At 29.7% G+C, this 57,671-nt stretch carries 58 protein-coding genes, 3 tRNA genes and 1 other annotated feature (1 of these 62 running past the window's edge); of the genes, 20 read left to right on the forward strand and 41 right to left on the reverse strand.

The annotated features are described in order from the left end of the window. Positions 1-6: 6 nt before the first annotated feature. From BUB33_RS09580 to BUB33_RS09600, 5 genes are all read right to left on the reverse strand, one after another. Positions 7-255 carry a hypothetical protein gene (locus BUB33_RS09580; protein ID WP_072975635.1) on the reverse strand — a complete coding sequence of 83 codons (249 nt, stop codon included), beginning with the start codon at positions 253-255 and terminating at the stop codon, positions 7-9. Beyond that, positions 245-625 (reverse strand): AbrB/MazE/SpoVT family DNA-binding domain-containing protein, encoded by a 381-nt coding sequence (locus BUB33_RS16985; protein ID WP_072975900.1) that lies wholly within the window; start codon positions 623-625, stop codon positions 245-247. Before BUB33_RS16985 ends, BUB33_RS09580 begins: the two co-directional genes overlap by 11 nt. A gap of 2 nt (positions 626-627) precedes the next feature. Next, positions 628-834 carry a hypothetical protein gene (locus BUB33_RS09590; protein WP_072975902.1) on the reverse strand — a complete coding sequence of 69 codons (207 nt, stop codon included), beginning with the start codon at positions 832-834 and terminating at the stop codon, positions 628-630. Between the two features lie 140 nt (positions 835-974). Then, entirely contained in the window at positions 975-1,271 is a 297-nt protein-coding gene (locus BUB33_RS09595) for a helix-turn-helix domain-containing protein (protein WP_072975904.1), read from the reverse strand. A gap of 36 nt (positions 1,272-1,307) precedes the next feature. Beyond that, positions 1,308-1,991: a Rha family transcriptional regulator gene (locus BUB33_RS09600; protein WP_072975906.1), complete on the reverse strand. Its 684-nt coding sequence runs from the start codon at positions 1,989-1,991 to the stop codon at positions 1,308-1,310. A gap of 61 nt (positions 1,992-2,052) precedes the next feature. On the opposite strand from BUB33_RS09600, the gene BUB33_RS09605 reads away from it, so the two are divergent. Further along, positions 2,053-2,283: a YozE family protein gene (locus BUB33_RS09605; RefSeq protein ID WP_072975908.1), complete on the forward strand. Its 231-nt coding sequence runs from the start codon at positions 2,053-2,055 to the stop codon at positions 2,281-2,283. On the opposite strand, the gene BUB33_RS09610 is transcribed toward BUB33_RS09605, so the two are convergent. Then, positions 2,260-2,445, reverse strand: coding sequence for a hypothetical protein (locus BUB33_RS09610; RefSeq protein ID WP_084725348.1), 186 nt, complete (start codon positions 2,443-2,445; stop codon positions 2,260-2,262). The two genes, BUB33_RS09605 and BUB33_RS09610, sit on opposite strands and share 24 nt — an antisense overlap. Positions 2,446-2,523: 78 nt before the next feature. Beyond that, positions 2,524-2,727, reverse strand: a complete 204-nt coding sequence (locus BUB33_RS09615; protein ID WP_072975913.1) for a helix-turn-helix domain-containing protein — start codon at positions 2,725-2,727, stop codon at positions 2,524-2,526. 175 nt (positions 2,728-2,902) lie between these two features. Here BUB33_RS09615 and BUB33_RS09620 point away from each other — a divergent pair, with 175 nt between their 5' ends. The 3 genes from BUB33_RS09620 to BUB33_RS09630 are packed head-to-tail and all read left to right on the forward strand — an operon-like array spanning position 2,903 to position 5,030. Beyond that, positions 2,903-3,313: a helix-turn-helix domain-containing protein gene (locus BUB33_RS09620; protein ID WP_072975915.1), complete on the forward strand. Its 411-nt coding sequence runs from the start codon at positions 2,903-2,905 to the stop codon at positions 3,311-3,313. A 31-nt stretch (positions 3,314-3,344) separates the two neighbouring features. Further along, complete coding sequence (locus BUB33_RS09625; protein ID WP_072975917.1) at positions 3,345-3,815, forward strand: ImmA/IrrE family metallo-endopeptidase; 471 nt, start codon at positions 3,345-3,347, stop codon at positions 3,813-3,815. A 48-nt stretch (positions 3,816-3,863) separates the two neighbouring features. Further along, positions 3,864-5,030, forward strand: a complete 1,167-nt coding sequence (locus BUB33_RS09630) for a tyrosine-type recombinase/integrase (protein ID WP_072975919.1) — start codon at positions 3,864-3,866, stop codon at positions 5,028-5,030. A 130-nt stretch (positions 5,031-5,160) separates the two neighbouring features. Here the strand turns inward: BUB33_RS09630 and BUB33_RS09635 are convergent. The 11 genes from BUB33_RS09635 to BUB33_RS09685 form a co-directional block, all read right to left on the reverse strand. Next, positions 5,161-5,235 (reverse strand) — tRNA-Cys (locus BUB33_RS09635). Between the two features lie 34 nt (positions 5,236-5,269). Further along, positions 5,270-5,344, reverse strand: a tRNA-Gly gene (locus BUB33_RS09640). Between the two features lie 92 nt (positions 5,345-5,436). Continuing rightward, positions 5,437-5,512: transfer RNA gene (locus tag BUB33_RS09645), tRNA-Phe, on the reverse strand. A gap of 51 nt (positions 5,513-5,563) precedes the next feature. Beyond that, positions 5,564-6,442 (reverse strand): Hsp33 family molecular chaperone HslO, encoded by an 879-nt coding sequence (gene hslO, locus BUB33_RS09650; RefSeq protein ID WP_072975922.1) that lies wholly within the window; start codon positions 6,440-6,442, stop codon positions 5,564-5,566. Positions 6,443-6,469: 27 nt separating this feature from the next. Further along, a complete protein-coding gene (locus tag BUB33_RS09655; protein ID WP_072975924.1) occupies positions 6,470-7,204 on the reverse strand; it encodes a class I SAM-dependent DNA methyltransferase in 735 nt (244 codons plus the stop codon). 20 nt (positions 7,205-7,224) lie between these two features. After that, on the reverse strand, positions 7,225-7,404 hold the full coding sequence (locus BUB33_RS09660) for an alpha/beta-type small acid-soluble spore protein (protein WP_072975926.1): 180 nt from the start codon (positions 7,402-7,404) through the stop codon (positions 7,225-7,227). A gap of 49 nt (positions 7,405-7,453) precedes the next feature. Beyond that, on the reverse strand, positions 7,454-8,362 hold the full coding sequence (locus BUB33_RS09665; RefSeq protein ID WP_143154895.1) for a CPBP family intramembrane glutamic endopeptidase: 909 nt from the start codon (positions 8,360-8,362) through the stop codon (positions 7,454-7,456). Positions 8,363-8,439: 77 nt separating this feature from the next. Further along, complete coding sequence (gene hpt / locus BUB33_RS09670; RefSeq protein WP_072975930.1) at positions 8,440-8,964, reverse strand: hypoxanthine phosphoribosyltransferase; 525 nt, start codon at positions 8,962-8,964, stop codon at positions 8,440-8,442. Positions 8,965-9,042: 78 nt separating this feature from the next. After that, on the reverse strand, positions 9,043-9,717 hold the full coding sequence (locus tag BUB33_RS09675; RefSeq protein ID WP_072975932.1) for a single-stranded DNA-binding protein: 675 nt from the start codon (positions 9,715-9,717) through the stop codon (positions 9,043-9,045). 207 nt (positions 9,718-9,924) lie between these two features. Next, positions 9,925-10,563, reverse strand: coding sequence for a hypothetical protein (locus BUB33_RS09680; RefSeq protein ID WP_072975934.1), 639 nt, complete (start codon positions 10,561-10,563; stop codon positions 9,925-9,927). A 21-nt stretch (positions 10,564-10,584) separates the two neighbouring features. Then, complete coding sequence (locus tag BUB33_RS09685; protein ID WP_072975936.1) at positions 10,585-11,361, reverse strand: polysaccharide deacetylase family protein; 777 nt, start codon at positions 11,359-11,361, stop codon at positions 10,585-10,587. 232 nt (positions 11,362-11,593) lie between these two features. Here BUB33_RS09685 and BUB33_RS09690 point away from each other — a divergent pair, with 232 nt between their 5' ends. Together BUB33_RS09690 and BUB33_RS09695 are read left to right on the forward strand one after the other, a co-directional pair. Further along, entirely contained in the window at positions 11,594-11,800 is a 207-nt protein-coding gene (locus BUB33_RS09690; protein WP_072975938.1) for an alpha/beta-type small acid-soluble spore protein, read from the forward strand. Positions 11,801-11,896: 96 nt separating this feature from the next. Continuing rightward, positions 11,897-12,445, forward strand: a complete 549-nt coding sequence (locus tag BUB33_RS09695; protein ID WP_072975940.1) for a DUF4364 family protein — start codon at positions 11,897-11,899, stop codon at positions 12,443-12,445. On the opposite strand, the gene BUB33_RS09700 is transcribed toward BUB33_RS09695, so the two are convergent. From BUB33_RS09700 to pgsA, 4 genes are all read right to left on the reverse strand, one after another. Beyond that, a complete protein-coding gene (locus BUB33_RS09700) occupies positions 12,437-13,357 on the reverse strand; it encodes a YncE family protein (RefSeq protein ID WP_072975942.1) in 921 nt (306 codons plus the stop codon). The genes BUB33_RS09695 and BUB33_RS09700 overlap by 9 nt on opposite strands. Positions 13,358-13,434: 77 nt before the next feature. Further along, positions 13,435-14,727 (reverse strand): bifunctional folylpolyglutamate synthase/dihydrofolate synthase, encoded by a 1,293-nt coding sequence (locus BUB33_RS09705; protein WP_072975944.1) that lies wholly within the window; start codon positions 14,725-14,727, stop codon positions 13,435-13,437. A gap of 13 nt (positions 14,728-14,740) precedes the next feature. After that, a complete protein-coding gene (locus BUB33_RS09710; RefSeq protein WP_072975946.1) occupies positions 14,741-17,392 on the reverse strand; it encodes a valine--tRNA ligase in 2,652 nt (883 codons plus the stop codon). A gap of 92 nt (positions 17,393-17,484) precedes the next feature. Further along, positions 17,485-17,700: a binding site (T-box leader), on the reverse strand. Between the two features lie 32 nt (positions 17,701-17,732). Beyond that, complete coding sequence (gene pgsA, locus BUB33_RS09715; protein WP_072975948.1) at positions 17,733-18,281, reverse strand: CDP-diacylglycerol--glycerol-3-phosphate 3-phosphatidyltransferase; 549 nt, start codon at positions 18,279-18,281, stop codon at positions 17,733-17,735. A gap of 104 nt (positions 18,282-18,385) precedes the next feature. Here pgsA and BUB33_RS09720 point away from each other — a divergent pair, with 104 nt between their 5' ends. Beyond that, positions 18,386-19,381 (forward strand): ABC transporter substrate-binding protein, encoded by a 996-nt coding sequence (locus tag BUB33_RS09720; RefSeq protein ID WP_072975950.1) that lies wholly within the window; start codon positions 18,386-18,388, stop codon positions 19,379-19,381. A 31-nt stretch (positions 19,382-19,412) separates the two neighbouring features. Here BUB33_RS09720 and BUB33_RS09725 read toward each other — a convergent pair whose 3' ends face one another. The 3 genes from BUB33_RS09725 to BUB33_RS09735 all read right to left on the reverse strand — a co-directional run bounded on the left by BUB33_RS09725 (position 19,413) and on the right by BUB33_RS09735 (position 21,962). Further along, entirely contained in the window at positions 19,413-20,717 is a 1,305-nt protein-coding gene (locus tag BUB33_RS09725) for a Na+/H+ antiporter family protein (protein ID WP_172463207.1), read from the reverse strand. Between the two features lie 105 nt (positions 20,718-20,822). After that, entirely contained in the window at positions 20,823-21,326 is a 504-nt protein-coding gene (locus BUB33_RS09730; protein ID WP_072975955.1) for a gamma carbonic anhydrase family protein, read from the reverse strand. A 54-nt stretch (positions 21,327-21,380) separates the two neighbouring features. Next, positions 21,381-21,962 (reverse strand): HDIG domain-containing metalloprotein, encoded by a 582-nt coding sequence (locus BUB33_RS09735; RefSeq protein WP_072975957.1) that lies wholly within the window; start codon positions 21,960-21,962, stop codon positions 21,381-21,383. 227 nt (positions 21,963-22,189) lie between these two features. Here BUB33_RS09735 and BUB33_RS09740 point away from each other — a divergent pair, with 227 nt between their 5' ends. Continuing rightward, positions 22,190-23,569 carry a sodium-dependent transporter gene (locus tag BUB33_RS09740; RefSeq protein WP_072975959.1) on the forward strand — a complete coding sequence of 460 codons (1,380 nt, stop codon included), beginning with the start codon at positions 22,190-22,192 and terminating at the stop codon, positions 23,567-23,569. A gap of 13 nt (positions 23,570-23,582) precedes the next feature. Here the strand turns inward: BUB33_RS09740 and BUB33_RS09745 are convergent, their stop codons facing one another. From BUB33_RS09745 to uvsE, 3 genes are all read right to left on the reverse strand, one after another. Further along, entirely contained in the window at positions 23,583-25,346 is a 1,764-nt protein-coding gene (locus BUB33_RS09745; RefSeq protein WP_147286424.1) for a thioredoxin domain-containing protein, read from the reverse strand. 149 nt (positions 25,347-25,495) lie between these two features. After that, positions 25,496-29,833 (reverse strand): DNA polymerase III subunit alpha, encoded by a 4,338-nt coding sequence (gene polC / locus BUB33_RS09750; protein WP_072975963.1) that lies wholly within the window; start codon positions 29,831-29,833, stop codon positions 25,496-25,498. Positions 29,834-29,962: 129 nt separating this feature from the next. Then, a complete protein-coding gene (gene uvsE, locus BUB33_RS09755) occupies positions 29,963-31,216 on the reverse strand; it encodes a UV DNA damage repair endonuclease UvsE (RefSeq protein WP_072975965.1) in 1,254 nt (417 codons plus the stop codon). A gap of 199 nt (positions 31,217-31,415) precedes the next feature. On the opposite strand from uvsE, the gene BUB33_RS09760 reads away from it, so the two are divergent. The 3 genes from BUB33_RS09760 (at position 31,416) to rbr (ending at position 33,642) form a co-directional block, all read left to right on the forward strand. Next, complete coding sequence (locus tag BUB33_RS09760; protein WP_200778181.1) at positions 31,416-32,087, forward strand: DUF6143 family protein; 672 nt, start codon at positions 31,416-31,418, stop codon at positions 32,085-32,087. Between the two features lie 520 nt (positions 32,088-32,607). Continuing rightward, positions 32,608-33,033: a Fur family transcriptional regulator gene (locus BUB33_RS09765; RefSeq protein ID WP_072975967.1), complete on the forward strand. Its 426-nt coding sequence runs from the start codon at positions 32,608-32,610 to the stop codon at positions 33,031-33,033. Positions 33,034-33,048: 15 nt separating this feature from the next. Continuing rightward, entirely contained in the window at positions 33,049-33,642 is a 594-nt protein-coding gene (rbr, locus tag BUB33_RS09770; RefSeq protein ID WP_072975969.1) for a rubrerythrin, read from the forward strand. Between the two features lie 173 nt (positions 33,643-33,815). On the opposite strand, the gene BUB33_RS09775 is transcribed toward rbr, so the two are convergent. Then, positions 33,816-34,409 (reverse strand): YdcF family protein, encoded by a 594-nt coding sequence (locus BUB33_RS09775; RefSeq protein ID WP_072975971.1) that lies wholly within the window; start codon positions 34,407-34,409, stop codon positions 33,816-33,818. Between the two features lie 62 nt (positions 34,410-34,471). After that, complete coding sequence (locus BUB33_RS09780) at positions 34,472-35,404, reverse strand: LysR family transcriptional regulator (RefSeq protein WP_200778182.1); 933 nt, start codon at positions 35,402-35,404, stop codon at positions 34,472-34,474. Between the two features lie 563 nt (positions 35,405-35,967). Between BUB33_RS09780 and BUB33_RS09790 the strand changes: the two genes are divergently transcribed. Beyond that, positions 35,968-37,191, forward strand: coding sequence for a cation:proton antiporter (locus BUB33_RS09790; RefSeq protein ID WP_072975977.1), 1,224 nt, complete (start codon positions 35,968-35,970; stop codon positions 37,189-37,191). 52 nt (positions 37,192-37,243) lie between these two features. Here BUB33_RS09790 and BUB33_RS09795 read toward each other — a convergent pair whose 3' ends face one another. The 8 genes from BUB33_RS09795 to BUB33_RS09830 all read right to left on the reverse strand — a co-directional run bounded on the left by BUB33_RS09795 (position 37,244) and on the right by BUB33_RS09830 (position 46,912). After that, the gene (locus tag BUB33_RS09795; RefSeq protein WP_072975979.1) at positions 37,244-38,221 is read right to left on the reverse strand and encodes a CPBP family intramembrane glutamic endopeptidase; all 978 of its coding nucleotides are present in this window, start codon (positions 38,219-38,221) and stop codon (positions 37,244-37,246) included. A gap of 187 nt (positions 38,222-38,408) precedes the next feature. Next, a complete protein-coding gene (locus BUB33_RS09800) occupies positions 38,409-39,767 on the reverse strand; it encodes an FtsW/RodA/SpoVE family cell cycle protein (RefSeq protein WP_072975982.1) in 1,359 nt (452 codons plus the stop codon). Next, the gene (locus BUB33_RS09805) at positions 39,754-40,101 is read right to left on the reverse strand and encodes a PadR family transcriptional regulator (RefSeq protein WP_072975984.1); all 348 of its coding nucleotides are present in this window, start codon (positions 40,099-40,101) and stop codon (positions 39,754-39,756) included. The genes BUB33_RS09800 and BUB33_RS09805 overlap by 14 nt, the downstream gene beginning before the upstream one ends. Positions 40,102-40,323: 222 nt before the next feature. Next, positions 40,324-41,409, reverse strand: a complete 1,086-nt coding sequence (locus BUB33_RS09810) for a hypothetical protein (RefSeq protein ID WP_072975986.1) — start codon at positions 41,407-41,409, stop codon at positions 40,324-40,326. Next, a complete protein-coding gene (locus BUB33_RS09815; protein WP_072975988.1) occupies positions 41,396-41,929 on the reverse strand; it encodes an RNA polymerase sigma factor in 534 nt (177 codons plus the stop codon). Before BUB33_RS09815 ends, BUB33_RS09810 begins: the two co-directional genes overlap by 14 nt. A gap of 226 nt (positions 41,930-42,155) precedes the next feature. Beyond that, positions 42,156-42,350, reverse strand: a complete 195-nt coding sequence (locus tag BUB33_RS09820; protein WP_072975990.1) for a DUF4177 domain-containing protein — start codon at positions 42,348-42,350, stop codon at positions 42,156-42,158. A gap of 152 nt (positions 42,351-42,502) precedes the next feature. Then, complete coding sequence (locus BUB33_RS09825; protein ID WP_115322158.1) at positions 42,503-43,351, reverse strand: DMT family transporter; 849 nt, start codon at positions 43,349-43,351, stop codon at positions 42,503-42,505. 126 nt (positions 43,352-43,477) lie between these two features. Next, positions 43,478-46,912 carry a pyruvate carboxylase gene (locus tag BUB33_RS09830; RefSeq protein ID WP_072975992.1) on the reverse strand — a complete coding sequence of 1,145 codons (3,435 nt, stop codon included), beginning with the start codon at positions 46,910-46,912 and terminating at the stop codon, positions 43,478-43,480. Positions 46,913-47,391: 479 nt separating this feature from the next. Here BUB33_RS09830 and BUB33_RS09835 point away from each other — a divergent pair, with 479 nt between their 5' ends. From BUB33_RS09835 to BUB33_RS09850, 4 genes are all read left to right on the forward strand, one after another. Then, positions 47,392-48,258 carry a DMT family transporter gene (locus tag BUB33_RS09835; protein WP_072975995.1) on the forward strand — a complete coding sequence of 289 codons (867 nt, stop codon included), beginning with the start codon at positions 47,392-47,394 and terminating at the stop codon, positions 48,256-48,258. Positions 48,259-48,491: 233 nt separating this feature from the next. Next, the gene (locus BUB33_RS09840; protein ID WP_072975997.1) at positions 48,492-49,313 is read left to right on the forward strand and encodes a transporter substrate-binding domain-containing protein; all 822 of its coding nucleotides are present in this window, start codon (positions 48,492-48,494) and stop codon (positions 49,311-49,313) included. Between the two features lie 91 nt (positions 49,314-49,404). Continuing rightward, a complete protein-coding gene (locus BUB33_RS09845) occupies positions 49,405-50,061 on the forward strand; it encodes an amino acid ABC transporter permease (protein ID WP_072975999.1) in 657 nt (218 codons plus the stop codon). Next, positions 50,054-50,779, forward strand: a complete 726-nt coding sequence (locus BUB33_RS09850) for an amino acid ABC transporter ATP-binding protein (RefSeq protein WP_072976001.1) — start codon at positions 50,054-50,056, stop codon at positions 50,777-50,779. Before BUB33_RS09845 ends, BUB33_RS09850 begins: the two co-directional genes overlap by 8 nt. A 59-nt stretch (positions 50,780-50,838) precedes the next feature. Here BUB33_RS09850 and BUB33_RS09855 read toward each other — a convergent pair whose 3' ends face one another. After that, positions 50,839-51,438, reverse strand: a complete 600-nt coding sequence (locus BUB33_RS09855) for a nitroreductase family protein (RefSeq protein ID WP_072976003.1) — start codon at positions 51,436-51,438, stop codon at positions 50,839-50,841. A 251-nt stretch (positions 51,439-51,689) separates the two neighbouring features. Here BUB33_RS09855 and BUB33_RS09860 point away from each other — a divergent pair, with 251 nt between their 5' ends. The 4 genes from BUB33_RS09860 to BUB33_RS09875 all read left to right on the forward strand — a co-directional run bounded on the left by BUB33_RS09860 (position 51,690) and on the right by BUB33_RS09875 (position 56,484). Continuing rightward, positions 51,690-53,153: a sigma-54 interaction domain-containing protein gene (locus BUB33_RS09860; protein WP_072976005.1), complete on the forward strand. Its 1,464-nt coding sequence runs from the start codon at positions 51,690-51,692 to the stop codon at positions 53,151-53,153. A gap of 203 nt (positions 53,154-53,356) precedes the next feature. Next, complete coding sequence (speB, locus tag BUB33_RS09865) at positions 53,357-54,316, forward strand: agmatinase (RefSeq protein WP_072976007.1); 960 nt, start codon at positions 53,357-53,359, stop codon at positions 54,314-54,316. 37 nt (positions 54,317-54,353) lie between these two features. Then, positions 54,354-55,820 carry a YjiH family protein gene (locus BUB33_RS09870; RefSeq protein ID WP_072976009.1) on the forward strand — a complete coding sequence of 489 codons (1,467 nt, stop codon included), beginning with the start codon at positions 54,354-54,356 and terminating at the stop codon, positions 55,818-55,820. A gap of 193 nt (positions 55,821-56,013) precedes the next feature. Further along, positions 56,014-56,484 carry a YbaK/EbsC family protein gene (locus tag BUB33_RS09875; protein WP_072976011.1) on the forward strand — a complete coding sequence of 157 codons (471 nt, stop codon included), beginning with the start codon at positions 56,014-56,016 and terminating at the stop codon, positions 56,482-56,484. A 36-nt stretch (positions 56,485-56,520) separates the two neighbouring features. Here BUB33_RS09875 and BUB33_RS09880 read toward each other — a convergent pair whose 3' ends face one another. Beyond that, positions 56,521-57,087, reverse strand: a complete 567-nt coding sequence (locus tag BUB33_RS09880; protein WP_072976013.1) for a histidine phosphatase family protein — start codon at positions 57,085-57,087, stop codon at positions 56,521-56,523. Continuing rightward, on the reverse strand, positions 57,078-57,671 hold the 3' portion of the coding sequence (gene cobS / locus BUB33_RS09885) for an adenosylcobinamide-GDP ribazoletransferase (protein ID WP_084725354.1). 168 nt of this gene lie beyond the right edge of the window; the window shows 594 of its 762 coding nt (coding positions 169-762); its start codon lies beyond the right edge, outside the window; the stop codon is at positions 57,078-57,080. The genes BUB33_RS09880 and cobS overlap by 10 nt, the downstream gene beginning before the upstream one ends.

The following is a 57,671-nucleotide window of genomic DNA, read 5'->3' on the forward strand; positions in this document are numbered from 1 at the left end:
ACCTCCTTATTTTTCTGGCATTTGAAACACAGAATAGCTTTGAAAGCTTTCCATCTCATAATTTGCTATCTCCCTCATATTTGATACTCCTACACATTGAGTCAGCTGTTCTTGTATTTCATCTAAAACTTCCATAGCTCTTTCTTCTGTTTCATATTTTCCTAAGGTCCAATTTCTGCACATAATTGTATTACCTACTACCTCAAGTGAAGTTACATCTATTAGTTCTTTTCTACTTTGGCTTCTAATCCACATTGTTTACTCCCCTTTCAACTATTTCATTAATTTTATTGATTATTGTTCTACATAAGTATCTTGATTGCTTGTATTTTAAAATTTCATCTTCAGTTATCTGTGATGATTCAGTTAAATCGTGTTGTCTTATAATAATGTCTCTATCTTTTATCCTTTCTTTAAGTGCTGCTATAATTTCCTCTAATTCTTCATCCTCAAAATCAAATACTTTCTCAGTATGATATTTTTTTAAAGTTACTGTTCCATCTTTTGAATTAGTAGAAACCTCTAAAGGATCTCCTTCTCTAATTCTTAGAGTTCTTCTAATCTCTTTAGGAATTACAACTCTACCTAATTCATCTATTCTTCTAACTATTCCTGTGTGTTCCACTGTTACACCTCCTCCCTGCACCAATCAGGATAAATTGGATATAAAATAAATCCATACTTCTCATGCTCATACTCAACAGTTCCATATCTGTCATTGCCTTCAAAACTAACTTCTTTTCCATCTATCAAATCTACATGATGACTTAGTACCTTCTGTATATTTTTAGGTGCATGTCTTTTAAAAAGCTTTTTATCAAATATTATTTTCAAGCCTGTCCCTCCTATCACTAAAAACTTATATTTGTAGTTTCGTACCAAAGCCTTAAGGATTTCCAAGTTGGTTCAATACCATTCCTTAGACATTTTTGTACATAATAAGTTAAGTACTTGATATTCATTGTTTAGACCTCCTATATATTTTTTAGTAATACGTTTTTAATGCTTTCTATTACCTGATCCTTAGTTTTAATTACTTCTAATAATTGTTCCTTTTCTGCTTCAAGTTGAAGTTCCCTTGTGGTCTTTCCTAGATTCCTAACATTCATATAATCTTCTAAGTGAACCTGGGTAAATCTAGCCTCATTACCTACATAAAAGCAATTTAATCTTTTTCTTTTTATTTCTCTTCTGATGGTTTCATCAGACGCACCAAATATTTCTGCTAAATCTTTTGTAGTGTAGATTTTAACTTCCGATTCCTTCCCCATACTTCTCACCTCAATTTTATGATTTTCCTTATTCCTTTATCTCTCAAATAAACTTAACTGTGATTTAGATCTAAAGCTTTTTACTGCTCTTATACTCTCATCAATTAATCTCATATTATTAGTCAATTTCTTATAAGGAACATCTTGCCACGCATTGGCATCTAGCATTAATAGAACTCTTTGCTTCACTAAATCAACCTCTCCAATTTCTCTATCATCACCTAGACTATTTTTAATGTAGTTATTAATGTCTATTTTATTTGCATGAGTTGGTCTATAGTTTTCTTCATATTTAGATAATCTTTGGTCTATGCTAGTAAATAATTTATCTTCTAAAGTCTCCATGATGTTGTTAACTATTGCAGTCTGTGAAATGTGGTATACCTCCTTTAATGTATTTTCCATTTTATTGAATGCTTCTATATATTTAAGCTTCCATTCTAGAGCTTTCTTGCCAGTAAACCCCATTGCTAGTAATGTAAAACCATCTCTTGTTAGTAAATATTCTTTATAGCGGACTCCATTTGCTTCTTTTGTTGTATATTTACCTTCTATAAATAGAGAACTCAATTTTGACGAATCTGTATTTTTCAATGTTTCTATATAGTTTTCTACTGATTTTATGACATTATCATGAGACTTCTCAAAATTCTCTGCTACTTCTCTACTGCTAACTGTTAATTTACCATCTTTGTTTTGAATGTTTATTAAATTATTCACTTAATCCCTCCTTTGTTTTGTCCCCCTTTTATGTTAGAATTTGGTAAAGGGGGTGATAATGATGAGTAACTTCTTAGATTGGCTATCTAAGTCACGAATAAAAAATATGGATACTATCAAAGGTGACTTTGCCAGAGATATACTCAGAGATAGAAATTTTCCTAATACTGATGATAAGGATGAAATTTATCAGTATATTAAGTCCCAACTTAGAAAACACAATCATCCTGAATCTTTCAGTGAATTTACAAGCCTTTATAGATATTATTTAAAAGTCACTAATAACAAGTAATTTATAATTATTAGGAAGTTTAACAAGACCCCTATCTTGTGAGTACTTCCTTTTAATTTGTACTTCATATTTACTATAAAGACCACAATCATAGGATTTTACATTTTTTCTAACCTCTAGCTCTTTTATTAAATCTTTAGTCGATATATCTTTTAAATTCACCCCTCTCACCTCCTCTCAATTGATACCTTTTAAATTATTAACTCTTATTTACCTTATTTGATTTGCTAAATTAGCAAACTAATTTGTAAAAAAATTTTCTATTTGACAATCTAATACCTTAGCTAATTTGGGCAACATATCTGCTTTAAATGAATAATCACCTTCCTCATATTTTAAATACGTAGATGCATTCTTGAATCCTAATTCCTTAGCTACTTCTTGCAAAGTTAAATTGTTTTCTATTCTTTTATTTTTTATATATTCATGATTTAATCTTTTCAATAATTTCACCTCTCTTTTTGTTTTCTATTTTAGCAATCCTTTTACAATCATTATATATTGCTATTTTAGAAAAGTCAATACTTTATTTTCTATTTTAACAAAATTGTTTATTTCTATTATGGAAAAGTGTATAATTGAATTGTTGCTATAATAGAAATATAAAGGAGGCATCTGTATGAGCATTAGTAACAGAATTAAAACTCTAAGAGAAGAAAAAGATATTAACCAGAGAGATTTTGCTGATATGATTCAAATAAACAACAGTGTATTGAGTAGAATTGAATCTGGGGAAAGACCAGTTAGGGATGATGAGATTGTTAGAATAGCGGAAGCATTAGGAGTATCTACAGACTATCTTCTAGGCAGAACAGATATAAAAAACCCAGAAGACAAAATCAAAAACTTAGACAAATTAGCACATAAAGAAATAAATTCAGTAGAAGATGCACTAGAAATTATAGAATCACAAGAAGGCTTAATGTTAAAAGGCGAAATGTTAACAGATGAAGATAAATTACTGCTAGCCAATGCTCTCCAGCTAGGCATGAAATATGTTTTAGATAAAAAACAAAAGGAGAAGAAATAAAAAATCCTTTGTTGACAGGGGAGGAATACATATGTGCCAAGATATAATAGAAATTAAAGATGGTTTATTAGAACTATATAATACTAGAAACCCTTTTGAACTTTGTAGATGCCTTGATATAAAAATTATAGAAACAAACTTAGGTAATAATATATTAGGGTTCTTTCAAAGAATAATGGAAGAAGAAATAATATACTTAAATAATAATATAGATAATTATAATGAAAAGAAATATGTATGTTTCCATGAATTAGGACATGTTGTTTGCCATCCTGAACTATCTATATGTTTTTTAGAAAAAACTTTGTACATAACTGATAGATATGAAAATCAAGCAGATATATTTGCTGCATATTTTTTAATTCCAGATGATGATAAGATAGATATCTGCGAAATAGAAAATATGACAACTAAACAATTAAGTTCATATTTCAAAGTTCCAGAGAGATTAATTGAATTGAGATTTGAACAACGATGTTTAGAGCCAATCAAGGCTCTTTAATATAAAGCTAATAAAGAACATAGGTTTTTGAAAGGAGGTGAAAATATAATGGCCATAAGAGAAATAGAAGGTGGTTATTATGTAGAAGTGTTTTTAGGTGCAGATCCCGTCACTGGTAAAAAAATAAGAAAAACAAAAACTTTTAAACCTAAGAGCAGAGAAAATTTAAAATTAGCTAAGGCCTGGGAAGTAAAGATTCAAGAGCAATATATGAATGGTGAACTAACTGCCAAAGGAAATACTTTACTAAATGACTTCTTAGATGATTGGTTTACAACCTTTATTGAAGGCAAGAAAGCATATAATACAGAAAGACGATACAAAGTATTTGTTGACTGTATAAAAACTCACCTAGGACAAGTTAAACTTAATAAATTGAAAACTAAAATGGTTGATGAGTTTTATAACAAAATGTCTAAGGAAATGATTACGCTTAAAAATGGAACTACTCAAAGAAGGTATGCAAATGGTACAATTCTTAAAACTCATAAAATGTTTAAGTTGGCCATAGATCAGGCTGTAAAATGGGAAATGATTTCTAAAAATGTTGTATCCTTAGCTAGTCCACCTGTAGATGACAAAAGAAAGATACAACATTGGAGCATAGAACTCATTGAAGAATTTCTTAAATATATAAAAGATACAACCACTTATCTGCCTGCGTTTATTGCGTTTCATACTGGATTAAGAGAAGGTGAAGTTTCAGCCCTAAGATGGGAAGATATCAATCTAAAAGAAGGCTATATAATGGTGAATCACAACATGGTTGAAAAGAAAGGCGAAGGTTTAGTATTAGAAGATACTAAAACCCCTGCTAGTAAGGCTAAAGTAGCTTTAACTAAGGAACTAACGTCTGTCCTTAAATCTGTCCTGAAAGAGCAAAAGAAACATAAATTAAAAACAAAAATAGAAGTAGAATATGTTTGCAGATGGGAAGATGGTAGACCTTTAAGACCTACTTATATATCAAAATCTTTTACAAAGTTTGCAAAAGAATTTTCAGAACAGAAGGGAATAGACAGAATTACTTTTCACGGCCTCAGGCACTCCCACGCAACGATTTTATATTCAATAGGAGCTAATAGCCAAGAAATATCTAAAAGGCTAAGACACTCAAGAGTATCAACTACAGACGATATCTACATCCATGTTACAGAAGAAATAAAAAAATCTACTGCTGAGCTATTTGACAAAGCAGTAGAAAAGGTTAAATAATTAATATATAAATAAATTCCCTGGTCAGAGGGAATTTATTTTTTAGGACAGATATTTCCCCTTAGGACAGAAATAGGACAGATTTGATTTTTTCTCAATCTGTCCTAACCTTTATAAACGTGTATTTATCTGGAGGCGCCACCCAGATTTGAACTGGGGAGTAAAGGTTTTGCAGACCTCTGCCTTACCGCTTGGCTATGGCGCCAAATATATAGCCCTAAAATTACTTAGGGCAAATTTGGAGCGGAAAACGAGATTCGAACTCGCGACCCTCGCCTTGGCAAGGCGATGCTCTACCACTGAGCCATTTCCGCAGGATTTTCACTACCTTATTATAATAACATAAGTTACTATAAATTGTCAATATCTCTTTTATACTTTTTAAATTATCTTCCATAAAGTATATTGGTGCCCGGAGCCGGAATCGAACCAGCGACACGTAGATTTTCAGTCTACTGCTCTACCGACTGAGCTATCCGGGCGTGATGTTTGCTACTGCAAACACAACAATACATAGTATATAACAACTTCCTCTATTTGTCAACTATTAATTTTTCTAACTCTTCTTTTGAAAAATTATACTTGGTATTACAGAAATGACACACTACTTCCGCTTTTCCATCCTCCTCTATCATAGCTCTTATTTCTTCTTTTCCTACACTAAGCAGTACATTTTCAATCCTTTCTCTAGAACAATCACAACTATAACTAATATCTACCTTATCTAAAATTTCCATCTCAAATCCTTTTAATAACTCTTGCATAATATCTTCTGGTGATAATCCTCTGTCTATTAAAGAAGATATTGAGGGTATTTTGGATATTGCTTCTTCGATTTTAGTTATATCCTCATCTGATACATCTGGTAATAATTGAATTATATACCCCCCTGATGCTTTAACAGATATATCTCTATCAACTAATACTCCCAACCCTATAGCTGATGGTTGCTGTTCAGATAATGCATAATACATTGCTAAATCCTCAGCAATTTCTCCTGTTACTAAATTAGCTTGTCCAACATAAGGATCCTTAAGTCCTAAGTCCATAATAGTAGTTATAGTGCCATTAGAACCTACAAGTCTTCCTACATCTAGTTTGCCATCTTCTCTGCTAGGCACATCTGCATAAGGATAATCTACATAGCCTTTGACTATTCCTTTGTTATTTGCTACCATCATAATAGTTCCTATTGGTCCGTCTCCAGAAATCTTTAATGTAAGTCTATCATCCTCATTCTTCATCATTACTCCCATCATAGCTGCTGCTGTCAATGCTCTACCTAATGCTGCTGTAGCAGTTGGTGAAGTATTGTGAGTATTTCTTGCCTTCTCTACCATATTAGTTGTAGTAGCTACAAATATTCGAATATTTCCCGTTTTATCTATACCTCTTATTAAATAATCTTTCATCCTAATCACTCCCAAAACCTATATTTATCATTTTATTGCAACAAAGTTTATTCTCTCCGTTTTTTCCACTGGTTTTTCAAATCCAAATGCTTGAAAACAGTCTATATGAGTAAATCCTGCTTTTTTAAGTAATTCTATTATTTCATCTAATTCATAAGCTTTCTCCCTATGTTCTTCATCAAATCTTTCGTATATTTCTCCATCATCACTATAGAAAAATGTCAAATAAAATTCACAAATATTTTTATTTTCATCATAATAGTTTTGCCAAGTATAAAATACTTCTTCCCTATCTTCTACAAAAGTATTATTCCCTATGATGTACTTTAATTTATAAAAAGAATTTATATCAAATATAAATATACCATTATCCTCCAAATGATTCCATACATTTTTAAATGCTTTATATAATTCTTCCTTATTTGTTATATAATTTATACTGTCACATATAGAAATAACAGAGTCATAGGATTCTTTTAAACTGAAATCTATCATATTTTGTCTTATTAATTTTACATTTTTAAACCTTCTAAGCTTTTCATAAGCTTGTGATAACATATTGTCCGATAAATCAAAACAAGTTAAATTATACCCTTTCTTAGCTAAATAATGAGAAAGGTTTCCTGTTCCACAGGCCATCTCCAAAATGCTCTTAGGTCTTTTATCATATCTTTTAAATATCTCTTCTATATAATTAAACCAATCCTCATAGTTAAAATCCATCATTAATTCATCATAGATACTAGCAAATTTATCGTACATACTGCCCCCCCTTTTTTATTTTATTTATCTTTCTTATTCATTTCCCTTTTCCTTACAGTAATTAATCCACCTATTCTACCAGATTCTTTAGCCGTTAATCCTGCCCACCCTACTTCTTTAATTTTCTCCGTTAATCCAAGCTCTTCAGCTATTTCATATTTTAGTTTATCTTCTAATGTTTCTATTTTTTCTTTTTTCATATTATCTTCCTCCTAATACTATTATGAGAAAGAACCCCTTCAATTATTCTTAAATAAATAAATATTTAATGTTTACTATTATAAATAAAAATATGATACCTATTATTGGAAGGTAATATATAAACTTGGTATCTTCATATTGTATACTATCTTTTACAATAATTTCTCCCTGTGGTAATTTTTTTATTAATCTTATAAGAATAATAGATGATACTAAAGCAAATATCCCTATTGTCAAAAGTAAAATTAGCATTTGAATTTGATTTGGTACTTCATAGGCTTTAATATCTCCTATTTCACTTTGAGCCTTCATTCCAAAATATCCAATTGTCATGGCTATACTATTATTTAAAATATGAGCAAGTATAGAAGAATAAATTGAGTTAGTCTTATATACTATGATTCCAAATATTATCCCAAGGAACATGGGTCCCAATAGATTCTGAAGGTTTAAATGAAAAAGTCCAAATAAGAAAGCTGAATAAATGATTGCTTTCTTTTTTCCCATTATACTATATCCATCCATTATGGCACCTCTAAACATTACTTCTTCACATATTCCTGGGGCTAAACCTATAATAAAAATACTTAAAAAATATAGTCCCATATTCTCAGGTAAAGGAACAGAACTAGGTATCAATTCTCCAAAAAAACTCAATATTGTTATTACTAAAGTGTTAAAAAATATTGCTATAGGATAAGAAAAAATCGTAATCAAAATAATATACCATATTTGCTTTAAACTAATTTTATTTAGCCTTAAAGATTGTTTTAAAGGTATTTTCTTTGATTTCATATAGAGTAAGCTAGGTATGAGTATTATTATATATTCTGTAATTAATAGTCCTGAATATATTTCCCTGTTTTGTACTGCTGAACCAAGGAAGAACAATAAAAGTCCTAATAATAAATATAGCAAATTAACTTCTAGAATATAATTTCTTTTAAATTCTTTCATATTTTCATTTTCATCTCCATTCAAATAACTTTTATGACAATAAATTCACCCACAGAATAATTCTGTAGGTGAATTTTTTAGTCAAATGTAAAAATATATGGTATATTCCTATAATGATCACCATAATTAAGCCCATATCCCACAATAAAAACATCTGGTATAGTAAATCCTACAAAATCTGGATTTATATCTACCTTTCTTCTACTAGGCTTATCCAACATTACACATATCTTAACAGAATTTGGATTTTTTAGGCTTAACATTTCCTTTACCTTATTTAAAGTATACCCAGAATCTATAATATCATCTACAATTAAAATATCTTTTCCCTCAACACCTGTTCTAATATCATGTAAAATCTCCACATTACCCGATGATATTTCATTATGCCCATAACTAGCAGTTGTCATAAAATCAACCTCTACTGGTATAGATAACTCTCTAACTAAGTCTGAAGCGAAAATAAAACTGCCTCTAAGTAATGATATTACTAATAAATTTTTATCTTTATATTCTTTAGATATGATTTCACCTAATTCTTTAACTCGAGTAGCTATATCTTCTCTACTATAAAGAGTTCTTTGTCTTTTGTTACTATCCAAGCTAATTCTCTCCTCTCTACTAAATTAATATTATCAATATTATAGCACTAAATATGATTTTTGTATCTATAAATTATCTTATATTTCTTCCTCACATACTGCCAATCTATTATTATCATTTTCTACATACTCCAATTTTGATATTGATACTTCAAAAGCAATTTTTTTCTCTAACTCTCCATTAGCAAGTTTTTTGTGATATTCTCTACTTTGTATTCTTCCCCAAAGTTTAATATGATCTCCTACTAGCATCTTCTCGCAAAATCGTGCATTTCTTCCCCATGAAATACAAGGTATATAATCGGATTTATTATAAGATCTATTAACTGCTATTAGAATATCTGTTATTTCTCTGCCAAAAGGTGTAGTTCTATAAATTGGCTTTTTGCATATATATCCATCTAAATAAATTTCGTTTGGCTTTCTCAAAGCTTCTGCTAATTCATCTTCCATTGGCATATATATGTCTTTTGCAAATATGGTTAGAACCAATCTATTTCCATTATCTATATATCTATTGTAAGATCTCAGTTGTCCTTCCACTATAATATATTCCCCAATAGATAAATCCACATCTACCATAAGCCTCTCTGAAACTGTAACAGGCAGTAAATCCACCGAATCACTTAATCTAGGTACTTCTAAATCAATATTATAAAATCCCTCTCCATACATTTCATGACTAAAAACTTTTTCACTCACCACTTTTCCTACTAACCTTACGCTATTAGTATCCATAATCTTATCAAGCATTTCTATTGTCCCCCTCTATTCCTATGTTTTTTTAATCTATATCTAATATATTCCCCGTAGAAAAGTAATATGAATAAAAATAAAAAATAATAGATATAAGAAATTTATCTTTCGTATATATCTATTATTAGACAAAAGTTTTAAAACTCCTTCTTTTTTATAGAAGATTTGTTAAAACCTTTTCAATTATTTACAGTTCCTTCTTCTTCATTTTATTAAATTAACATGGGAATACATAAAATTATCCATAGAGAGTTCATCTATACCTAGAAGTAAAATACAAGTAATGGTTGCTATAACAGGATAAATATCTAGTTTCTCTGTAGATCGAATTTTTATAGGCAGTTCAAATGGTTCGATTGTAACATTATTCATTCCTTTTATTTCCCTTTGAAAACATATATTTAATTCCATTATATCGTCAATATTATAACTAGATGGATTTATAGTAGCTTTATTATTAAATCCATAAGTTATAACTATTGATTTAATATTATTATCTAAAAGATAATTCCACTTATCTTCATCACAATTTATTATTACATAGTCTGATTTACTAAATAATTGCTGTAAATTTTGATTTTCATAGTCCTCTTTATTTAGAAATGTATGGATTAATATATTAAAGTCTATTCCAATTTCCTTCAAAGGAATTATTAAATTAGGACTTATATCAATTATGAATATAATATTATTTTCTTTATTTAATATCGCCATATTCCTATGCTGATTTTCATAATATAGAACATAATTAGATATGAAAAACATTTTTTTTAAAAGTCTAAAAGTTGTTCTTTCTAAAGTGTTTTCAACTATCCCAATTATTATCATTTGTTGTTCCTTCACTATATCGCCCCAAATCATTATTTATTTTGTTAAAATCTGCCTTCCAGTATTATCCATTATAAAATCTTCTTTATATATCAATTCAGAAATAGGCACTATTTCATAGCCATCTTCCTGTAATCTTTCAATAACCAGTGGCAAATATTCACTAATATATTTTGCATTATTGTGGAACAATACAATAGAACCATTTCTTACGTTTCTTGTTACTCTATCCACAACAGGTTGTACTCCCAACTCCTTCCAATCTAGTGAATCAACATCCCACTGTATTGCATAATATCCATTTTCTCTACATATACGAATAAGATTATCATTATAATCTCCAAAAGGTGGTCTAAACAATATTGGTTTTTTTCCTGTTAGTTCTTCAATTTTTTCTCCAGTTGTATTAATTTCTTCTAATATTTTTTCTTGGCTTAACTGAGGCATATTTGGATGAGTAGTTGAATGATTCCCTACATCATGACCCCTTTTTGCAATCTCCTTTACATCTTCTGGATATTTATCTACCCAAAATCCTACTAAAAAAAATGTACTTTTAACATTGTATTTATCTAGTGTATCCAATATACAATTGGTGTATTCATTACCCCAAGCTGCATCAAAGCTTATGGCTATTTTCTTCTCTGGCACCTCAACACTATATATAGGTAGTTCTTTTGTTGGAGCAAATACAGCTGCTATATTTCCTGTTGTTTTAACCGTAACATATACTAAAAAAACTAATGATACACATAGAATTACTAGCAATCTAACTGTAATATTAATATCATTCCTATAATATCTATTCCTCACTACTACACCCCCTTCAAATACTTATATTATATAATTTATTCTAAATTAAAATTTATATTACAAAATATCTTCAATGTAATCCATTAATTATAAAATCAAACTAAATTATAATTATTAACTAAATTTCCTATAGTTATACAATTTATAATTATTTACCAGAATATATTTTTTTCTAAAGGTTATATTAATATTACAACGACAGATTTTGTTGTTGAAAAAGGAGGTTTATAAAATGGCTAATAATAGTAATAGAATAGTTGTTCCAGAAGCTAGAGCAGCCTTAAACCAAATGAAATTAGAAATAGCAAATGAACTAGGTATGACAAATTATAACTCTATGGATAAAGGAAATTTAACTTCAAGACAAAATGGATATGTAGGCGGATACATGGTAAAAAAATTAGTTGAGTCTGCTCAAAATCAATTAGCTGGAAAATAATATTAGAATAACAAGAAAAAAGAGAAGTGGAATTCCACTTCTCTTTTTATTATGATATAATATATGGATATAGTCCATAAAAAGAGGTGTTAAATAATGTTTATTGAAAATACCGAAGAATTAGCACAAAACAAATTACTTTTACTATATATAATAAAATCATCTCCTATTTCATTTACTAATAGTGAAATAATTGAATTTGTATTAGAAAAAAACTATATGAATTTCTTTTTAGTACAACAATATTTAATTGAATTAGTTGAATCGAAGTTTATAGAAATAATAGCTGATAACTCAAAGGAAGTATATATTATATTAGAAAAAGGTGAAATAGCTCTATCTTATTTTGAAGATAGAATCTCAAGTAATATTAAAGAGGAATTAAATAAAGAATTTAATAAAATTGAGAAGAAAAATAAAATTGAAACCCAAGTCATCACAGATTATTTTGAAAAAGCAAATAATCAATATGTGGTAAATTTAAAATTAATAGAAAATGAGGAAACATTATTTAGTCTGTATTTAGATGTTCCAACAAAAAAACAGGTGGAATTAATCTGTTCTAAATGGAAAGAAGCCCCTGACTTTATATATCAGAATATAATTAACATACTTATAGATGAAAAAGCAACTCCATTAGAGTAGGAGAATACCGTTTGGTTCTTTTCCTACTCTAATATTATCTATTATTTGATTATTTGATTTATCTAGTATAGTTAATTTATTATCTAGTATATTAGCAATATAAAGTTTTGTTTGTTTATCCCATTTAATATTATTTGGCATACCACCTAAATAAATTTTAGAAATACTTACTTCTTCACCTATAAAAATTTTATAAATATATCCATCTTCCATATTTGAAAGATAAAACAATTCTTCCCCTTTTATTTTGACAAAATCACCAAATATTCCTTTTAAATCTATACTCATTATAGTTCCATAATCTTCAGCCTTCAATTCTGATAAATTACTATAGTTGCTGATTCCATTATTTACATAGGACAAAACAAATAATCTCTTATCTTCTATAACCATTTTTACTGGTTGATTACCTAAGATTATAGAAGATATCTTTTCCGTGTCTAAATTTAATACATTTATTGTATAACAATTACCGTTCAAAATGAAAATTTTCAAACCTTCCTCATCTATTTGAATATCAGTAGGTTTTTCTCCTACTGATATATTTTCTATTAATGAAAATGTATTTTCATCAATAATAGATATGGAGTTAGAATCACTATTAGCAACATAAATTTTATTTCTAAATTTTTTTATACAGGTAGGATTTTTTCCTACTTTGATAATTCCCAGTAACTTAATATTTTGTAAATCTATTTTCATAATAGAGTTATCATAAGAATTAGCAATATATACATCATCTTTTTCTCCTATTTCAATATCATATGGACCTAATCTGTTACCTTCTGAAATCCAATTATCTCCTTTTTCCTCTATAAGCTTAGATAGAAAAATTGTTTTATAAATAGACTCATCTATTATTGTCAAACTATCTTCACCTGTATTAGCTATTAATATTTTATGATAAGTCAATATATCACCTCCTGTATATAAGTAATTTATGCAGTAAATGATATATTGGTGAAGTTAAAAAAACTACTGTGCCTAAACTACAGTAGTTTTATTATACCCCTCACTTCTCCTATTAAATACAGCGACCCACCAAATACTATCATATCATCCTTCTCAGCTAGCTCTAAGGTTTTTTCTACGGCCTTTTTTATGTCCTTCTCTATGAAAATATTTTTATTATATTTTGATATCTCTTCTGCTAGTTCCTCAGCATCTAACTTCCTAGGCATATTGACCTCTGTGATTACAATCTCATCTGCCATAGGAGCTAATAACTCAACCATATGAGAGGAGTCCTTATCCTTTAATATTCCTAATCCCAATATTAGACGTTTATACTTAAATAGACTAATAGCTTTCTTTAATTGAGCAATGCCTTGCACATTATGAGCACCGTCTATCAAAAATATTGGACTCTTTCTCATAACTTCAAGTCTACCAGCCCACTTAGTATTTATTAAACCATCCCTTATTTGCTCTTCAGAAATGTCTACTAAACCTTTTTCCTTTAAAATCAATAATGTTGTTAAAGCCAATGTAGCATTATATATCTGATACTCACCTAGCATAGAAATCTTTATATCTTTCATATTTGTATTTTCATAATGAAAATCAAAACTAGCTCCCATGCCAGAGATATCTCTTACTTTAATATTTTCCATTGGACACAAATAAAATTCTGCTTTCATTTCATTTGATACTTCTTTTATAACTTGCAACGCCTCTTCTACTTGAGGATAAGATACTACTATTGAGTTCTCCTTTATTATCCCTGCCTTCTGATAAGCAATTTTATCTAAAGTATCACCTAAAACATCTATATGGTCATAATCTATAGTTGTAATAACCGAGGCTAATGGTGAAGAAATAATATTAGTAGAATCATATCTACCTCCTAGTCCAACTTCTAACACTACATAATCTACTTGTTCTTGTTTGAAATACATAAATCCTATTGCAGTAACTATTTCAAAAGTCGTAGGGTGTTCAAAGCCTTCTTCTACCATAATATCAGCTTTTTCCTTAATTAAGCCTGTTATCTTTCCAAGAATATCATCTGGTATATCTTGCCCGTTTATTTGTATACGTTCATTGAATCTCTCTATATAAGGTGATGTAAATAATCCTACCCTATATCCTCCCGACTCTAGCATATGAGCTAAATAAGAGGAGGTGGAACCCTTTCCATTTGTTCCACCTATATGAATATATTTTAACCCTTCCTGAGGATTTCCTAAAAGCCACAAAAGTTTACCTATTGAATCAAGTCCAAGTCTTGAGCCATATTTGTTTTTATCATTAATATATTCCAAAGCCTCTTGATACTTCATTTTGACCTCCGCCTTATCTATTGGATTTTATGCTTTCAAGTCTTTCAATTACTTTTTCAAGCATTTCTTCATATTTCTTCTGTTTTTCTTTTTCTTCATTGACTACCTTTTCAGGAGCTTTTTTCACAAATCCCTCATTAGATAATTTTCCTACTACTCTCTTTATTTCACTTTCAAGTTTTTCTTTTTCTTTCTCTAATCTTTCTATTTCCTTGTCAAAATCAATTAAATCTTTTAAGGGTAAGAACACTTCACATCTATCTAATACTACGGAAATATTATCTTCTCCTATGTTCACCTTAGTATCTACTATTTCTATTGCTTCAGCAGAGGCAAGATTTAGGAAGTATCTTTGCCCATAGCTAATAATCTTCTTTATATTTTCGTCTTTTGTTACAAAGATTTGTTTAGATTTTCTAGAAGGTACAATATTCATTTCAGCTCTAGCATTTCTTATACCTTTTATGCCTGATTTAATAAATTCAATAGCCTCTTCTGATGCAGGGAAATTTAATTCATTTTTATATACTGGCCAAGAACTTAAAATCAGTGGTTTATCATTACCTGGTAGATGTTGCCAGATTTCTTCAGTAATAAATGGCATAAATGGATGAAGTAGCTTCAATATATCTTTTAAGACAAATAATAAAACCTTCTCTGCTGTTTCTTTACTAGATACATTTTCTCCATATAATCTTGACTTAACCATTTCAATATACCAATCACAGTACTCATCCCAGATAAAGTCATATATCTTTTGTGCAGCCATACCTATTTCATATTTATCTAAGTTTTCTGTAGCTTCCTTTATTACAGTATTTAATTTAGATAAAATCCATTTATCCTCTTCTTCTAAATTATCTAAATTTAATTCTTCCTTAGCTATATCTTCTTCAAGATTCATAAGAACAAATCTAGTAGCATTCCATAGCTTATTAGCAAAATTTCTATTGGCTTCTACCCTCTCAATATAAAATCTCATATCATTTCCTGGGGAATTACCTGTAACTAAAGTAAATCTTAGGGCATCTGCACCATATTCATCTATTATTTCTAATGGGTCTATACCATTACCTAGAGATTTACTCATCTTTCTTCCTTGAGAATCACGAACAAGTCCTGTCAAGAATACATCTTTAAATGGAACTTCTCCCATCTGCTCAATACTTGAAAATACCATTCTAACTACCCAGAAAAATATTATATCATATCCTGTAATCAATACATCAGTAGGGAAGAAATACTCTAGGTCTTCTGTCTTCTCTGGCCATCCTAGAGTGGAGAAAGCCCATAAAGCAGATGAGAACCAGGTATCTAAGGTATCAGTATCTTGATGTAGTTTTGTACTACTACATTTATTGCATTTTTCCGGCTTAGTTCTAGACACTATAATTTCTCCACATTCATCACAATAATATACTGGAAGTCTATGTCCCCACCATAATTGTCTAGAAATACACCAATCTCTAATGCCTTCTAACCAATGAGTATAAATCTTTCCAAATCTCTCTGGTATAAAGTTCAATTCTCCATTTTCATAAGCTTCTAATGCAGGTTTAGCCAATGGCTCCATCTTTACAAACCATTGTTTAGAAATCAAAGGTTCTACAATTGTTGAACATCTTTCACAATGTCCTACTGCATTTTGATGTTCTTTGATTTCCACTAGGTACCCCTGTTCCTTTAAATCATCAACTATTTTCTTTCTAGCTTCATATCTTTCTAAACCTTGGTAAGTTCCACCATTTTCACTAATAGTACCATCTTCATTCATTATAATATACTGCCCAAGTCCATGTCTCTCTCCTACTTCAAAATCATTAGGGTCATGGGATGGAGTAATCTTAACTGCTCCTGTACCAAATTCCATTTCTACATAATCATCTGCAATTATTGGTATCTCTTTATTCATCAACGGAAGAATCGCCATCTTACCTATTAAGTCCGTATATCTTTCATCTTTAGGATTAACTGCTATAGCTAAATCTCCTAACATAGTTTCAGGTCTAGTAGTAGCTATTACTATATATTCAGCACTATCCTTAATTGGATATCTAATATGCCAAATATAACCTTGTGAGTCCTCATGCTCTACCTCTGCATCTGATATTGCAGTTCTACAGCTAGGACACCAGTTAATTATTCTATCTCCTCTGTATATTAACCCCTTCTCATATAATCTAATAAAAACTTCTTCTACTGCCTTACTAAGACCTTCATCTAATGTAAATCTATCTCTTGACCAATCACATGAAACGCCTAGTTTTTTAAGTTGATTTTTGATTGTACTTCCATATTTATGGGTCCAATCCCAAGCTTCTTCTAAAAATCCCTCACGACCTAATTCTTCCTTAGATTTTCCTTCTTTTTTTATCTTATCTACTACCTTAGCCTCAGTGGATATACTAGCATGGTCTGTACCAGGTAACCATAGAGCTGAATACCCTTCCATTCTCTTCCACCTAGTTAAAATATCTTGAATAGTATTATTCAGTGCATGACCCATATGAAGGCTTCCTGTTACATTTGGCGGGGGCATCATTATAGTATATGGTTTTTTCGTTTTATCAACATGAGCCACAAAATGACCATTATCATTCCAATATTTATAGAGTCTATCTTCAAAGTCTTTTGGATTATACGTCTTTGGTAAGTTTTCTAACATTTTTATCTCCTCCTTCATTAAATGAAAAATTTTTAATTAAAGTCGCGGTTATCATTGGGTTAGGTCATAAAAAAACCCTCCATCCTTATAATATAAAGGACGAAGGGTAATTCGCGGTACCACCTTAATTCCATGGATATTTCCATAGCTCTTAAATAAATATAAGGGTTTAACCCTTCAAGCTTACTTAGTTTCAGCTTGAATGCTCAAAAGCTACCTTCAGTAAATATTTAACTTAAGACCTCTCAGCCTAGGATCTTCTCTCTGTATAGTACTATTTACTTACTCCTCTTTATCAAAGCAAAGTAAAATTGTTTATTTTATTATATATATATAGTTTTTATTTGTCAACTATATCATCATTCATATTATTTCTCATCTTTGTATAAATTATAAAATAATTTATAAAAGCTATTATATTAAGAGTTACAGTTAGAAAAAATAAAGTTCTTGATATTATACTAGGTAATCTAAATACTATAGACAATGTAGCTGCATAAAAAGATAAAGTTGCAATTTTCCCATATCTGTTAGAAGGCAAAACTTGTTTGCCCTTAAATAAATATAATATAGTTCCTCCTAAAATCATCATTATTTCCTTTATTCCCAAAGCAATTAATATCCAGATTGGTATAATGCCTTTTGTTGTAAAACTAATCAAAATAGTAAATGTCATCAATTTATCTGCAATAGGATCTAATACTATGCCAAGTGTAGTACTCATATTATACTTTCTTGCAATATATCCATCTAATACATCAGAAATCCCAGCTAAAATAAATATTAATCCTGCAAATAAAATATTGTTTTCAATATTAGAATAAAAAAAGTATAGATACACTGGAATAAGCAATATTCTTAAAATTGTTAGCATATTTGGTATATTCATATTTTCCCACCTTTAACAACTGATTTGGAACATTTATTATATTTTAGAATATTATAACATTAATTAATGCTTTCGTACACACATATTATGCAAGGAGGGATAAGATGTCAAGTTTTTTTAAAAAAATTTCTTTTATTTTAGTTCTCATAATAATATTAGGATTAGTAGGGTGTAAAAGTGAAACTAATTTAAAACCAGTAAAACTAATTGAAGTTACACACTCATTGTTCTATACTCCACAATATGTAGCCTTAACACAGGGTTTCTTTGAAGAAGAAGGGTTAAAAGTTGAATTAATCAACGGTAAAGGAGCAGATAAATGTATGGCTGCCTTATTGAGTAAAGAGGCTGATATAGGATTTATGGGACCAGAAGCATCAGTATATGTATATAATCAAGGAAGAGATGATTATGTAATCAATTTTGCCCAATTGACACAAAGAGATGGGTCTTTTTTAGTTGGTAGAGAGAAGGATGATAACTTTACATTTGATAAATTAAAAGGTAAAACAGTAATTGGTGGTAGAAAAGGCGGAATGCCTGAAATGACTTTAGAATACGTAATTAAAAATTATGACCTAGAAATAGATAAGGATGTTGAAGTTAGAACAGACATACAATTTGATGTAATGGCAGGAGCTTTTGTTGGTGGTGAAGGTGATTATGTAACATTATTTGAACCTGTAGCTGCTACATTAGAAAAAGAAGGCAAGGGGTATGTAGTAGCTTCAATAGGTAAGGAAGCTGGATATATTCCATATACTTGTTATTCCGCAACTAAAGAATATATCAAGAAAAACCCAGAAACTATTCAAAGCTTTACCAATGCTTTATATAAAGCCATGGTTTGGGTTCAAGAACATAGTAGTGAAGAGATTGCAGATGCTGTAATGCCACAATTCCCTGATACAAATAAAGAGGTGCTTATAACACTTATTGAAAGATATAGAGAACAAGATTCATGGAAACCAGATTTAATTATTACAGAAGACGGACTAAATCATATGATGAATATAATGGAGTTAGCAGGAGAGTTAGACAAAAGAGCCGATTATACTAAGATAGTAACAACCGAATTTGCTAAAAAAGCTATGAAATAAATTAAGGGGCTAATTGCCCCTTATCTTTATATTAAAGTATTAATGCTGCTATTGTTCCAAATATCAATAATGAAATATTATAATGAATAAAAGTAGGAACGCAGGTATCCCATATATGATCATGTTGCCCATCTACATTTAATCCTGCTGTAGGTCCTAATGTACTATCAGAAGCTGGAGAACCAGCATCTCCCAATGCACCAGCTGTACCTACTAAACAAATAGCTGCAGCAGGACTAAATCCTAATTTTATACATAAGGGAACAAATATTGCTGCTATTATTGGAACTGTACCAAATGAAGTACCTATTCCCATTGTAATAATCAGACCAATAAGTAGCATTAAAAATCCTGCTATAACTTTACTTCCTCCCATCATATTTGCTGCTGCCTCTACTAAAGTTTCCACTCCCCCTGTTGCTCTAATAACCGCACCATATCCAGAAGCAACTAGCATTACAAAGGCAATAAATCCCATTAATCCAATACCACCACTTAACATATCATCAAGTTCTCTCCATTTAAAAGTACCAAATACCATCATTATTATTAGACCTGCTATTGCTCCTAAGGGAAGTGATTTTGTGATAATTTGAATAGTAAAAGCACCTATTGCCCCTAATAAAGCACCTATATGTTCTTTTGACATTCTTTCATCTTCATTATGCTCAATATCTGATTTAACTAATTCCCTATCTTCATACTCTCTTGGTTTTCTATAACTTACTAATACAGCTATAATTAAACCTACTATCATTCCAATACCAGGAAATAGCATTGATTTCCAAATCATATTAGTTTCTACAGGCATCCCATTATCTATTAAGGCATCTCTAATTATATTGTGAAATATAAGTCCAAATCCTGCTGGGATCATTACATATGGAGCTTTAAGCCCAAATGTCAGTGCTGCTGCCACTGCCCTTCTATCAATTTTCAATTTATTCATAACTGGAATTAGTGGTGGTATTAATATTGGAATAAAAGCTATATGGACTGGAATTAAATTTTGTGAAAAGCAAGCTATTCCAGCTATTACAAACACGAAGATTGCTTTTTTATTTTTAACCTCTCTACCAATTTTTCGAGCCAATATATCTGCAACTCCGGTTTTTCCAATTGCTATTGCTAAAGCTCCAAGCAATATATAGGATAATGCTGTTTCTGCATTTCCTCCCATGCCTCCAATAAGAACTCCTATGGTTTCCTTAAATGACATTCCCGCTAATAAACCACCTGTTAATGCAGATAAAATAAGTGCAATCAATACATTCATTTTTAGTAAACATAATACCGTCATAACCAATACTGATAATAACACTGGATTTGTTAACATAATATCCCCCCTATTTTTTAAATACTTAGGAACAATTAATCTGGTATATGTTATTCAACCTTCATAAACTGTAGAACTAAAAATGTGTTAATATCTAATATTCATTTATATATGCTCATTTTTCCATAACTCTTCATACCTAGTAGCATTGTATCTTATGGTTTCTATTTCCTCCTTACTTACTTCTCTTTTAACTTTCCCAGGTGAACCCATAACCATAGAATTTGGAGGTATAACTGTATCTCCTGTAACTAATGCTCCAGCTGCAATTATGCAATTGTCACCAATAACTGCTCCATTTAAAATTATTGAACCCATTCCTATTAAACAATTGTTACCTACTTCACACCCATGAACTACTGCATTATGCCCTATAGTAGTATAATCTCCTATCTTACATGGTGAATTTGTATCAACGTGTATTGTTGCATTGTCCTGTATATTAGTATATTCTCCAATAGTTATATAACTCATATCACCTCGAACCACTGCACCATACCAAATACTGCTTCCTTCCCCTATGGTTACATCCCCCAAAACATCTGCTGTTTCTGCAATAAATGCTTTATCACTTATTTTAGTTTTCTTTTTTTTCAAATCTCTTATCATATGCAGTCTCTCCTTTTTGTATATTCATATATGTCATTTATTACCCAATTTTCATTATAATTCCCCTTTTAAACCTATTTCTTCTGCTACCTTTCTCATAGCAAGAATAGTTTCCATAATTACATCATCTCTCTCCATATCTAGCATCTGTATGCCTTTTTCTATAATACTCCTATCTACCCCTGCTGCAAACCCCTTATCCTTCCACTTTTTCTTTACGGATTTTGGTTCTAAATCTAATACAGATTTACTAGGTCTAAGAAGTGCTACGGCAGTAATAAGACCAGTTAATTCATCAATGGCATATAGTACTTTTTCCATTTTTTCTGTAGGTTGTACATCACAACATATTTCATAACCGTGACTTGCTACTGCTTTTATATAATCCTGCGGATAATCTTCTTCTTTAAGTATTTCTTGTACCTTTATACAATGCTCATCTGGATACATTTCATAGTCCAAATCATGGATAAGACCTACTATAGTCCATTTTTCTACATCTGGTTCATTAAAAAGTTCAGCAAAATGTTTCATTGTAGCTTCAACGGCTAGTGCATGACGTAATAAACTATCAGACTTATTATATTTCTTAAATAATAACAAAGCTTCTTCTCTCGTAGGTTTTTTATTTGTCATTAAATCACTCTCTTTCTTTATTGCTTTACTACATGATAAAGTAAGGAAATCGAGATGTCAAGTATTTTAATTATTAAAATTTATGTTCATGTATTGGTTTTAAATTTATTGTAATTAGAATATTAGATGAAAAATTGGTATTGACATAAAATGACTTTGATAATACAATATTTTTTATATTTATTTTCAGGCTCTTTAAAATTGATTATGCTTAGGAGGAATTTAAAATGATAGACCCAAATAAAAAGAGAGAATCCTTTTCATCTGGATTAGCAATATTCTTCGCTACACTAGGATCTGCAGTTGGCTTGGGAAACATATGGAAATTTCCATATCTTGTGGGAGAAAATGGTGGTGGAGCTTTTGTACTTATCTATTTAACATCTATATTATTAGTAGGTTTGCCTGTAATAATATCAGAATTTTATATAGGAAGAAAAACTAAATCTAATGCTGTTGCTGCTTTTGCAAAACTTAAAGTAAGCCCTTTTTGGAATATTGTTGGTTATATGGGAATAATAGCTGCATTATTTATAATGTTTTTTTATAGCAGTGTAGCTGGCTGGGTATATTCATATGTATTTAAAACAATAAAGGGAGAATTTTTCAATCTAGGAAATCTTCCAATCGAAGATGCAACAGAAATAGTTATAAATAAGTTTTCAACTACTGTAAGTGGATCATATTCCCCTATTATTTGGCAGGGAATTGTATTATTAGTGGTTTCTTTAATATTAATTGCAGGTGTAAAAAATGGCATAGAAAAAATTACAAAAACCCTTATGCCTATTTTGTTTATTCTTTTAATTTTATGCTCAATAAGAGCCCTAACTCTAAAAGGAGCAAAGGAAGGTTTAAGTTTTCTGTTCAGTATTGATTTCTCGAAAATAAAACCCTCTGTTATTCTCGCTGCCCTAGGTTTAGCATTCTTCAAACTTTCTCTTGGCATGGGTACTATGATTACTTATGGAAGTTACTTTACAGATAATAATAATATGATTTATACCTCTGCTAAGGTTGCATTATCAGATACATTAGTATCTGGATTAGCAGGTATAGCCATATTTCCAGTAGTTTTCACATTTGGATTAGCTCCAGATTCTGGCCCTGGTTTATTATTTAGTACTATTCCCTTAGTTTTTTCAAAGATACCATTTGGCAATATTCTACTTATTGCATTTTTTATATTAGCATCTATTGCAGCTACTACAGCAATGATTTCAATGGTAGAAGTACCAGTTGCATTTATGTCTGAGGAATGGAATATTAAAAGAAAATATGCAGTAATAATTATATCTGGAATAATATTTTCAGTAGGTGCATTAACTGTTCACCCCACCAGTATATTTGGAGAGTTTACTTTATTCAAAAAGAATTTCTTTGATTTATTTGACTTTATATCATCTAATATTATGCTGCCTATAGGGGGGCTTCTTATAGCAATTTTTGTTGGCTATTTTGCTAATAAAGATAGTATAATAGATGAACTTTCAAATGGGCATAAATTAAGCAACCTAAGAATTATAAATATTTATTATTTTATTTTAAAATATATATCACCATTATTATTGTTAATTGTACTTCTAAATTCAATAGGAATTATCTAAATAAGTATCATTTTTATTTTTTCCCTAATGCAATTAATGAATATAGATGTGCAAGAGGATTATTATTTATATCTTCTCCAAAGGCATAAAGTATTTCTTTTGCCACCTTTTCATATTTTTCTTCTTTAGTTAATTTATATATTTTAAACAAACTCATTATTGCTAAAGAATTACCAGAGGGTATAGCACCGTCATATATATCCTTTGGCCGCATTATTAGCTGTTCTGATATATTACTATAGAAAAATAATCCTCCTTCTCTATCATCACCAAATAGTTCCATCATATCTTCTAATAGCTTAATTCCTAAATCTAGATACTTATTTTCCTTTAGAGTTTCATATAATTGGAGTAATCCATATATAAAGAAAGAATAATCTTCTAAATATCCTGTATTATAGGATTCTCCATTTATATGTGTAGATAGTAAATGACCATCTTTATCCATGGAGTTTTTGATAATAAAATCTGCTGATTTTTTTGCTATTTCACTATAATTTTTATTATTAAATATTCTAGAAGCATATGCTAAACTAGCTATCATTAAACCATTCCATGAAGTTAATATCTTTTCATCCCTATGTGGCTTAACTCGCTTTTCCCTATATTCAAATAATATTTTATTAGCTTTATCCAGACTTAATTTATCCGACTCTGATATTTCTGATAAATCATATAATATTAGATTTGGATTGTTAGCACCTTCAAAATTGCCTTCTTCTGTAATGCCGTAGTATTTAGAATATAACTCTCCTAACTCTTTTCCTAAAACATTAAATACTTCATTATAATCGAAGATATAAAACTTTCCTTCCTTACCTTCTGACTCAGCATCTAGTGCAGAATAAAATCCCCCTTCACTAGATAGCATATATCTTAATACAAATTCATATATTTTTTCAGCTACTTCTTTATATAAGGTTTTTTTTGTTATTTCATAGGTCTTTGTATAAACTATTCCCAATAATGCATTGTCATAAAGCATCTTTTCAAAATGAGGTATTAACCATTTTTCGTCTACTGAATATCTATAAAAACCATATCCTATATGATCAAAAATACCACCTTTATACATCTTCTCTAAAGTAATTTCTGCTATCTCCAATGCTTCCTTATCATTGTTTTTACTACTATATTCTAAGAGAAACCAAATATATTGAGGCATAGGAAATTTGGGATAAGAACCAAATCCACCATTCTTATTATCAAATATTCTTTTTAGTCCATCTTTTGCCTTACTCTCTACTTTGTTTTTTATATTTCCTTTCTCATTTACTAAATATCTTTTCTTCACTTCATTTAAAATATATTGAGATTCTTCTAATACTTTGTCTCTATCATATCTCCATAGTCTATTAATTTTTTCTAACAAATCAATTATTCCTGTCATCCTATTTTTCGTTGTCTTAGGAAAATAAGTTCCAAGAAAAAAAGGTTTCCCTTCTGGAGTTGCTAAAATATTAAGTGGCCATCCTCCAGATCCAGTCATAGCTTCAGAAAATGTCATATATACCTTATCTATATCTGGTCTTTCTTCTCTATCTACTTTAATTGGAAGAAAGTTTTTATTTAATATTTCTGCAACCTCAGCATCTTGAAAAGATTCCCTGTTCATTACATGACACCAATGGCAAGTACTATATCCTATAGATATAAATAAAGGTTTATTTTCAGTTCTAGCTTTTGTCAAAGCTTCTTCTCCCCAAGGATGCCAATCTACTGGATTATTTTTATGCTGTAGTAAATAGGGGGATTTTTCTTCAGATAATTTATTCATAATATCACTATCCTTTAAGTTATTATTATTAAATATTATACCCAATGATTACTCTGGATATTAAGATAAAAAAATGCCCCTCCAAATATTAATTTTAGTTTAACATTTGGAGGGCACATCTTTTATATACTTGTGCAGAAGTACACAAACTAAATTGCATCAAAAAAACTTATTTGATCACTTTCTGGAAGATCTCTTAAACAGTCAAATTTTTTAAGTGAATCTATAGCCGCATTCCCTATTTTAGCACGTTTTCTTAAATCTTCTATGGAGCTAAAAGGTTCTTCCTGTGCTGACTTATATATTCCTTCTGCAGCCACAGTTCCCATTCCAGGTATACTGTTTATAGGTGGTCTCAAGGAATCTCCCTCTAGTAAAAATTTTGTTGCGTGAGATTTATATAAATCAATAGGCAAGAAATTAATTCCTCTTTCGTACATTTCTAAAACCAATTCCAAATCATCATACATATCCTTATCCTTAGGCGCTGCATCATTCCCCAAAGATTCAATTTCTTTCATTTTTTCCTTAACCTTTTCTTTCCCAAATATCATAAACTCTGCATCAAAGGCTTTTGCCCTAATTGAAAAATAAGCTGCATAATATGCCCTAGGTATATGTACCTTAAACCATGCTATTCTAAATGCCATCATTACATAGGCTGCTGCATGAGCTTTAGGAAACATATACTTTATCTTTTTACATGAATTAATATACCATTCTGGCACATCAAACTCTCTCATTAAATTTTCATATTCTGCCCATTTAGGATCTTTTAAAGCCTTTCCCTTACGAACTGTTTCCATTATCTTGAAGGCAGTATTTGGTGGCAAACCTTTTTTAATAAGATAAACCATAATATCATCTCTAGTACATACTGCCTCACTTATGCTTGTAATTATTTTTGAATCAATTAACTCCTTAGCATTTCCAAGCCATACATCTGTACCATGGGAAAGTCCAGATATACATATTAAGTCCATAAAAGTCTTTGGCATTGTATCTAAAAGCATTCCTCTTACAAACCTAGTGCCAAATTCGGGAATACCAAAGGTTCCTACTTTGGAATTTATCTGTTCTGGTGTTACACCTAAAGCCTCCGTAGATGAAAATATTGACATGGTCTTTTTATCATCCATAGGTATTTTTTGGGGATCTACTCCAGTAATATCTTGGAGCATTCTTATAACTGTTGGATCATCATGCCCTAATATATCTAACTTTAGTAAATTCTCATCAATAGAGTGATAATCAAAATGAGTTGTTATAATATCTGAGTTTGTATCATCAGCAGGATGTTGAACTGGACAAAATTCAAAGATTTCTCGTCCCTTTGGCACAACTATTATTCCCCCAGGGTGCTGCCCTGTAGTTCTTTTAATACCTGTACACCCTCTTGAAATTCGAAGAATTTCTGCTTTATTTGCTGATATATTTTTCTCTTCAAAATACTTTTTAACATAGCCGAAGGCTGTTTTTTCTGCAATAGTACCTATGGTTCCAGCCTTAAAGGTTGTGCCCTTTCCAAAAATAACCTCCGTATATCTATGAGCCTTTGCCTGATATTCTCCTGAGAAGTTTAAATCTATATCTGGCTCTTTATCCCCATTAAAACCTAAGAAGGTTTCAAAAGGTATATCTATACCATCTTTAGTTAAGTTTTCCCCACAAACTGGACATAATTTATCAGGTAAGTCAAATCCAAGCTTATAACCATAGTCTGCAAAATCTGAATGCTTACATTTTGTGCATCTATAATGAGGTGGTAAAGCATTTACTTCTGTTATACCAGTCATATATGCTACAACAGAAGAACCGACGGATCCCCTAGATCCTACAAGATAACCATCCTCATTTGATTTCCATACCAGCTTTTGTGCGATAATATACATTACTGAGAATCCATTCTTTATAATGGAGTCCAACTCCCTATCAAGCCTCTCTTGAACAATCTCAGGTAATGGATTTCCATAGAGCTCATGAGCTTTCCCATAAGTAATATCTCGAATAGTCTGTTCACAGCCTTCTATATGTGGTGTAGCCTTTTCTGATGAAATGGGACTAATTTGTTCACACATATCAGAAATCATATTAGTATTTGTAATCACAACTTCATAAGCCTTTTCCCTTCCCAAGTATGAAAACTCCTGAAGCATTTCCTCTGTAGTCTTTAAATATAAAGGAGCTTGATTGTCTGCATCTTTATATCCTTGACCTGTTTCCAATATACGTCTATATATCTCATCCTCAGGATCTAAGAAATGAACATCTCCAGTAGCAACTACAGGTTTATTTAGTTTTTCTCCAAGCCCTACAATCTTTCTATTAATTCCTTTTAAGCTTTCTATATTTTCCACTTGTCCATTTCTTATTAAATAATCATTATTTCCTAAAGGCTGAATTTCTAAATAGTCATATTCTTTTGCGATTGATTCAATTTCTTCCTCGGGCTTTCCTAAAAGTATTGATTGATAAAGTTCTCCTTCACTACATGCACTTCCAAGGATTAATCCCTCTGAATATTTTCTATATAAGCTCTTTAAAATACGTGGTCTTTTATAAAAGTAATCTAAATGAGAATAGGATACAAGTTTGTACAAATTCTTTAAACCAATATAATTCTTTGCAAGTATTATAGCATGATAGGTTTTAAGCTTTTTATACTCTTCCTTCTTAGATTCCTCACTAGAAGCACATATATCTATGTCTTCAAGGGTTTCAGCTCCTAACTCCTTTAGTCTTTCAATCATAATGTTAAAGACCTTTACAGTAGTATCCACGTCATCTAAGGCTCTATGAGCGACTTCTACCTTTATCCCAAGATTTTTAGCTATTCTTCCCAATTTATAGCTTTTAAAATCAGGAAAGATTTCTCGAGCTAAGGACAAAGTATCCACATATGTAAAGTCAAATTCATAGCCCAATATCTTTGCATTATGTCTTAAAAAATTTATATCAAAGTCAGCATTATGTGCAACTAAAACACTATCATTAATAAAATCTAACATCTTAGGAAAAATCTTATCTATAGTTTCTGCATTTCTGACCATATCATCAGTTATGTTAGTAATTTCTACAACTCTTTGAGGAATAGGTTTTTCAGGATTTACAAATGTGCTGAACTTGTCTATTACTTCACCATCCTTAAGTTTCATAATTCCTATTTCAGTAATTTTTTCTGTCACCGGTGAAAAACCTGTAGTCTCCAAATCAAGTACACAATATGTAGTATCAATCCCCTGTCCCTTAGATTTTGTTACAGATGGCTTTTTATCTGGTACCAAATAAGCCTCTACTCCATATATAACTTTCATATCTGGATTATTTCTTCCTAAAAGCTTATGAGCTTCAGGAAAAGCCTGTACAACTCCATGATCAGTTATGGCAATGGATTTCATCCCCCAGCTCATAGCTCTATTAATTAAATCAGTAGCACTTGTCATAGCATCCATCTGGCTCATTTGTGTATGCATATGAAGTTCTACCCTCTTTAATTCAGCATTATCATCTCTTTTAACCCTCTTTATTCCTTCTGTTTCTATTATAGTATTAGCAATAATCTCAACTTCTCCAGAAAACTTGCTGTAAGCTGCATTTCCAGAAAGTCTGACACCTTTAGCATTTTTAATCTTATCTAATACCCCTATATCTTCACCTTTTATAAAGGACTTACATGTTATGGAACTTGAACCATCATATAAGTCAAAAGAAACTAAAATTTTCCCACTTTTCAACTCTCTAGATTCTATATTAGATATTTCACCTTCTATTGCCACCTTACCTTCATATGGCGTAATATCAGTAATTTTTGTTATAGAATCTTTAATTTTAGAGCTTCTACCTAATATTAGGAAAGGATCATTCTTTTTGTTATTAGTTTCTGCTTTCACGTCTTGGTTTCTTAAAATTTCCTTGGGAGATTTAGAAATATTATTATTTTGCTGAATAGCAGCTTCTTTTTGTATTAACATAATTTCTTTTGAATATACATCTTCTTGTAGCTTTTTTAACTTTTCATTACATACCTTATCAATAAAATTTATTTCATACTCTGTATTGTAAAGGCTTTTTATAGCCTTATTGATTTCTTTATCATAACCCATAGATATTAAAATCCCTGATGCTGGAATTTCAAAATTAAAATTAATAATATTTTCAAATACTTCAAATTCACAATTGTTTATAATTGCCTTTAAAACAGGATATTTATCTGACATCACACATATAATATCTCTTAATTCTTCCTCTCTAGGTATTTTATCAATTTCTTCAGCATACTCTACAATAATTTTAGAATCATTTAATGAAAATCTTTCCTTTATAAACTTATTAAGTTCTTCAATTTCTCTAATTTGAATAAATTTATCAGTTCTAATTTTCATCTCCAATATCTTCTCATTTTTTCTTAAAACTACACCTTCTACTATTGCAGTGTTTATATTTCCCTTTATTTCATAATCATTAAAAATTTCATTTATTCTTTTCATTCTATTCCCTAACCTTCTTGTAAATATTTCAACATTATACCATTATACAAGATATACTTATAATTTTAAAGTCGAGATAATTAACAATTATCCAACTAAGTTCTCAATAAAATATATCTCGAAAATACATTATAAATAAAAATAATAAGAATTTAAAAGATAATATTCTTCATATTTAAAAGCCAATTTCCCTAAAAATTTTTTTAATGAATCCTTAGGTTTTTTACCTTCCTCGTAACTTTTTAATAATTTTATAAATTTGCTTTTTTCATCCTCTGTGGCAGTTGATTTGAAATATCCCCAGATATGAAGGACAGCATTAACTGTACTACCTATAGTTTCTTCAATATTTAGAGCTTCCTCTATTAATTTATAAAATTCAATTACGGGATACTCATTTTTATTTTTTAGTATCTCACGAATTTTATTATAATGTAAATGAGAGTGCTCTAATATATTATACTTATATTTACTCCATTCCACCTCAAGAGCTTTTATTTTTTTACTTTTTGAAATACTGTTAATGCATTTTACTGCTGAAAGATTTTTATCTTTAACTTCAAGCATTATATCTATATTATCATCTATTTTTCCAACAAAATTCATAAACTGTTCTATTTCTATAGTATTTGAATGTGCACCTGATCTTTTGCCTTTATCCTGCTGTGAATAGTGAATTTTTTGAGGTCCATCTTCTTTTTCCCAAGTTTCCTTACATTGCCTTATCCAATATTGATCATCCTTTGAGATATCACATGGCAATACTTCATTATGAAGATTATCAAATACAACAGGAATATTTAAAGTCCTCCCTATTTCTAAAGCTTCTCCTATGTTATAAGACTTATGGTCATTTTCAATTACTAATCTTTCTTTAATTTCTTGAGCAAGTAATTGAAAGTTTGAAATAAAGTTTTTTATAGCTTTCTCCTTATTATTATAAACTCCTCCTATATGAAGTATGATTTTACTTTTTCTGTCCATACCTAAACTGTCTAATATCCTATTATGATAATTCAAATCTTGAATTGCTCTTAAAACTACATCTTCATTGGGAGAATTTAGTACAGTATATTGTCCCGGATGCATGGAAACTCTCATATCTGCTTCTCTTATTTTAGATCCAATTGAAGATATCTGTGAAGAAAAGACTTCCCACCAAGGTATATTATTTACTGAACTTGAACCAAGGGGAATCAAATCAGAGCTTATTCTAAAAAGTTTTATATTATTCTCAATATTATAATCTATAATATTATTTAATGATTTTAAATTATACTCTATGATTTCTAAGAGTTTTTTTTCATTAGAATTTTTAACCATGCAACTTTTAAAATTTGTTTCTAAAACTCCTACTGTTAAACATGCATATCCTATTCTCATATTTTTTCTCCTTGAATTTTTATAATTATCATTTTATATAAATATATTTTTATTATCTATGTTTATAATAAATTTATTTTCTATCAACATTCCTATCCTTTAATAATTAAATTTATTATATAGAAATAATAGCTATCCTTCACATTTAATAATATTGAACATATAATGAATTAAATTTAAATGCAAAGGAGTATTATTTATGTCGAATAATATTAATCTCAATGATTCTAAATACTTTCAAGAATACAATAATCCCAAATATCCTAATATAAACAACTGTCCTACTGCATCTTGTATGTGCTATAAACCTTGTAACTTACCTAACCCGTCAATATATAAGCCATCTATCGAATACCAAGTTAGTGTACCTATTAACTTAGCAAAATCTTTAGAAGGAAAATATTTCGTAGGTTATGCAGATAATCTTTCGTTTGGAAAAGGTACAAGTGCTTGGGCTAGACTATTTAATCCCCCTAATTCAGGAGTAAATTTGCATGTAACCGTATGGACTGTAGCTGATATTTCTGAATCACCATTTAGGGCACAAATTTGGTTTAATGCAATTCCTCCAGGAATGCCTCTTGAATCTCCTCTTGTTACTCCAGCAAATTTGGCATTTTGTCCACCTACAAGTCCAAAGGTTAAATTGCAATATGCAATAAATGTTTCTGGAGATCCAGTTGGTGGTATAAAGGCTTTTGTTAGAAGAGGACAACCTGAGACAACTGTTGTAGATGATGAACAAGGAAAATTTATTTTCCCTCCTGGCGGCTCTTTTTTAGTATTTTTATCTAATCCAGAAACACCTGAAGTAGAAGCTAGTGGAAGAATTGCTTTTGGCTGGTGGGAAGAACCAATCTGTAACGGTTAATAATAAAACGGATTCAAAATATTAAAATGGGACTCTCTCAAAGGTGATTAAATATATCACTCTTGAAAGTCCCTTTTTATTCCTCTTATATTTTGCATTATAAACAATCTCTCCTTTATTATTATTTAAAATTTAATATAATATATTGCACATTTATCTAAGAATAAGTCATATAATATGTTTTTCTAATACTTCTAGAATAATATTTGCAAAACTTTCAGATGCTCCCCAATCAAAAGTAATTAATCCCTTTCCTCCACCACCCTAATGTAATACATACTAAACTTCATTATGTTTTCATTTTATCATAAAGAAATAATTTATGTATTAATATAATATAAAGAATTAAATTAATCTATTTCGTTGTCTAATCTTAGTCAAAAGAAAATCTAATCAATATTTTTGTCTTAAAAAATAATATGTTGACAAATTATGGAACTCCTATTATAATTATATTTGTAATGATTACAAATTAGTAATGATTATAAATATTAATCTTAAAATAAAAGGAAGAATATCTATGGAAACATCAGTTAAAAACTTATCCAATATATTAACTGGTAAAGGTATAAAACCTACTCACCAGAGAATTAAAATTTTGGAATATTTATTAATAAACAAATGTCATCCCACAGTTGAAATGATTTATAGTGATCTTCATAATGAAATACCTGTCCTTTCAAAGACTACTGTTTACAACACTTTAAATCTATTTATTGAAGCTAAACTAGTTAGATTAATATCTATAGATGGTAGTGAAGCCAAATATGATATTAATATGAAAAATCATGGTCATTTCAAATGTGAATCTTGTAATAAAATCTTTGATTTTCCTATTGATTTAGATAATTTCATTGATAATCAACTGAATAATTTTAAGATTAATGAAAAAAATGTTTATTTTAAAGGTATCTGTCCTAGATGCATTAATAATAAAAAACAATAATATTAGGAGGTAAAAATGAAAAATTTAAAGGGGACAAAAACAGCAGAAAATTTAATGAAAGCATTTGCAGGAGAATCACAAGCTAGAAATCGCTATACATACTATGCTTCTGTAGCGGATAAGGAAGGATTTAAACAAATTAGAAATATCTTTATTGAAACAGCTGACAATGAAAAAGAACATGCAAAAAGATTTTATAAGTTTTTACTTGCTGGATTAAAGGATGAACTTCCAGCTACTATAAATATAGAGGCTTCTTTCCCAGTTGCTCAAGGTAATACATTAGATAATTTAAGAAGTGCAGCAAGTGGAGAGAATGAAGAATGGGAAGATTTATATCCAGCATTTGCAGATATTGCCGAAAAAGAGGGTTTTGAAGAAATAGCAACTGCATTTAGAGCTATAGCTGATGCTGAAAAAGCACATGAAATTAGATTTAATAAACTTGCTGAAAATATATTAAATGATAAGGTCTTTAAAAAAGAAGAAAAAGTATTATGGAAATGTGGAAATTGCGGATATGTACATGAAGGTCCAAATGCCCCTGAAGTATGTCCTGCTTGTATTCATCCACAAGCACATTTTGAACTTTTTGTAGAAACATATTAATCTAATAATAAAAAATAGCATGACGAATATTATCTTTTTATATAATATTCGTCATGCTATTTTTTATTTAAAATATCCTGCTGCAAAATATTAGCACAACAATTATTGATATTATATAAAATAAATAATATATTAGTTTTAATAAATTTTTGGTATTCAAACCTTTAGATAGTTTACACTCTTACCCTATCAATAAAATATGATTTAATAACCGCAAGAAATTCTCTTATATACGATTGTAAAACTATTATAAGGGGTGTCTTAGCAGGTAATCCATAGGGTATTGCTCCCAATCTTTTAGCTAATAACTTTGCCCTAAAAATATGATATCTATTAGATGCAATTAAAAGACTTATATTATTGTTGTCATTAGTTTCTTTTATTTTATCTAAACTAAATTTTAGATTTTCAAAAGTAGTAGTAGATTTATCCTCAACTATTATCCTATCTTTTTCAATACCATTATTTATTAAATATTTTTTCATAGCATATGCTTCAGCAATGTCTTCATCTAAACCTTGTCCACCTGATACCACTACCTTTACATCTGTATTATCTATTAAATAATCCTTAGCTACTTTAAGTCTTTCTAATAAAGCAGGAGAAGGTATATCCCCATATAACCTAGCTCCTAAAACTATAACATAATCCACCTTAACATCTGGAGTTCTTCTACCCCCTATAATAATTAAACTCTCAATTAAAATAAATATTAGAAATGATATAAACAATACGGATTTTGCTATCCTATATATTAATCTTTTCACATTGCTCCCCCTTTCTATCCCAAGTCTTCTAAGAAACCAATATTAGAAATTACTATCTACTTTTATTTGTATAGTCTAGCAGTCTCATTATATATTTTAGTAATATCTTGCAGAATATTAGTATGATTAAAATCTTTATGATATAAGATACTCGTTTCCCTAATCATACTTAAATTCTCAATGGGTAAAATTGTAATTTTACCTTTCTTTAATTCATCAAGACACGCACTACGTGCAAGTATAGAAATACCAAAATCTCGGCGAATTAAGTCCTTTATTGTTGCAATATTATCGACCTCAAGTATAACATTAAAGTCCTTGATTGACATATTAAGACTCTCAAGATGTGCAATAAACAAATTTCTTGTACCAGAATTCGGTAGACGTAATATCATTTTTTCATTCTTAATATCGTTAATAGTTACCATATTTTTCTTTCCAAGTGGATTGTTATTTGAGACCACAAGCACTAAATAATCCGTATCTAACAATAAAGAATTTATATTTGGATCATTTATAGTTCCTTCTACAATTGCCAAATCTAATTCATAGTTCATTAACATATTATAAAGATTCTTTATAGACTCAGTAATTATTGTAATGGTAACTCCTTCGTTTACATTGCAATATTTCGCCAAAACTTCAGCAACAAAGTTACTTTCTGCTGTATGCGTAATTCCAATTGTCAACTTTATTGATTGATGATTTTTATCTAACAGACTTTGCTGTAATTTACTATATAATGATTTAATGCGCTTAGCATACATAAGGATAATTTCACCTTCAGATGTTAATTTTAATTCTCCTTTACTTCTATTAAATATTTTAACACCTAGTTCCTTTTCCAATTGACTAATATGTTGACTCACTGCAGGTTGAGTTAATGAGAGCTCCTTAGCTGCACGAGTAAAGTTGGATGTTTCACAGACCATAAGTAACGTATCTAATTTTGCATCTAACATAAAAAACACCTCTGCATTAGTTTTTCTTATCAATATCAAAATAATTATAATTTTACTTTATACATGACTTATTGTAATATAATATCAAATTTTCAAACAATTAACAATTATAAAGGAGGTAAAATTAATGTTTATTTTCATGGTTAGAATTTTTATCCATAATATCTTAAAACCATTTCCCCTTGGGCACAAATATTTCACAGACCATTTTTCTAACTATAATCAAAATCACAGCTGTTCTAATAACTATAAAATATCTCATTATAGTCAGATAATTAAATATGGTAATTCTCATTTTGGTACTCCCGGTATTGCTATGGTCAACATAGCATTAGCTTCTGCTGGTATGATTTTGCTCCTAACAGCTGACCTATTAATCATAAAAGCTCAGATGCCCTGAATCAGAATACTTCTTCACCTATTTTGTTTTGCTTTCTGCATTTATAAATTTGATATATTACTTTTCAAACACAAACTTAACTGCATTAAACTACTATTTGCATTTTTAAATTTAATATTATGCTCTATTTGGTCATTAACTTATTTGTTTTTCATTATCTTTGAAAATATTATTTACTTAAAGGAGTAGTGATATAATGAACAATTTATTTAGTCAATTTAACGATATCACAATAATTCTTATCTCTTTATCTGCAATGTTGCTTTCTGGTTTTTTATTAACTCGCATTACAAAAATACTAAGACTTCCCAATGTCAGCGGCTATATAATTGCTGGTATATTATTAGGTCCTTATGTTCTCAATATAATACCTATTAATAGAGCAAAGAATATGGGATTTATAGGGGATATAGCATTATCTTTTATAGCTTTCGACGTTGGAAAATTCCTTAAAAGAGAGTTATTCAAAAAAACAGGTATAAGGTCTATAATAATTACCTTATTTGAATCATTACTTGCAGGCATTATTGTATCTATATCTATGCATTATATTTTTTCATTAGATTGGAGTTTTTCATTGTTGTTAGGTGCAATTGCTACATCTACAGCTCCAGCAAGTACAATGATGACAATAAATCAATACAAAGCTCGTGGAGAGTTTGTAAACATATTACTGCAAGTTGTAGCTTTAGATGATGTTGTCTGCTTGATTATATTTAGCATAATTATTGCTTTTATCAATACAACAGAAACTGGTAACATTTCGCCTAGTTATGTAATACTGCCAATTATATATAATATTGGAGCATTAGGAGTAGGATTTCTATTTGCTATTATATTAAGTAAATTACTTACTCCAAATAGAAGTAATGATAACCGCTTGATATTAGCAATTGCATTATTACTTGGTATTTCTGGACTGTGCTCAATCTTTGACATATCTCCACTTTTATCTTGTATGGTATTTGGAGCAACATATATAAATACAACTCAGGATAAGGATTTGTATAGACAAATCAATAACTTCACTCCTCCAGTTTTATCACTATTTTTTATAATATCAGGTATCAACTTAGATATAAGTTCACTTGGAGCATTGGGATTAGTAGGAATAGCTTATTTTTTGATTAGAATAATAGGAAAGTATATAGGGGCATATTTAGGATGCTTTATTACTTCTACAGATAAAAAAATTTGCAATTATTTAGGTCTTGCACTTATTCCACAAGCTGGGGTTTCCATTGGTCTTGCCTTTCTGGGACAGCGAATACTTCCTGTTGATATAGGGAATCGCATGATGACCATTATTTTAGCATCCTCAGTTTTATATGAATTGGTTGGTCCAGCATGTGCTAAGTTAGCATTAATATACTCTGAAGCCATCAAAGAAGATAAAATCAAGTCTTTAGATAAAATATAGAATTAGTAAGAAGTTCATGTAAATAGATAAATAGGGCTATTTAAGCCCTTATCTATGATTTTCTATACTCCTTAGCTAATAAGAATGGCATATATATTGCTGAAAAAAGTAATAGATTAAATAATACTGCCTGCCATGTAAATACTATATTAGCTCCAGTAGCACCATATAAAACATAACCAAGATTGTTATTAATAAAATGAATCATGGATATAGTCCATATGTTTTTAGTCTTTATATATACATATCCAAAAAAAACTGAATAGCCAACACAAACTATTAATTGATTCATAACAGAATAAAAAGATGTTTCTGGACTATAATAGAACATATTTATTGGCAAATGCCAAATTCCCCAAATTAATCCTACAAGTATTACTCCCTTTCTCTTTCCAATTCTTTCTTGAAGAGCTGGTTGCAAAAAATATCTCCATCCATATTCTTCTCCCAAAAATGCAATAAAGCTAAATGGAAATGAAAAAGGTAAAGAGAATAATATAAACCATGTTTTTAGACTCTTAAATGGTGCTATAAAATCATCAATCTCTCCAGCCAACATTGAAGATATAAGTATGGCTGTCAGATACAAAGAAATAAATAATAAGATGTAAATAACTGACGATTTTATATTTTTTCTAAATTTCAATCCAAATTCCTTTATTTTTTCTTTAGTATCTCTGTTATATGCAATAATCAATGAAATGCTACCTACCATGAGCCAAATCTCTAAATGAACATTCGCACTTTGATTAAATCCAAATACTCTTACTAAAAGATAAATAATTGATGTAATTGTAAAAAATAAATATGTCAGAAAAAACTTTTTTGGCAGTTCTTTTCTCCATTTTTTATTTAATAATAAAGCACACATAACACCAAGAGCAGGATAATACATTTGTGTTAAAGGAAAGGAATCTACTGAATATGTAGGATATCCTAAACCCATGACAATCCCCATTATAGATGTTAAGCCAAAAGTAATTATCAAAAATAAAACAAGATCTCGATTTGAAACATTATATTTTCCCAATTTATCCCTCCTATAATCTTTCTTCTTTTAAAAATTGTTTTTATACCATAATTTCCTTTAATTCACCCTTTATTCTGAATTTTATCCCATAATTAATATTATATTATCATATAATATGGTAATTTAATTCATTTATAGAAAACTGTAATTATATTGTAATAGTTTTTATAGGGATGATTTATTTAATTTATCTTCTATTTAAATTAATAATTATTTTCCCATCTATAAACTGAAAAATCTTATCTTTACTCATATCTAAACTATCATCCTTTTTATATAGGATACCAGATTTATATACTGAAAGCATAATGCCTATTAAAAACATATTTATTATTGTGCTAATTCCACCATAGGAAATTAACGGCAATGTTAATGGTGCAATTAATTGGAAACCTAAATTATGTAAAACATATAATAAAACTTGCATTGTAAAATTAACTATAACAGACATAGATACCAATCCTCCTAGTACACCCTTTTGATTTAAGCTAAATCTAAGGGAACGAATAATAAATGCTGATATAATAAGCATTATTATTATAAATGATACCCAGCCCATCCTATCAATTAAATGAGTCAGCAAATATTCTCTATCCATATATAGAGATGGAAATATATCATTAATATCGATCCCGTGTATGTTGTGTCCTATAAGTTTAGCATTTCCAACTATTTTCCTCATTGAATACCCTTGATATCCTATTCCTAAAGGATCAAGAGACGGATTAAATGCCGTTTTTATTCTTCCTAATTGATAATAATTCATAGACAGAACTGTAACTATTAATATAATAATCATTGGTATACAAACAAGTAATAAAGCATTAATTCTTTTTACATTAAACCAGCCTTTCATTATTGCAAATATAAGCAATATAAAGCAGGTGATTAAGTACAATGCCAAACTAGATAAACCAGTATTCCTTAGGCAAACAATTCCCGGTATAATACAATATACTCCACTTAAAACTATCCCCAAGTATCCTTCATTTCTCATAGTATATAATATCCCTGCGAAAGCTGTTGGATATAGAAGCATCACAAATTTAAGATAGAAATTCTGTCCGCGAAGTCTAGGCCCTAAAATCATAGTTCCTATAGTTACTATAACTAAACTCAAATATATCGTCTTAGGACATTTACCTATAATGCTGAAATCTAAGAAATAGGCGATGATCATAAAAATTATTCCCATTACTGTATATATTATTGTATTATGTAACTGCCAAAGCATATCACCATCATAGGCAAAAGCACTAATTAAAACACCTAAAGTTAACATTATACCCGTCAATATAATTATACCCCACTCTGGCTTTGGTTTATAAACCCCATCTAAACCAGTACCTACAATAACAGGGTCCCCCATTTCCAGTATAGCTTTATTTGTCGCCTCTTCATCACTTAATCCTTCAGCTAAAAATGCTTCCTTCTGATCTACTATATGATTTTCTATTTCCTTTGAAATAATACTATGAGCCTTTTTCCATCTTATTTGCTCACAAACTGTTTTTAAATATTCGTTAATTTTATTAGATTGTTCCAAAACTAGCACCCCCTTGTAAAACTTGATTAATAGCCGAAGCATAAGTATTCCATTCTTCTTTCTTTTCTTTAAGCATCTTTTTACCTTTTTTGGTGATACTATAGTATTTTCTTATTCTTCCACTATCTGCCTTTTCATCATATGAATTTACCATCCCATCCAATTCTAGATTATGAAGTAATGGATAAAGGGTGCCAGCTTTTAATGAAAATGTATTATCTGATCTCTTAGCCAATTCTTCAATCATTAAATAACCATACATATCCTTATCTTCAAGTAACTTTAGTATCAACATTGTTGTACTGCCAGTAATTAAATTCTTATTAATAGCCATATCTTCACTTCCTTTTTATATATAGATTATCTATATATAGTATATATAGATAATCTATATATGTCAATAAAAATACAAAAATATAAAAAGAAACCATCAACTACTTCAAGTTGACGGTCTTTTCTAATCTGATTTATTCTTTATAACCTCTCTAATTCATCACTACTATAGTTTTAATAATCTTTTACTTATAAATTCTACAATAATATTATATCTCTATCTTTATTTTTTTCTATAGGTCATAACTGTAATACTCCCATCATCATCTCTTGAGAAAACAAGAATGTTTCCGTCATCCATATATCTACTATCAGAAAAACCTACTTGCCCTTCTTCAAATAAATTATTAATATCTGCTTTAAGTTTATGTTCAGCAAAGTAATAAGTAATCATACCCTCTTCGTCAGGAACTACTTTCTGTACAGAGTCTTGAATAAGTGTCCCATCTTTTAATAGTTCTTCTATCTCTGGTAATTCTTCATCTGATACTTCCTCATCATCACTCAGCAATGTCTGAATATATTTCTCTGCTTCCTTATAATTTCCTTTTGATGGGTCTATAGGCAAATCAAACAAAGCATTGATTCCTTCATAAGCTGTATTACGACTAATCTCTCCTGTCTCTGCATTAAACTTATAGGCATTAATAATATCGAACTCATCCATAACAGCAATGTACAAGCCTCTGTCTGAAAAAACTTCTATATCATCACATTCCATGGTTCTATACATTACCCCATCTTTTATAAACCAGCTTGCTGCACCATTCATCGTAAAGATATTAAGGTCTTTCGGGTGCTGCCCCTTTATAAAAGGTGAAACAAGAAATGACATTTCATCATATAAAGGATCAAGGGGCTCAGGCATTGGTGTTCCATCTACTTTGGAAATAGCAAGTACAGAATACGTTCTATCGGGAAATAGTTCTTCTGAAGAGTGCTTAAAATCACTGATTTCTTTACCAGATACTATTCCCATTAAAGTTATCTTATAACCTCCAATAGTCTGAGTCTGATTTATAGCTACAGCTCCTTCACCATCAAAAGCAAGGGCAAGTCCCTTATCCCCTAAATTTTCTGCAATTTCCTTAGGTGTTAATAGCTTCCATGCTGCAAATGCTGAAATAGATGTTGCTACTATAAGTATAGCAACCATAGCTGATACTGATAATCTCCTTTTATTTGTACCTCTCATCCTATTTCTCTCCCCTATCCTATTTATAATTTTTCGATTCAAACTGTCATCTGGTTCATTATCTGAAGAAAGGACTTGCCATAGTATTTTGTCTAATTTTTCAAAATCCTTCATATCCATTGACCTCCATATATTCTTTAATTAGTTTTCTAGCTTTATAAAGCCTACTCTTTACAGTCCCAGTTGGAACTTTAAGTGCATCTGCAATATCTTCAATTGACAATCCAGTATTGTAGTACATATATAAAGGTATCTTCAATTTATCATTCAATGATGCTGAAGCTCTATCAATCATCCTATAAGTCTCATTGCTTATGGCTACAAGTTCTGGTGTTGTAGTATCAATCATATAGAATTCATTATCAAAATCATCTTGAAACTCTACCACTTTTGCAATTCTATTCCTCCAACCAAATTTTCTCTGTTGATTTTTCCATGTATTTGCTGCAATAGCTACAATGAACCCCTTTGGATTTTTAGCTTTATCTATTTTATGACATAATTCCATAGCTTTTAAAAAAGTTTCCTGATACAAATCATCTGCTTGGTGCTTATCTCTTGTCAATTTAAAACAAAATCCGTAAACATCTTTACCATAGTCTTCAATTATACGAGTCAACTCTGCAACATTCAACCTGTTATCTCCTCCTTTGCCTTATTCTTATGATGCTTTCAAATTTAAAAAAGCTCATATATTGAGTGGCCTCTCATCTATATATTGTAATAACTTCTAATATGGTTCATATTTTTTATAATTTATATAATAAATTTGGACTAAGTTAATAAACCTCATAAAAGTTTATTAATTTAGTCCAATTATAATAAATTCATATATAACAGTAAAATAATAATTTTTAATACTATTTTCTCCTTTTAAAGACAGCTATTGCTTCTCTACTATAACCATTACTGGCATTTGTTGAAAAGCAAGATACTAATTCCCATCCTTGCTCTCCCAATTTATTAAGTTGATAATCAAACTCCTCTATATCCAGTATCCCTCCCATCATGCCTTTAGGTTCAACCTTAATACTCTTATATTCCCATTTTTCCATGATAATCCCTCCAATTATTATATCTTCTGCATTAATAATAAAGCTTTTTCTCTTCTATATATGATTCTCTAAATATCTCAAATATATATCTTATATACTTATTTTTCTTATATTACAAAACAAACAAACTCAATTCAGTAACATTTAACCTTTTACTCCTCCTGAACTTCCAGCTTTGATACATAAATCCCCCTAAGCATTACAGTAACTATAACCACTATACCTCCTATAATAGCATAAGTCCCTGGTTTTTCACCTGCAAAGATATATACCCATAACGGATTTAATAAAGGCTCAATAACAGTAATTAAAATGGCCTCTAATGCACTAAGATATTTTGTTGCATTTACATAAAATATATATGGGATTCCAAGTTGAAATACTCCCATTATAATAATTATAATCAGGCTTTTTACATCTGGTAATGATATAAATATAAAAGGAATTGCTATAATAAATGTCAACATATTTCCAAAAAAAGTAGTGTCTATAGCTGAGCCATCTTTTTGTAATCTAAGAGAAATAGTCATACATGCCATAGAAAACCCTGATAATATCGCTATAATATTACCTAATGTATTCCCTATATTTACATTATCTATAAAAAATAATATCATTCCTAAAAATACAGCTATTATTGAAACTATATCATACCACCTGATTTTCTCTTTTAAAATCCATACTCCTAAGATTGCTACAAAAATAGGAGCTGTATACTGTAATAATATTGCATTTGCCGATGTAGTAAGTTTATTTGCTATAATAAAAAACAGCATAGTAGTACAAGTGGTTATAGAACCTAGAATTTGTGGTTTTGATTTTGTGAATTTAGGTTTTTTTATATAGGTCAACATCACTAAGGCTGCTATAAGACTTCTAAAACCTGATATTGATATGGGGTTCCAATCTACTAATTTAATAAATATTCCACCTGTACTCCACATCATTGAAGCAATAGCAGCTAAAATTATTCCTTTATATCGATTACTTTTTATTTCCATCACTCCAGCCCCTTTAGAAAATATTTTATTCTATATATTTTATCTAACTTTATTTAGTCTTGCTATGTTTTTTTAATAAATTATTAAAAAGGTTAAGTTAATTATTTAACCTAACCTTTTTATATTCTATTCTAACCTTATTAAAAGTTCCCCTGCTTCTACATTTTGTCCTTCCTTAACGGCAATAGAGGATACAATTCCCGAAGCTGCTGCTGTAATCTGAGTTTCCATTTTCATAGCCTCAATTATTACAACTAATTGACCTTCTTCTACCTTTTCACCAAGTTTTACTAAAACCTTAGCTACAACTCCTGGAATACTTGATCCAATTTCAAACTTACTTTCCACATCTGCCATCTGTTTTTCAAAGGATTCTTTTTTTGCAATATTGCTTGCTTTATCCAAGATTTTTATAGCTCTTCTACTATCATTGACTTCAAAATACAAGGTTCTATACCCATCATCATCTAGTCTGCCTATTTCTAGAAGCTTAATGACTAAAATCTTTCCTTCTTCAACTTCTACTTCTCCAATTTCACCTTCTCTTAACCCATAGAAAAATATATCACTGTCCATTCTGCTAAAGTCTCCATGTTCTTCAATATATTTTAAATAATCTTCGAAAACTTTTGGATATAAAGAATATGACAATATATCCTTTCTTTGTGGAATTATATTATATTTTTCACTAATATATTTTTCTATTTTACCAAAGTCTTCAGGCTCTAATAATTCTCCTGGTCTACAGGTTATAGGTTCTTCTCCTTTTAATACCAATCTTTGAAGTTTTTCAGGAAATCCTCCAATCGGTTGACCCATCATACCTTGAAAATATGATACTACCGAATCTGGAAATGCCATATCCTTAGCTTTGTCATAAATATTTTCTGGAGTTAAATCATTTTGAACCATAAATATAGCCATATCTCCTACAACCTTAGAAGTGGGAGTTACTTTTACAATATCACCTAACATTTCATTTACAACTTTATACATTTCTTTTACATCTTCAAATCTATGACCTAGTCCAAAACTTTCAACCTGTGGCTTTAAATTGGAATATTGACCACCTGGAATTTCATATTTATATATCTCTGCAGTTCCTGATTTTAATCCAGATTCAAATTGATTATATATTGGTCTTATAGTACTCCAATAATCAGATATAATTTGTAAATCATCTAAATCTAAACCTGTACTTCTATCAGTATGTTCTAAAGCAGCAACTACTGAATTTAACGCAGGTTGACTTGTTAATCCTGACATACTATTAAAGGCAGTATCCACTATATCTACACCTGCGTGAGCTGCCATCAGTACTGTTGCTATTCCATTTCCGCTTGTATCATGGGTATGAAGATGTATAGGAATACTGATTTCTGATTTCAATGCTCTAATAAGTTCATAAGCTGCTTGAGGTTTCAATAGAGAAGACATGTCTTTAATCCCTAGTATATGAACTCCTGTCTTTTCTATTTCCTTAGCAGTCTTTATATAATAATCTAAAGTATATTTAGTCTTTGATTTATCTAATATATCACCTGTATAGCATATGCAAGCTTCTGCTACCTTTCCTACTTTTAACACTTCATCTATGGCTACTTCCATTCCCTTTAACCAGTTCAATGAATCAAATATTCTAAATACATCTATACCTCTTTCAGCAGATTCTCTAACAAATTCTCTAATCACATTATCAGGATAATTTCTATATCCTACTGCATTTGCACCTCTTAGAAGCATCTGAAATAATATATTAGGTATCTTTTTTCTTAAAATTTCTAGCCTATTCCAAGGAGATTCATTTAAAAATCTATAGGCTACATCAAATGTTGCTCCTCCCCACATTTCTAGAGAAAATAAATCTTTTCCCAGTACAGAAAGAGCTTTAGAAATCCTATACATATCAGCAGTTCTCATCCTAGTAGCCATTAGAGATTGGTGGGCATCTCTTAGTGTAGTATCTGTAATTAACAAGGACTTACTGTTTTTAATCCAATCTACTAAGCCTTCAGGTCCCTTTTCATCTAATATTTGCTTAGTACCATATTGTTCTTTAGATCTATTTACCTTTGGAACCTTTGGAATATCAAAATCTGGCTTATTTCCTTTTGTTTCATTTACTACCTTTTCTCCTATAAAGTTTAAAACTTTAAGCTCCACATCAGCTTTTGTAGTAATATCAAATAATCCTGGATTATATGTGATAAAACCAGTATCACATTTTCCAGCTAAAAATTCTTCATGATTTAATACATTTATTAAAAAAGGAATATTAGTCTTTACTCCTCTGACTTTTACTTCTTTCAATGCTCTTTTAACTTTCCTTGCTGCATCTTCAAAAGTTCTAGACCAAGAAGTTACTTTTACTAAAAGACTATCATAGTATGGGCTAATATTTGCCCCAGTAAATCCACTACCTCCATCAAGTCTAATACCAAATCCAGAACCAGTTCTATATATATCTATATTACCTGTATCTGGAGCAAAATTATTTAGTGGATCCTCTGTAGTAACTCTGCATTGTATTGCATAACCTCTTGGTTCTATGCTTTCCTGTCCTTTTATTCCTATTTCATCAGAATCTAAAGGATATCCTTCAGCTATTAAAATTTGGGATTGAACTATATCAATTCCAGTAACCATTTCAGATACAGTATGTTCTACTTGTATTCTAGGATTTACTTCAATAAAATAGTGGTTTCCATGCCTATCTAATAAAAATTCAACAGTTCCAGCATTTCTATAATTAACTGCTTTTGCTATTTTAACTGCATCATTACATATATTTTGTCTTTGCTCATCACTAATTGAAAATGCAGGAGTATATTCAATAACCTTTTGATGCCTTCTCTGTATTGAGCAATCCCTTTCAAATAAATGAACTATATTTCCATATTTATCTCCTAATATCTGAACTTCTATATGTTTTGGCTTTTCAAGATATTTTTCAATAAATATATCATCAATACCAAAGGCTTTTTTAGCTTCATTCTTTGCACTATAATATTCTCTAATTAAATCCTTTTCATCTTTTACTACTCTCATACCTCTGCCGCCGCCACCAGCAGCAGCTTTAAGTATAACAGGATATCCAGAAAACTTAGCAAATTCCATAGCTTCTTCTTCACAACTTACAGCCTTTTCAATTCCCGGGATAGTTGGCACTCCTACACTATTTGCTACCTTTTTAGACTTTATTTTATCTCCTAAATTATCCATCATTTCGTGAGTTGGTCCTATAAATTCAATGTCTACTTCTTTACATTTTCTTGCAAACTCTGGATTTTCAGATAAAAATCCATATCCAGGATGTATAGCATCTACTCCCTTTTTCAATGATAATTTAATTATTTCATCTATATTCAAATAAGCTTCTATAGGTCCTTTGTTTTTTCCTATTAAATAAGATTCATCTGCCTTTGTTCTAAATAAAGAATTTTTATCTTCGTCAGAATAAATTCCCACAGTTCTTATTCCAAGTTCATTACAAGCCCTAAATATTCTTATGGCAATTTCTCCCCTATTAGCAACTAAAATTTTCTTAAAATTTTTCTTCATTTATACCACCTCCATATTTCTCTTAAAATTCTTTTGTCCCTAAATCTATTATTATACAGTTTTTATTCCTCAATGAATATTATTTTTGCAAGTTCACCCTTTTCATATTTCTTTTTATATAATATAGTAATAATTCACTATATTATATACTTTTTCATAAAATAATGAATATTTTTTCCTTTAGGCTTCTTAAATCATTGGCTATCATGTTTATTAGCTATTTATATAGAAACATTTAGTTATAATTTCAAACTCTTACTTTAGTATGATAAATAATATTTTAAACAATTTTAGCATAGTTTTTTAATAATAGCAAGCATGTATTTGCAAGCTTTTATTTTTCTCTTGCATCATATTGGGATTTCGTATTAAAAAGTTAATATTATAATAAATTTAGGTCTTTTCTAGTATATTAATTGCTTATAATAAAAAAGTTCTATATACTTAAAATATGATTAATTACATAAGGGGGAAAATTTATGAATACTAAATTAAAGGGAATATTTTCAGTTATGATTTCTGCTATTATCTTTGGTAGTATGCCTTTAATGGCAAAAATAGTCTTTAATGAAGGTGGAAACCCTACAAGTTTAGCTTTCTACAGATTCTTGTTAATAATTCCTTTTTTATATATATTAATAAAAAGGAATAAGGAAGAAACTTTAAAGATTACTAAGGAGGAATTTAAAAAAATAATTCTAGTTGGCACCATTGGATATGGAGCAACAGCATTATTACTATATTTATCTTATAACTATATACCTTCTGGTATGGCAACAACAATACATTTTGTATACCCTGTATTTGTAATACTTGGATGTATATTATTTTTTAAAGAGAAACCAAATATTATAAAGATAATTTCAGTTATACTTTGCGTACTAGGAGTCTTAATGTTCTATGATGGCAATGGTAATATTAATTTTATGGGAATATTTCTTGCTTTTGCATCAAGTATTACATTTGCATTTTATACTATATACTTAGATAAAAGTGGTTTAAAAGAAATGAATACAGTAAAATTAACTTTTTACCTTTGCTCAATAGCTGCAGTTATGATGTTCATATTTAGCATAATAACAAAAACATTTACTATACATATGAATCCTTTAGGATGGCTAATGTCTTTATTCTTATCTTTATCAGTAGGATTGGGGGTAAACTTATTCCAAATTGGGATTAAAATAGTAGGACCTCAAAGCACATCTATTCTGAGTACCTTTGAACCTATTACCAGTGTCATTATAGGAGTGTTAATTTTAAATGAAAGTTTTGGAATAAGAACTTTCATTGGAATAGGAGCTATACTTATTGCAGTAATATTGATTTCAATTTTTGATAAATAAAAAGATGCAAGAAGAATCTTGAAAGTTCTTCTTGCATCTTTTTATTAAATGTAATATAATGGTTTTTAAAATTTACTATCATAAAGTATAAAGGAGGCCTTAATCTTGAAAAGTCCAGACAACTACGAGAGCACTTGGAATTCTATTACAATTCAACTTGGAAAGAATTCCGAAGACACCAGATTTTTCTCAAAATTATAATCAAATAATATATAATTTTGGGAGGAATAAAAATGTATAAAAAAATAATTATTAGTATTCTTATTGTAAGCATGATGGTTGCAATGGTAGGCTGTAATAAAACAGCTAAAAAAGCAGATTCAAACTCTATTGATGCAGGAAAACTTGATGAAATAAAAGAAAGAGGCAAGATAGTACTTGGTACAGCAGCTGATTATCCCCCTTATGAATTTCACAAGTTAATAAATGGTAAAGATGAAATAGTAGGATTTGATATTGATATTGCTAAAGAAATTGCAGCTGATATTGGAGTAGAACTTGAAATAGTAGATATGAAATTTGAAGGCTTACTTCCTGCCTTAGTTACCGATGATATTGATTTTATAGTTGCAGGTATGGTAGCCGATGAAAAAAGGAAAAAGTCTGTTGATTTCTCTGTTCCTTATTATCAAGGTAAACAAAGAATAATAGTAAGAAATGAAGATAAAGATAAATTAAAAGAACCAGAAGATTTTAATGGTTTAAAAGTTGGAGCACAAAAATCAACTATTCAAGAAGAAATTGCAGCAGAAAAGTTTTCTAATGCTGAATATGTAGGTTTAAGCAAGATAACTGATTTAGTATTAGAGCTTAAAAACAAAAAAATAGATGGATTAATATTAGTTGAACCAGTAGCTATTGCTTATGTAGCTCAGAATAAGGATTTATATATGCCTGAAGTTATGCTAGGTCAAGAAGATGGCGTGTCTGTAGCAGTAAATAAAGATAGTCAAGACTTATTAAAATCAATTAATGAAACATTAGATAGACTAATAAATAATGGTTCCATAGATAAATTCATTCAAGATGCCTCTGCATTAGCAGATGAAAATTAGATGAAAATATTTGGCAAAAGAAAATAGGCTAAATAAGCTTACTTTCTTTTGCCAATATCTTTAGACAACTTACATTTTAGGAGGTATATTAATGGATTTAGAATTTTTAATGGAATATTATAGTTATTTTTTAAGTGGTACTGCTACAACTCTTTTAATATCATTTTTCGGCGTAATTTTTGGAACGATTATTGGAATATTCTTAGCTTTAATGAAACTTTCAAATAATAGAATTTTAAAGGGTATTTCATCAGCTTATATAGAAATTGTTAGGGGTACTCCCTTAATACTCCAAATATATTTAGTATACTATGGTCTGCCTAAAGTCCTTCCTTTTCTTCCAGACTCTAGGCTATTTCTTGGAACTATGGCCATATTCCTAAATAGTGCAGCATATGTTGCTGAAATAATAAGGGCAGGTATTCAGTCAATAGATAAAGGTCAAATGGAGGCTGGAAGGTCTTTAGGTATGCCTTATGGCATGACTATGAGATATATAATAATACCTCAAGCCTTTAAAAATATTTTACCTGCATTAGGTAATGAGTTCATTGTTTTAATAAAAGAATCAGCAATAATATCTGTTATTGCTGTTCATGACATTATGTACAATGCTGATACATTAAGAGGTATAACCTATAAACCATTTGCTCCCCTAATATATGCAGGAGTAATTTATTTTGTTATCACTTTCTCACTTTCAAAATTAGTAGGTATTTTAGAAAGGAGGCTTGGTTCTGGTGATTAAAGTTAAAAATCTTTATAAACAATTTGGTGATTTAGAAGTATTAAAGGGAATTAATGAAAATATAGAGAAAGGTGAAGTAGTAGTTATAATAGGTCCTAGCGGCTCAGGAAAATCCACCTTTCTAAGATGCCTAAATTTATTAGAAATACCAACTAGGGGTGATATTTTCTTTAAAGATGTATCTATAACTGATGTAAATAATAATATAAATAAACAGCGTGAAAAAATGGGTATGGTATTCCAACAGTTTAACTTATTTCCTCACCTTACAGTATTAGAAAATATAACCATAGCACCTATGAAGATTAAAAATATGGAAAAAGAAGAAGCTGAAAAAATTGCTATGGATTTACTTAAACGAATTGGTCTAGAAGATAAAGCAAATGCCTATCCTAATAAACTATCAGGTGGACAAAAACAAAGAATAGCCATAGTAAGAGCACTTGCCATGTCACCGGATCTCATGTTATTTGACGAACCAACATCTGCTCTAGATCCAGAAATGGTAGGAGAAGTATTGGATGTAATGAAATCTTTGGCAAATGAAGGAATAACTATGGTAGTAGTTACCCACGAAATGGGTTTCGCTAAAGAAGTTGGAAACAGAGTAATCTTTATGGATGATGGTAAAATCTTAGAAAGTGGTACTCCTGATGAAATATTTAATAATCCACAACATCCAAGAACTCAAGACTTTTTAAGAAAAGTTATAAGATAAAATAATACTCCTCTCTAGTTTAATCTTATTTGATTATTTCTAGAAAGGAGTATTTATTATTATTTAAATATCTTAATTCTTTCTTCTAAAGAGCCATATTCTTTTTCTCCTGGTTCAGCAGTTGGTTTTCCAAATGGCATCTGAGCAATTAACTTCCAACTCCTAGGTATATTCCACTCTTTTTTTACATCTTCTTCAATAAGTTCATTATAATGTTGCAATGATGCTCCATATCCTTCTATTTCTAATGCTGTCCATATTACAAATTGATGCATTCCATTAGTCTGCTGAGACCAAATAGGAAAATTTTCTTTATAAGTTGAAAACTCTCTTTGTAAGTATTCTACTACACTAGAATCCTCAAAGAATAAAATTGTACCATAGGCTGACTCAAAGGAATTAATCTTTTCTTCAGTAGAAGAAAAGTTATCAGCTTCCACTATTCTTCTCAATGATTCTTTAGTTATATCCCACAGTTTTGTATGATGCTTCCCAAGTAATAAAACTACTCTTGTGCTTTGGGAGTTAAATGCTGATGGGGTATGCTTTACTGCATGTTCTATAATCTCTTGAATTCTCTCATCAGATACTACCTTATCTTTACTAATTCCATAATATGTTCTTCTCTTTTCTACTGCTTCAAAAAAATTCATTACCATTCTAATTCCTCCATTTAATTTTATTTCTATAATTTATATTAATTAATTATTTAATAATTTCTTTTAACTTATTATGTACTCTTATACCCATTAAAATACAAATATATCTTATGACTTGTCTATTCAATAGTACATAGGATCCACTCTTGTATCTGCCTTTAATAAAGCAAATTTAAGTGATATAATATAAAGACTAGAAAAACATACGAATTTATCTGAATGTATTTTTTTATTTTATGGAGGATAAAATTATGACTAAAAATAGCTTTACAAAGGATATTCCCTTTGTCGTAAAAAATAATGGCTTAAAAGACTGCCAAAATGCTTATGAAGATTTAATGGAAGAATTTAATGCTATTCTCGATGCTTCAAATGATGGAATACATATTACAGATGGAAAAGGAGTCACTCTAAGGTTTAATAAATCCTGTGAAAGGATTGATGGTGTAAAGGCTGATTATGTAATAGGAAAACATATGGAAGAATTAGTGGCAGAAGGTATATATTCCGAGTCCGTTGCTTTAGCTGTAATTAAAGAAAAAAAACAAATTTCTATGCTCCAGCAAGTAAATGGTAAGGAAGTTATAGGGACAGGAACTCCAATCTTTAAAAATGGAGAATTATATAGAATTGTTATAAACTCCAGAGATATAACTGAATTAAGAGATTTAAAAAGAAGTTTAGAAGAGGCTAAATTAATCAACAAAAAATATCAACAAGAACTAGATATTATCAGTTCTAAGGATAAAGCAAAGAATAATAACATCATCTATAATAGTGAAAAAATGGATAAAATAATAGATTTAGCACTAAGGGTAGCTAAAGTAGATTCAACAGTTCTTATTGAGGGTGAATCTGGTGTTGGCAAGGGAGTTTTAAGTTGTTTTTTACACAACAACAGTCTTAGATATAATAAACCTTTCATTAAAATCAATTGTGGTGCAATACCAGAAAACCTTTTAGAATCAGAATTATTTGGTTATGAAAAAGGATCCTTCACTGGGGCAAATAAAGAGGGAAAAGTAGGATTAATCCAACTAGCAGATAAAGGAACTTTATTTCTTGATGAAATAGGAGAACTACCACTGAATTTACAAGTAAAACTACTAAATGTAATACAAAATAGAGAATTAACTAAGGTAGGAGGTACTAATATAATACCTGTTGATATTAGGATTATTGCAGCCACAAATAGAAACTTACAGGATATGATAAAAAATAAAACCTTTAGAGAAGATTTATATTATAGACTTAATGTGGTTCCCATAACAATTCCTCCTCTAAGAGAGCGAAAAGAAGATATACCTCCACTTATTTTAAATTTCTTAAATAGGTTTAATGAAAAATATAATTATAATAAAAAAATAAGTCCAGAAGCTATGAAAATATTATTGCGTTATAATTGGTCTGGAAATATTAGAGAAGTTGAAAACCTTATTGAAAGACTAGTAGTTACAACTAATGATGATATTATTAATAAACAAGATATCATTGATTGCCAACTGGTTTCTATAACAGATTATTCAAGTTTCGATATAAATAAGATTAGCAGCTATAAAAATATTATTGCAGAATATGAGAAAAAATTACTCCTAGATATAATGTCTAAATGCAAAAGCACTCATGAAATGGCTGAAATACTTAACTTAGATAGAAGCACCATAAGAAAAAAATTCAAAAGACTAAATATTAAACTAGAATTTAAGGAGGAATAACTTCCCTCGAGGAAATCATTCCTCCTTAAATTCTTTGTATTGACTAACTCTTATTTCATAAGACTTTAAACATTTACAGGAGGAAATTATTCCTCCTGTTTTCAATATCCTTGTTGTAAATCATTGATTTATGGGCTTATTTTTTTGGCACAATACTTGCTATATAATATATCGAAAAATAAAATTTATTTGGAGGTATAACAATGGAAAATATTAATGCAAACCAACCAGCAAGTGCATCATCCTCACCAAGATTTGTTAACATGGGTACATTTATGAGGATGCCAAGAATTGACAAATTAGAAGGTTTAGACTTTGCTATTGTGGGAATCCCCTTTGACACAGCAAGTTCCTTTAGAACTGGTGCAAGATTTGGCCCTAATGGAATAAGAAACATTTCTGTAATGATGAAACCTAATAATGTAATAATGGAAATCAATATCTTAGATGAACTAAAGGGTGGAGACTATGGAGATATAAATATAGTCCCAGGCTATATATTACCTAGCTATGAAAAAATCGAAGAGGAAATGACTAAAATTGTCAATGCAGATGTTACACCTATAGCTTTAGGAGGAGATCACTCCATAACCCTTGCAGAATTAAGGGCAGTTGCCAAAAAACATGGTCCAGTAGCATTGGTTCATTTTGATTCCCATGCAGATATTAATGAAGAAGTATTTGGTGAAAAATATAATCATGGAACTCCTTTTAGAAGAGCTATTGAAGAAGGTCTAATAGATCCTTCACATTCTATCCAGATTGGTATGAGAGGTTCCTTATATGACCCTAACGAACATAAAATGGCTGCTGAACTAGGTCTAAAACTAATCCCAGCTCATAAAATCAGAGAAATGGGATTTGAAGAACTATTAAAACAAATTAAAGAAAGAGTAGGAGATAAAAAAGCTTTCCTTACTTTTGATATTGACTTTGTAGACCCAGCCTATGCTCCTGGTACAGGAACACCAGAAGTAGCAGGATTCACTTCACTTGAAACTTTAAATTTAATAAGAGGAATTAAAGAATTAAACTTTGTAGGTTTCGATATTGTTGAAGTCGCACCACCATATGATTTTGGAGAAATTACATCCTATATGGCTGCTAATATTGCTTTCGAATTTTTATCAATTCTTGCCCTAAAGAAAAAGAATAGTAGATAATAAGATAAAAATAGACCAAAGACTGGAGGATTTATATATGTCCCATACTTTGATTAAGGGAGATAATTTAGAAGAACTAAAAAAATTAAATCTAGATTTAAATGATGTGACAGTTCTAGACTCTTTATCCTTAAACAAAAAAAGCAGCCGAATAGGTTTGATAAAATCTATCTTTTTTACTGCAATTGCCATATTCATATTCTTTATACCTTTAACCATAAAAGGAACAACAGATGTCCCTTTTGGTTTTATATACAATTTTTTTATAAAGGCCTTAGGAAACTTTGGACTATGGTTAATAACTTTAGTTATAGTATTTACAGGGATTTTAAGTGTATATGGAAAATTTTTTGCTAAAAAGAACACTATGCTAAATAACTATTTTGGTGAAGATTCTGTATTTCATCCTTTTTTATATTCATTAGGCGGCTTCTTCACCTTAGTATATACTCTTGATGCAACAATCCCTGGCTTTACAGGACCAGAGTGGATAGTAGGCTCTAGCACTGGAGGAACTGTTGTCCCAGCAATAGTAATGGGTGTTGCGTGGATAATCCCTGTAGGCTGTTTCTTTATGCCTTTCCTGTTGAATTATGGAGTAATAGATTTTGTAGGCTCATTGATGGAACCTTTAATGAGACCTGTCTTCAAAGTACCTGGAAGGGCAGCAGTAAATGCTATAGCATCTTTTGTTAGTTCTTCATCTGTAGGGGTTTTAATTACAAATAAACTATATAATACAGGAGTTTATACAGAAAAAGAAGCTGTCCTAGTTGCTACAGGATTTAGCGCAGTAAGCGTAGGCTTTGCTTACATGGTAATTAAAACGGCAGGCTTAGCTGATCATTTCTTAAAAGTATATTTTATAGCATTATTCATTACCTTATTGATTAGTGCTATAATGTCAAGAATACCACCTCTATGTAAAAAGAAAGATATTTATTATAATGGTAAAATCCAAACGAAGGATGATATTAAAGCACAAAGAAATAGAGGAAAGGGAATTATTAAAACTGGTTTTGATAGGGCTATAAAAAAATCTTATACTGCTAATAATATTTTTAGGGAAATAAAATCCAGTTTAATTGATGGCTATGCTGTATTTCCTAAAGTATTGACATTATTAGCTTCTATGGGAATTTTAGGATTAATTGTTGCTGAGTATACTCCATTTTTTAATTGGATAGGCGCTTTATTTGTTCCACTACTTAAATTATTCCAAGTACCTAATGCAGTTGAAATAGCTCCTTCTCTCCCAGTAGGAATTGCTGAAATGTTTTTACCAGTATTATTAATTGCTGATAAAGTAGAATTACTAGATATAGGTGCTAGATATGTAGTCACAACTATATCAATAGTTCAGATTATTTTCTTTTCTGAAACTATAGTTGTAATGATGGCAGCAAAATTACCCGTGAAATTAAGTGAATTAATTATTTGTTTCTTTGAAAGAACTATTTTAGCTATACCGATAACTGCATTATTTATGCATATATTGTTTTAAATATTAGAACTACAAAGGTGGAGTTTATTAAAATACTCCACCTTGTATTTTATACCATTTATATGGTTCTTACTTTTCTAAAACTTAGATTGTGTAAACTATATTTACCTCTCTTTTTAAATTAAACTTGATTTTTTTGAATATTTACAGTATTATAGTTGAAATACTTAATTATTTAAAGGAGTCAAGGAAAATGGCTATAGAAAAAGTAAAAGATTATTTAAAGCAATTTAATAAAGTTGAAGATATTCTTGAACTGGAAAAGTCAACTGCTACAGTTCAATTGGCTGCAATAGCTTTAGGTACTGAAGAAGCAAGGATAGCAAAATCTCTATCCTTCTATGACGGAGATGGAGCCATGGTTATAGTAGTTGCAGGGGATGCGAAGGTTGATAATAAAAAATTTAAAAATGAATTTAACTTTAAACCTAGAATGTTAACTCCAGAAGATACCATAAGCTTTACTGGACATGAAATTGGAGGTGTATGTCCCTTTGCTCTTCCAGAAAATGTAAAGGTATATTTAGATAATTCTATGAAAAGATTTACTACAATGTTTCCCGCCTGTGGCAGCAGCAATTCTGCAATCGAGCTTACTTTAGATGAGTTAGAAAAAATATCTAAAAGCTCTAAATGGGTAGATGTTTGTAAAGGCTGGGAATAAAATTAAATGGCACAAGAAAACAACCCTCTTGTGTCATTAATTATAATTTAACTTCTTTATATATTTATATCCTTCGTCTATTGATATTATATTTATACTACCATTATCTACTTTAAACCTAAAGAAATAATCTGGATTGTCAAATATCCATGATAGAGCTAATCGAATAACACAATCATGAGTAATTAATAGAATATTTTCATCCTGTCTTGATATTTCTTCTAAGAATTCACTTATCCTACTATATACACCTAATATACTTTCACCTTTAGGTATAATATAATTTTGTGTATCATCTAACCATAGTTTAGTTTCATTGGGATAGATTCTTGATATTTCCTCAAAGGTCTTTCCAGTAAAAATTCCAAAATTAATTTCCCTAATCCTTAAATCCTCCGTACCTTCTAACTCCAAATTCTCTAAAGTTTCCACAGTTCGTCTTAGGGAACTATAGTATACCTTATCATAACTAAATTTTTTTAATAATTCTTTTGTATCTTTTATCTGCATTATACCTTTTTCTGTAAGGCTAGTATCATCTCTGCTAAAGATTCTTTGTATATTATCCTCTGATTCACCATGCCGTATCATAATTATATCCATAACATCACACCCCAAAAACCAAGTAAAGAAATGGTATCTCCTAATTCAATAACAGCACCATATACATCACCAGTAAATCCTCCTATTTTTTTATAAGCTATATAGGATATATATTCCCCAGCTAAAAAGTTAATTAATAGTGGAATTATATACCTTATATCTAATAATAGTAATATGATTATATAAATAATCCCACTTATTATCATTAGAATTTTTGGATTACTTTGATGAAATAAATCTCCTAAGCCTCCAGGTCTTGCATTTTTCTTATATGCTATTATTCTAGCAACTACTAATCTGCTATTTGCAAATGATAAAACTATAGCCAATGGTAGATTTTTAATGCTATAAATTAATATAAATTTAAACATAATTAATAGAATTAAACTAAGTACTCCAAAAGCTCCTATTCTACTATCCTTCATTATTTCCAAAGTTTTTTCCTTATCTCTATTAGATAAGAAGCCATCAAAAGTATCTGAAAGACCATCTAAATGCAGTCCACCTGTTGCTATTATTGTAGTTAATAATCCTAAAAAAGATGCAATTAAATTATTATAAGGATAAATTAAATAATATACTAA

Source organism: Tissierella praeacuta DSM 18095 (assembly GCF_900128955.1).
In the GTDB taxonomy this organism is placed as follows: domain Bacteria; phylum Bacillota; class Clostridia; order Tissierellales; family Tissierellaceae; genus Tissierella; species Tissierella praeacuta.

Coding starts and splice junctions, on each gene's coding strand:
- pgsA (WP_072975948.1), bottom strand. CDS start 18,281: ATGAATATACCAAATATGCTAACAATTTTAAGAATATTGCTTATTCCA.
- BUB33_RS09875 (WP_072976011.1), top strand. CDS start 56,014: ATGGCTATAGAAAAAGTAAAAGATTATTTAAAGCAATTTAATAAAGTT.
- BUB33_RS09695 (WP_072975940.1), top strand. CDS start 11,897: ATGTTTATTGAAAATACCGAAGAATTAGCACAAAACAAATTACTTTTA.
- BUB33_RS09735 (WP_072975957.1), bottom strand. CDS start 21,962: ATGACAAATAAAAAACCTACGAGAGAAGAAGCTTTGTTATTATTTAAG.
- BUB33_RS09630 (WP_072975919.1), top strand. CDS start 3,864: ATGGCCATAAGAGAAATAGAAGGTGGTTATTATGTAGAAGTGTTTTTA.
- BUB33_RS09720 (WP_072975950.1), top strand. CDS start 18,386: ATGTCAAGTTTTTTTAAAAAAATTTCTTTTATTTTAGTTCTCATAATA.
- polC (WP_072975963.1), bottom strand. CDS start 29,833: ATGAAAAGAATAAATGAAATTTTTAATGATTATGAAATAAAGGGAAAT.
- BUB33_RS09840 (WP_072975997.1), top strand. CDS start 48,492: ATGTATAAAAAAATAATTATTAGTATTCTTATTGTAAGCATGATGGTT.
- BUB33_RS09880 (WP_072976013.1), bottom strand. CDS start 57,087: ATGGATATAATTATGATACGGCATGGTGAATCAGAGGATAATATACAA.
- BUB33_RS09705 (WP_072975944.1), bottom strand. CDS start 14,727: ATGAAGTATCAAGAGGCTTTGGAATATATTAATGATAAAAACAAATAT.
- uvsE (WP_072975965.1), bottom strand. CDS start 31,216: ATGAGAATAGGATATGCATGTTTAACAGTAGGAGTTTTAGAAACAAAT.
- BUB33_RS09835 (WP_072975995.1), top strand. CDS start 47,392: ATGAATACTAAATTAAAGGGAATATTTTCAGTTATGATTTCTGCTATT.
- BUB33_RS09725 (WP_172463207.1), bottom strand. CDS start 20,717: ATGTTAACAAATCCAGTGTTATTATCAGTATTGGTTATGACGGTATTA.
- BUB33_RS09660 (WP_072975926.1), bottom strand. CDS start 7,404: ATGAAAAAAGAAAAAATAGAAACATTAGAAGATAAACTAAAATATGAA.
- BUB33_RS09860 (WP_072976005.1), top strand. CDS start 51,690: ATGACTAAAAATAGCTTTACAAAGGATATTCCCTTTGTCGTAAAAAAT.
- BUB33_RS09655 (WP_072975924.1), bottom strand. CDS start 7,204: ATGTACGATAAATTTGCTAGTATCTATGATGAATTAATGATGGATTTT.
- BUB33_RS09730 (WP_072975955.1), bottom strand. CDS start 21,326: ATGATAAGAGATTTGAAAAAAAAGAAAACTAAAATAAGTGATAAAGCA.
- BUB33_RS09825 (WP_115322158.1), bottom strand. CDS start 43,351: ATGGAAATAAAAAGTAATCGATATAAAGGAATAATTTTAGCTGCTATT.
- hslO (WP_072975922.1), bottom strand. CDS start 6,442: ATGAAAGATTATTTAATAAGAGGTATAGATAAAACGGGAAATATTCGA.
- BUB33_RS09830 (WP_072975992.1), bottom strand. CDS start 46,912: ATGAAGAAAAATTTTAAGAAAATTTTAGTTGCTAATAGGGGAGAAATT.
- BUB33_RS09710 (WP_072975946.1), bottom strand. CDS start 17,392: ATGTTAGAAAACTTACCAAAGACGTATAATCCAAAAGACTTTGAAGAT.
- BUB33_RS09845 (WP_072975999.1), top strand. CDS start 49,405: ATGGATTTAGAATTTTTAATGGAATATTATAGTTATTTTTTAAGTGGT.
- BUB33_RS09580 (WP_072975635.1), bottom strand. CDS start 255: ATGTGGATTAGAAGCCAAAGTAGAAAAGAACTAATAGATGTAACTTCA.
- BUB33_RS09820 (WP_072975990.1), bottom strand. CDS start 42,350: ATGGAAAAATGGGAATATAAGAGTATTAAGGTTGAACCTAAAGGCATG.
- BUB33_RS09790 (WP_072975977.1), top strand. CDS start 35,968: ATGAACAATTTATTTAGTCAATTTAACGATATCACAATAATTCTTATC.
- BUB33_RS09760 (WP_200778181.1), top strand. CDS start 31,416: ATGTCGAATAATATTAATCTCAATGATTCTAAATACTTTCAAGAATAC.
- BUB33_RS09595 (WP_072975904.1), bottom strand. CDS start 1,271: ATGGGGAAGGAATCGGAAGTTAAAATCTACACTACAAAAGATTTAGCA.
- BUB33_RS09745 (WP_147286424.1), bottom strand. CDS start 25,346: ATGAATAAATTATCTGAAGAAAAATCCCCCTATTTACTACAGCATAAA.
- BUB33_RS09620 (WP_072975915.1), top strand. CDS start 2,903: ATGAGCATTAGTAACAGAATTAAAACTCTAAGAGAAGAAAAAGATATT.
- BUB33_RS09740 (WP_072975959.1), top strand. CDS start 22,190: ATGATAGACCCAAATAAAAAGAGAGAATCCTTTTCATCTGGATTAGCA.
- BUB33_RS09855 (WP_072976003.1), bottom strand. CDS start 51,438: ATGGTAATGAATTTTTTTGAAGCAGTAGAAAAGAGAAGAACATATTAT.
- BUB33_RS09690 (WP_072975938.1), top strand. CDS start 11,594: ATGGCTAATAATAGTAATAGAATAGTTGTTCCAGAAGCTAGAGCAGCC.
- BUB33_RS09625 (WP_072975917.1), top strand. CDS start 3,345: ATGTGCCAAGATATAATAGAAATTAAAGATGGTTTATTAGAACTATAT.
- BUB33_RS09870 (WP_072976009.1), top strand. CDS start 54,354: ATGTCCCATACTTTGATTAAGGGAGATAATTTAGAAGAACTAAAAAAA.
- BUB33_RS09675 (WP_072975932.1), bottom strand. CDS start 9,717: ATGCTTGATAAGATTATGGATACTAATAGCGTAAGGTTAGTAGGAAAA.
- speB (WP_072976007.1), top strand. CDS start 53,357: ATGGAAAATATTAATGCAAACCAACCAGCAAGTGCATCATCCTCACCA.
- rbr (WP_072975969.1), top strand. CDS start 33,049: ATGAAAAATTTAAAGGGGACAAAAACAGCAGAAAATTTAATGAAAGCA.
- BUB33_RS09805 (WP_072975984.1), bottom strand. CDS start 40,101: ATGGCTATTAATAAGAATTTAATTACTGGCAGTACAACAATGTTGATA.
- BUB33_RS09765 (WP_072975967.1), top strand. CDS start 32,608: ATGGAAACATCAGTTAAAAACTTATCCAATATATTAACTGGTAAAGGT.
- BUB33_RS09810 (WP_072975986.1), bottom strand. CDS start 41,409: ATGAAGGATTTTGAAAAATTAGACAAAATACTATGGCAAGTCCTTTCT.
- BUB33_RS09605 (WP_072975908.1), top strand. CDS start 2,053: ATGAGTAACTTCTTAGATTGGCTATCTAAGTCACGAATAAAAAATATG.
- BUB33_RS09665 (WP_143154895.1), bottom strand. CDS start 8,362: ATGAAAGAATTTAAAAGAAATTATATTCTAGAAGTTAATTTGCTATAT.